Annotated in this window: 27 protein-coding genes and 1 riboswitch; of the genes, 11 read left to right on the top strand and 16 right to left on the bottom strand. The window is 74.6% G+C overall.

Annotation, left to right across the window (positions count from 1 at the left end):
* Both AB6N24_RS10215 and AB6N24_RS10210 read left to right on the top strand, forming a co-directional pair.
* A partial coding sequence (locus tag AB6N24_RS10215; RefSeq protein WP_412869298.1) for an XdhC family protein occupies positions 1-702 on the top strand: 702 nt, incomplete at its 5' end.
* Positions 703-750: 48 nt separating this feature from the next.
* Positions 751-1,683, top strand: coding sequence for a DUF72 domain-containing protein (locus tag AB6N24_RS10210; protein WP_412869297.1), 933 nt, complete (start codon positions 751-753; stop codon positions 1,681-1,683).
* A 39-nt stretch (positions 1,684-1,722) separates the two neighbouring features.
* Here AB6N24_RS10210 and AB6N24_RS10205 read toward each other — a convergent pair whose 3' ends face one another.
* Together AB6N24_RS10205 and AB6N24_RS10200 are read right to left on the bottom strand one after the other, a co-directional pair.
* Complete coding sequence (locus tag AB6N24_RS10205; protein ID WP_412869296.1) at positions 1,723-4,548, bottom strand: molybdopterin-dependent oxidoreductase; 2,826 nt, start codon at positions 4,546-4,548, stop codon at positions 1,723-1,725.
* Positions 4,545-5,384 carry an FAD binding domain-containing protein gene (locus AB6N24_RS10200; protein WP_412869295.1) on the bottom strand — a complete coding sequence of 280 codons (840 nt, stop codon included), beginning with the start codon at positions 5,382-5,384 and terminating at the stop codon, positions 4,545-4,547. Before AB6N24_RS10200 ends, AB6N24_RS10205 begins: the two co-directional genes overlap by 4 nt.
* 214 nt (positions 5,385-5,598) lie before the next feature.
* Between AB6N24_RS10200 and AB6N24_RS10195 the strand changes: the two genes are divergently transcribed.
* Entirely contained in the window at positions 5,599-7,926 is a 2,328-nt protein-coding gene (locus AB6N24_RS10195) for an ATP-binding SpoIIE family protein phosphatase (protein WP_412869294.1), read from the top strand.
* A gap of 73 nt (positions 7,927-7,999) precedes the next feature.
* Here the strand turns inward: AB6N24_RS10195 and glf are convergent, their stop codons facing one another.
* From glf to AB6N24_RS10175, 4 genes are all read right to left on the bottom strand, one after another.
* Positions 8,000-9,190 (bottom strand): UDP-galactopyranose mutase, encoded by a 1,191-nt coding sequence (gene glf, locus AB6N24_RS10190; RefSeq protein WP_412869293.1) that lies wholly within the window; start codon positions 9,188-9,190, stop codon positions 8,000-8,002.
* Entirely contained in the window at positions 9,187-9,504 is a 318-nt protein-coding gene (locus AB6N24_RS10185) for a hypothetical protein (protein ID WP_412869292.1), read from the bottom strand. The genes glf and AB6N24_RS10185 overlap by 4 nt, the downstream gene beginning before the upstream one ends.
* On the bottom strand, positions 9,501-12,047 hold the full coding sequence (locus tag AB6N24_RS10180; protein ID WP_412869291.1) for a family 1 glycosylhydrolase: 2,547 nt from the start codon (positions 12,045-12,047) through the stop codon (positions 9,501-9,503). Before AB6N24_RS10180 ends, AB6N24_RS10185 begins: the two co-directional genes overlap by 4 nt.
* A 199-nt stretch (positions 12,048-12,246) precedes the next feature.
* A complete protein-coding gene (locus AB6N24_RS10175; RefSeq protein ID WP_412869290.1) occupies positions 12,247-14,163 on the bottom strand; it encodes a sugar-binding domain-containing protein in 1,917 nt (638 codons plus the stop codon).
* 139 nt (positions 14,164-14,302) lie between these two features.
* On the opposite strand from AB6N24_RS10175, the gene AB6N24_RS10170 reads away from it, so the two are divergent.
* Positions 14,303-15,913 carry a methyl-accepting chemotaxis protein gene (locus AB6N24_RS10170; RefSeq protein WP_412869289.1) on the top strand — a complete coding sequence of 537 codons (1,611 nt, stop codon included), beginning with the start codon at positions 14,303-14,305 and terminating at the stop codon, positions 15,911-15,913.
* A gap of 169 nt (positions 15,914-16,082) precedes the next feature.
* Here the strand turns inward: AB6N24_RS10170 and AB6N24_RS10165 are convergent, their stop codons facing one another.
* The 3 genes from AB6N24_RS10165 to AB6N24_RS10155 all read right to left on the bottom strand — a co-directional run bounded on the left by AB6N24_RS10165 (position 16,083) and on the right by AB6N24_RS10155 (position 19,920).
* Positions 16,083-17,471, bottom strand: a complete 1,389-nt coding sequence (locus AB6N24_RS10165) for a glycoside hydrolase family 68 protein (protein WP_412869288.1) — start codon at positions 17,469-17,471, stop codon at positions 16,083-16,085.
* Positions 17,472-17,857: 386 nt separating this feature from the next.
* Entirely contained in the window at positions 17,858-18,808 is a 951-nt protein-coding gene (locus AB6N24_RS10160) for an aldose 1-epimerase (protein ID WP_412869287.1), read from the bottom strand.
* A 2-nt stretch (positions 18,809-18,810) separates the two neighbouring features.
* Complete coding sequence (locus tag AB6N24_RS10155; RefSeq protein ID WP_412869286.1) at positions 18,811-19,920, bottom strand: LacI family DNA-binding transcriptional regulator; 1,110 nt, start codon at positions 19,918-19,920, stop codon at positions 18,811-18,813.
* 298 nt (positions 19,921-20,218) lie between these two features.
* Here AB6N24_RS10155 and mmsA point away from each other — a divergent pair, with 298 nt between their 5' ends.
* From mmsA to AB6N24_RS10140, 3 genes are all read left to right on the top strand, one after another.
* Positions 20,219-21,769, top strand: a complete 1,551-nt coding sequence (mmsA, locus tag AB6N24_RS10150; RefSeq protein ID WP_412869285.1) for a multiple monosaccharide ABC transporter ATP-binding protein — start codon at positions 20,219-20,221, stop codon at positions 21,767-21,769.
* Positions 21,770-21,791: 22 nt separating this feature from the next.
* Positions 21,792-23,159: a sugar ABC transporter permease gene (locus AB6N24_RS10145; RefSeq protein WP_412869284.1), complete on the top strand. Its 1,368-nt coding sequence runs from the start codon at positions 21,792-21,794 to the stop codon at positions 23,157-23,159.
* Between the two features lie 202 nt (positions 23,160-23,361).
* Positions 23,362-24,450 carry a substrate-binding domain-containing protein gene (locus AB6N24_RS10140; protein WP_412869283.1) on the top strand — a complete coding sequence of 363 codons (1,089 nt, stop codon included), beginning with the start codon at positions 23,362-23,364 and terminating at the stop codon, positions 24,448-24,450.
* Positions 24,451-24,506: 56 nt separating this feature from the next.
* Here AB6N24_RS10140 and AB6N24_RS10135 read toward each other — a convergent pair whose 3' ends face one another.
* Positions 24,507-26,732 (bottom strand): TerD family protein, encoded by a 2,226-nt coding sequence (locus AB6N24_RS10135; protein ID WP_412869282.1) that lies wholly within the window; start codon positions 26,730-26,732, stop codon positions 24,507-24,509.
* 226 nt (positions 26,733-26,958) lie between these two features.
* Here AB6N24_RS10135 and AB6N24_RS10130 point away from each other — a divergent pair, with 226 nt between their 5' ends.
* Entirely contained in the window at positions 26,959-29,538 is a 2,580-nt protein-coding gene (locus AB6N24_RS10130; RefSeq protein ID WP_412869281.1) for a GH32 C-terminal domain-containing protein, read from the top strand.
* A 327-nt stretch (positions 29,539-29,865) separates the two neighbouring features.
* Here AB6N24_RS10130 and AB6N24_RS10125 read toward each other — a convergent pair whose 3' ends face one another.
* The 3 genes from AB6N24_RS10125 to AB6N24_RS10115 form a co-directional block, all read right to left on the bottom strand.
* Positions 29,866-30,933, bottom strand: coding sequence for a LacI family DNA-binding transcriptional regulator (locus AB6N24_RS10125; RefSeq protein WP_412869280.1), 1,068 nt, complete (start codon positions 30,931-30,933; stop codon positions 29,866-29,868).
* A gap of 255 nt (positions 30,934-31,188) precedes the next feature.
* Entirely contained in the window at positions 31,189-33,894 is a 2,706-nt protein-coding gene (locus tag AB6N24_RS10120; RefSeq protein WP_412869279.1) for a hypothetical protein, read from the bottom strand.
* A gap of 76 nt (positions 33,895-33,970) precedes the next feature.
* Positions 33,971-34,570, bottom strand: a complete 600-nt coding sequence (locus tag AB6N24_RS10115) for a hypothetical protein (protein ID WP_412869278.1) — start codon at positions 34,568-34,570, stop codon at positions 33,971-33,973.
* Between the two features lie 334 nt (positions 34,571-34,904).
* Here AB6N24_RS10115 and AB6N24_RS10110 point away from each other — a divergent pair, with 334 nt between their 5' ends.
* Complete coding sequence (locus AB6N24_RS10110) at positions 34,905-35,897, top strand: NAD-dependent epimerase/dehydratase family protein (protein ID WP_412869277.1); 993 nt, start codon at positions 34,905-34,907, stop codon at positions 35,895-35,897.
* Positions 35,898-35,973: 76 nt separating this feature from the next.
* Here the strand turns inward: AB6N24_RS10110 and AB6N24_RS10105 are convergent, their stop codons facing one another.
* Complete coding sequence (locus AB6N24_RS10105; protein WP_412869276.1) at positions 35,974-36,783, bottom strand: C40 family peptidase; 810 nt, start codon at positions 36,781-36,783, stop codon at positions 35,974-35,976.
* 2 nt (positions 36,784-36,785) lie between these two features.
* A riboswitch (cyclic di-AMP (ydaO/yuaA leader) is annotated at positions 36,786-36,967 on the bottom strand.
* Positions 36,968-37,231: 264 nt separating this feature from the next.
* Between AB6N24_RS10105 and AB6N24_RS10100 the strand changes: the two genes are divergently transcribed.
* Positions 37,232-38,383, top strand: coding sequence for a N(5)-(carboxyethyl)ornithine synthase (locus tag AB6N24_RS10100; protein ID WP_412869275.1), 1,152 nt, complete (start codon positions 37,232-37,234; stop codon positions 38,381-38,383).
* A 101-nt stretch (positions 38,384-38,484) separates the two neighbouring features.
* On the opposite strand, the gene AB6N24_RS10095 is transcribed toward AB6N24_RS10100, so the two are convergent.
* The gene (locus tag AB6N24_RS10095) at positions 38,485-38,727 is read right to left on the bottom strand and encodes a hypothetical protein (protein WP_412869274.1); all 243 of its coding nucleotides are present in this window, start codon (positions 38,725-38,727) and stop codon (positions 38,485-38,487) included.
* Between the two features lie 240 nt (positions 38,728-38,967).
* Between AB6N24_RS10095 and AB6N24_RS10090 the strand changes: the two genes are divergently transcribed.
* A complete protein-coding gene (locus AB6N24_RS10090) occupies positions 38,968-39,921 on the top strand; it encodes a glycoside hydrolase family 113 (RefSeq protein ID WP_412869273.1) in 954 nt (317 codons plus the stop codon).
* Positions 39,922-39,957: 36 nt separating this feature from the next.
* Here the strand turns inward: AB6N24_RS10090 and AB6N24_RS10085 are convergent, their stop codons facing one another.
* Positions 39,958-41,028 carry an aminotransferase class V-fold PLP-dependent enzyme gene (locus tag AB6N24_RS10085; protein ID WP_412869272.1) on the bottom strand — a complete coding sequence of 357 codons (1,071 nt, stop codon included), beginning with the start codon at positions 41,026-41,028 and terminating at the stop codon, positions 39,958-39,960.
* Between the last annotated feature and the right edge of the window lie 412 nt (positions 41,029-41,440).

Here is a 41,440-nt window from a genome sequence, read left to right as displayed (position 1 = left end):
GAGGTCGGCAGCGCACGGCCGGTGCCGGACCTGCCGCCGGGCCTCGCGCGGCAGCTCGACGTCGAGGTCGCGGCCCGGCTCGCGTCCGGCCGGACGGGCGTCGCGACGCTCACGTGCGCCGGGTCCGGCGGCGGGCCGGTCGACGAGCTCGACGTGTTCGTCGAGGTCGCCGCGGCGCCCCCGCGGCTCGTGCTGGTCGGGGCGATGGACTTCTCGGTCGCGCTCGCCGCCGCCGGCCGGGTGCTCGGGTACCGGGTCACGGTGTGCGACCCCCGGCCGCTGTTCGCGACGCCCGAGCGGTTCCCCGGGGTCGAGCTCGTGCTCGCGTGGCCGACGACCTACCTGCGGGCGACGACGCTCGACCAGCGGACCGCGGTGTGCGTGCTGAGCCACGACGCACGCTTCGACACCGAGGCCGTCGCGCTCGCGCTCGCCTCGCCCGCCGGGTACGTCGGGGCGATGGGCTCGCGCCGGACCCACGAGCGCCGGGTCGCGGAGCTCCGGATGCGGGGCGTCGGCGAGGACGCGATCGCCCGCCTGCGCTCGCCGATCGGCCTCGACGTCGGGGCGAGCACCCCGCAGGAGACCGCGGTGGCGATCCTCGCCGAGGTGCTCGCGGTGCGGTCCGGCGCGAGCGGGGAGCCGCTGCGGGCGACGGCGGGCCCGATCCACCGGACCACCGCTGCGCTCACGACGGCCTGACGCACGCTCGGCGGGTGCGTGGCGCGCGCGGCTCCTAGAGTCGCGAGCATGACGGGGTCGGGGCAGGTGCGGATCGGCATCTCCGGCTGGCGGTACGCGCCGTGGCGCGGGGAGTTCTACCCGCGGGGGCTGCCGCAGCGGCGCGAGCTCGAGTGGGCGTCCCGGCACCTCGGCTCGATCGAGATCAACGGCTCGTTCTACTCGCTGCAGCGGCCCGACAGCTACCGGGCGTGGTGCGCGGACACCCCGGACGGCTTCGTCTTCTCGGTCAAGGGCCCGCGCTTCGTGACGCACCTGAAGAAGCTCGCGGGCGTCGAGACGGCCGTCGCGAACTTCTTCGCGTCCGGGGTGCTCGCGCTGGGCGACCGGACCGGGCCGGTCCTGTGGCAGCTGCCGCCGAACCTCGGGTTCGACGCCGACCGGCTCGCGCGGTTCTTCGACCTGCTGCCGCGCTCGACGGCCGCCGCTGCGGTCCTGGCCGCGGGGCACGACGACAAGATCCCCGAGGGGCGCGCGCTGACGACGGTCGAGGAGGACCGGCCGCTGCGGCACGTGCTCGAGGTGCGGCACGCGACCTACCTCGACCCGGCGTTCCCCGAGCTGTTGCGCGCGCACGACGTCGGGCTCGTGGTCGCCGACACCGCGGGGACGTGGCCGCACCTCGAGGACGTCACGAGCGACGTCGTCTACGTGCGGCTGCACGGCGACAGCGAGCTCTACGTGTCGGGGTACGACGACGCGGCCCTCGACGCCTGGGCGGCCAAGGTCCGGGCCTGGTCGACGGGCACGCCGCCGCCGGACGGGCCGCGCCTGACGCCGCCGGCCCCGGACCGCCCGCGCGACGTGTTCGTGTACTTCGACAACGACGTCAAGGTCCGCGCGCCGTTCGACGCGATGGCGCTCGCGCGGCGGCTCGGGGTGGCGCCGCCGGAGCCGGACCCGGACATGTTCGCCGTGCGGTCCCGCGGTCCGGTGGACTGACGCCCGGCGCGGGCTCCGGGTGGCCCCCGTCCTGACGGGTCAGGGCGCCGCGTCGGAGGTCGGGGCCTGCTGCCCCGCCGCGAGCCGCCACACGCGGTCGCGCGACATGGGCAGGGCGTAGGGCCGCACCCCCAGCGCGTCGCGCACCGCGTTGGCGAGCGCCGGGGCGACCGGGTTGTACGGCGCCTCGCTCATCGACTTCGCCCCGAGCGGGCCCAGGTCGTCGTGGGTGCGGGCGAACAGGACCTCGGTGACCGGCACGTCGGCCAGCTGCGGCACGTGGTAGCTGCGGAACGCGGCCGTCGTCACCCGGCCCTCGGAGTCGAGCCGCACCTCCTCGTGCAGCGCGGTGCCGAGCGCCTGCGCCGTGCCGCCCTCGACCTGGCCACGCAGCTGCTCGGGGTTGAGCACCGTGCCGGCGTCGACGGCCTGGACCGACCGCAGGACGCGCACCTCGCCCGTCGCGGTGTCGACCGCGACCCGGAACGCGTGCACGTTGAACGCCACGGACCGCAGCGCGCCGTGCTCGCTCGCCTCGGCCTCGAGCGGGCCGGCGGCGAGCAGCTCGTCGGCGGTCACGAGCCGGTCGCCCACGACGACGCCGCCGTCGACCACCCGGACGCCGGGCACGTCCCCGGCGTGAGCCGCGTCCGCCGTCGCGCCTGCGCCGCCGTGCGCGACGAGCGGGGCCGCACCCACGCCGGTGCCGGCACCCGCGCCCGTCCCGACCAGCGCGACCGCCCTCCGCTCCATCGCGGCGGCGAGATCGAGCGCCGCGACGTGCAGCGCCCTGCCCGCGACGACGACGCCCGCCGACCCGTACGCGCCCGTGTCGTACCGCGCGGTGTCGGTGTCCGACTGCCGGACGCGCACGCGGTCGGTGCGCGTGCCGAGCGCGTTCGCGACGAGCTGCGCGTGGACGGTCGTGGTCCCGTTGCCGAACTCCGCGGTCCCGACGTCGACCTCGACGTCGCCCCCGGGCAGGAGCCGCACGGCGACCTCCGCGTGGTGCCCGCGCGGGGGCAGCGTCGCGATCATCGCGAGCGCCATGCCGGTGCCGGTCCGCCACGTCGGCCCGGCCGGTGCCGCGACGTCGTCGCCGCGCGCGAGGGCGTCCTGCGCGAGGTCGAGGCACTGGTCGAGCCCGTAGCTGCCGTAGAGCAGGTCCGGGTGCCCGGCGGGGTCGGTCACGACGAGCGGGTCGCCGGGCACCACGACGTTGCGCCGCCGCAGGTCGAACGGGTCGATGCCGAGCTCCCGGGCGAGCTCGTCGAGCGCGGACTCGACCGCGAAACCCACCTGCCCGAGCCCGTACCCGCGGAACGCCCCCGACGGCAGCGTGTGCGTGTAGACCGACTGCGCGTCGACCCGCTTGTTGGCGCAGCGGTACACGCTCGTCGACTCGTTGACGCTGTGGAACATGACCCCGATGCCGTGGTTGCCGTACGCCCCGGTGTCAGCGAGCTCGTCGACGGCCATCGCCGTCAGCACGCCGTCCCGGGTCGCGCCGAGCGTCACGCTGACCCGCATGGGGTGCCGGGTCGGGGCGACGCGGAACTCGTCCTCCCGCGTCAGCTCGTACTGCACGGGCCGCCCGGTGCGCAGCACGGCGAGCGCGACGAGGTCCTCGGTGAGCATCTCCTGCTTGCCGCCGAACCCGCCGCCGACCCTCCCCGTGAAGACCCGCACGCGCTCGCGGTCGAGCCCGAGGACGTGGGCGATCTCGTCGCGCACGAGGAACGGCACCTGGGTCGAGGTGCGGAGCACCAGGCGCCCGTCGGCGTCGAGCCACCCGCGCGTCGCGTGCGTCTCGAGCGCCGCGTGGTTGACGCGCGGCGTGCGCCAGGTGCCGGTCACGACCACGTCGGCGGCGGCGAGCGCGGCGTCGACGTCCCCGAGCTCGCCGTGCATCTCCGCGACGGTGTTGCGCTCCGGCGCGGCGATCCGGCTCTCGGGGCCCTTGTCGCCGTGCACGAGCGGTGCCCCGGGCAGGCGCGCGAGCTCGGGGTCGAGCACCGCGGGCAGGACCTCGTACTCGACCCGCAGGGCGTCGAGCGCGCGCTCCGCCTCGGCGAGGGAGTCGGCGACCACGGCGGCGACGCGCTGTCCGCGGAAGCGCAGCACCGGGTCGAGCACGCGCGTGTCGTCGGGGTCGTCCGTGCGGGACTCGTGGCGGCCGGTCGAGAACAGCGTCGCGGGGGAGTCGTGGTGCGTCAGGACGGCCCGCACGCCCGGCATCGCCTCGGCCGCGCTCGTGTCGATCGCCGTGACGCGGGCGTGCGCGTGCGGGCTGCCGAGCACCGCGACGTGCGCGAGGTCCGGCGTGCGCACGTCGAGCGTGTAGGGCTCGGTGCCGGTCACGACGCGCAGCGCGGCCGGCGGGGGGACCGAGCGCCCGGCCGCGTCGCCCGCCGGCGCGGGGCCGGTGTTGACGACGCCGCAGATCCCGTCGCGGATCGACCGGTACCCGGTGCACCGGCACAGGTTGCCCTTGAGCAGCCGCGCGAGGGCGTCGGGATCGGCGCGCTCGGCGTCCGTGAGCGTCGACGCGGTCACGACCATGCCCGCGGTGCAGAACCCGCACTGGAACGCCCCCGCGTCGACGAACGCGCGCTGCACCGGGTGCGGGTCCTCGGGGGTGCCCAGGCCCGCGGCGGTCGTGACGACCGCGCCGTCGAGCCGGTGCGCGGGGACGAGGCACGAGTGCACCGCGGCGCCGTCGAGCAGCACGGTGCACGCGCCGCAGTCGCCCGCGTCGCAGCCCTTCTTGACCGCGTGGTGGCCGTGCTCGCGCAGCAGGGTCCGCAGCACCTGACCGGGGGGCGGCTCGGCCTCGAGCGGCTCGCCGTCGACGTGCAGCCTCATGCGCGGCCGCCGGGTGGCGCGGGGATCCCGGGCGCTGCGGCGAGCTCGGCGCGGACCTGCTCGGCGAGCAGCACCGTCATCGCGTGCCGCCAGTCGGGGGCGCCGTGCGGGTCGTCGTACCAGTCGTCGATCGCGTGCACCGCGTCGGCGAGCTCACCGGGCTCCGGCGGGGCGTCGAACCGCAGCACGTACGGTCGCGGCGTCGAGGCCGTGACGACCACGACGGTCTGCCCCGCGGGGTCGACGCGCCCGGTCACGAACGCCCCGGACCGCCCGAGCGGCGACAGGGCGAGACGACGCGACGCCGTGCGGGACCCGAGGGCGGCGCGCGGGACCTCGATCGACCGCAGCACCTCGCCGGTGCGCAGCCCGGTGTGCCGCACGCCGAGCACGAGGTCGGCGACGGGCTCGGTGCGCTCGCCACCGCCGGGCGTCCATACGAGCGCGCGGGCGTCGAGCGTCGCGGCCAGCGCGATCATCGGCCCGGCGGGCAGCGCGAGGCACACGTTGCCGCCGACGGTCGCGGCGCGCTGGACCTTGGCCGAGCCGAGCAGCGCCTCGCAGCACGCGTCGACGAGGGCCGTCACCGGGCCGAGCGCGGCGCGCCCCATCGCGGCGAGCTCGGCGAACGTGCACGTCGCGGCGATGCTCACGCCCGCGTCCGTCCCCGTCAGCGGGGGCCAGCCGAGCCCGGTGAGGTCCACGAGCCCCGTGACGCCCGGCTGGGGCTCCGAGAACAGCCACGTCCCGCCGCCGAGCACGACCTCGCCCGGCGCGCACACGGTCTCGTCCCGGCGGCGCGGGACGCGGACGGTCCGGACGGAGGTGAGATCCATGGGACGGCCGAGTGAACCGCACGCGCGTGACGCCGGTGTAACGCGCGCCGCCCCGGCGGGTTGCCGAGCTCCACCCGTCCGTGCGGCACGTCTCGCGCGCGCGAGGGGGGTGCGGCAGGCGAGGATGAGCGTCACCGGACCGGAGGAGGTCCCGGCGGTGCCCACGGTGGGCGCGGCCCTGGTCGCGGCGCGACCGTCGTCGTCGAGGAGGCACATGCGGGTCGAGCCGGACGAGCGGGCGCGGGCGGTCCCGCGCGGTGTCGTCGACTTCCGTCGCGTCTTCGACACCTCGCCGACCGCGTACGTCGTCCTGGACCACGACCTGGTCATCGTCGAGGTCAACCCCGCGTACACGGACCTCGTCGGCCGCGGCCGCGAGCAGGTCGTGGGTCGACCGGTCTTCGAGGCGTTCCCCCCGGACCCCGGGACGGTCGACGCGCACGGCCGCCACCCGCTGCAGGTCTCGCTCGAGCGTGTCCGCGACACGGGCCGGCCCCAGGTCGTGCCGTTCGCGAAGTACGACGTCGACGTCCCCGCTGCCGGCGGGCGCGTCGAGCGGTTCTGGTCGCTCACGTTCGTCCCGCTGCCCGGCCACGACGGCGCACCCCCGCTCATCCTCGAGCGGGTCGAGGACGTGACGGACTACGTCACCGAGCGCCGCGCGGGCCGCCGCGACGCCGGCGACGGCGTGCCGGCGCCCGAGCTCGTGGAGGCCATGGAGGCCGACCTCTACGTGCGCCTGCAGCAGCTCGGCGCCGCCCAGGAGGCCCGCGACCTGGCCGCTCGCCGTGTCGCCGGGCTCGGCGAGGTCGCGCTGCAGCTGACGACCGCCGAGACGGTGCAGGACCTCGAGCGGATCGTCCTGGCGCAGGGCCCACGCGTGCTCGGCGCCGCGGGAGGCGCGCTGTTCACGCGCGACGACGCGGGCGGCTGGCGGGTCAGCGCCGCCGCGCTCGGCGAGCACGTGCAGGACCGGTACCAGCACCTCCCGTTCGACAGCCCGCTGGCCGGCCCGTGGGTCGCGCGCACCGGGCGCCGGCTGGTGCTCCCCACGCGGGCGTCGGGCATCGAGTTCCACCCGAGCATGGCCGCGGCCTACGCGGACACCCGGCGCGACGCGTGGGCGATCCTCCCGCTCACGGTGCGCGACGCGTGCGTCGGCGCGCTCGCGGTGTCGTGGGTCGACGAGCGTGAGCTCGACGGCGAGGAGCTCGAGCTGCTCGAGAGCCTCGCGGCGCAGTGCGCGCAGGCCCTCGACCGCCTGATGGCGCTGCAGGCGGAGCGGGCGGCGGCGGCGGTCGCGGCGCGCACGTCCGAGACGCTCCAGCGCTCGCTGCTGAGCGCGCCCCCGCAGCCCGACGGCCTCGAGATCGCGGTGCGCTACGTCCCGGCGGCCACGGCCACGCAGGTCGGCGGCGACTGGTACGACGCGTTCGTGCAGCGCAGCGGCGAGACCGTCGTGGTCATCGGCGACGTCGTGGGGCACGACATCGACGCGGCCGCCGCGATGGGCCAGCTGCGGGCCATGCTGCGGGGCATCGCCGTCACCGCACCAGCCTCCCCGGCCGAGCTCGTCCGCGCCGTCGACCGGGCGATCGACACGCTCGAGCTCCCGACGGTCGCGACGGGCCTCGTGGCGCGCGTCGAGCGCGTGCCGGACGACGCCGAGGGTGGTGACCGCGTCGTGCGGTGGTCCAACGCGGGGCACCTGCCGCCGCTCGTCGCGCACCCGGACGGCTCGGTCACGCAGCTCGCGGGCGAGCGCACCAACCTCCTGCTGGGCATCAACCCGGAGGCCGAGCGCGACGAGTGGACCGCGCGGGTGGGCGCCGGGTCGGTGCTGTTCCTCTACACCGACGGGCTCGTCGAGCGGCGCGGGGAGAGCGTCCCGCTCGGGATCGAGGCGCTGCGCGCGCGGCTCGCGGCGTCGGCGGGCGCGCCGCTCGAGACGCTGTGCGACGACGTGCTCGACGCGATGCTGCCGCCGCACCCCCAGGACGACGTCGCGGTCGTCGCCATCCGCGTGCGCCGGGCCGGCGAGCACGTCGCGGCGGGCGCCGCTGCCCCCGCGACCGAGGAGCGCGTCCCGGTGGCGACCGGCGCCGGCGACGCGGCCGTCGACCGCCGCACGCTCCGGGTCGCCGCCGTCCCGCAGTCGGCGCACACCAGCCGGCACTGGGTCGTCGACGTCGCGCGCGAGCACGGGGCGAGCGAGCCGGCCCTCGCCCTCGTCAAGCTGCTCACGAGCGAGGTCGTGACGAACGCGGTCAAGTACGGGCTCGTGCGCGACGTGGTCACGGTGACGGTCACGTGCGCCGCGGGCGCCGTCACGGTGTCCGTGCAGGACGACAACCCGGACCTCCCGCACGTCCACCACGCCCGGCGCGAGGACACCGGGGGTCGGGGGATGGAGCTCGTCGAGCGCTTCGCGGAGGAGTGGGGGACGGACGTGAGCGCGGACGGCGACGGCAAGGGCGTGTGGTTCCGTCTGCGGCTCGACCGGGCGACCGTCCACGACCCGGGACCGGCGCCCGCGCCCTGACGCCGGGCTCCGCGGCGCCGCGCGAGCGGACCCGGTGCGCCGCACGGGCACGGCGCACCGGGTCGCCCGCCGCTCAGCCCTCCGTGAGCCGGGCCGCGAGCCGGTTGTCGAACAGGGACATCGCCGAGGCGATCGCCATGTGCATGTCGAGGTACTGGTACGTGCCCAGCCGCCCGCCGAAGAACACGTCGCGCTCGGCGGCCGCGCGCTCGCGGTAGCGCGCGAGGACCTCGCGGTCGCGCGCCGTGCTGATCGGGTAGTACGGCTCGTCGCCCGGCTCGGCGGTCCGGGAGTACTCGTGGACGACGACCGTCCTGTCCTTCGGGTAGTCGCGCTCGGGGTGGAAGTGCCGGAACTCGTGGATGCGGGTCCACGGCACGTCGGAGTCCGCGTAGTTCATGACGGACGTCCCCTGGAAGTCGCCGATCGGCAGCACCTCCTGCTGGAAGTCGAGCGTGCGCCACCCGAGCCGGCCCTCGGCGTCCCCGAAGTACGCGTCGAGCGGCCCGGTGTACACGACGGGCACGCCGTCGGGGACGAGCTCGCGGACGTCGAGGTGGTCGACCTCGAGGACCACCTCGACGAGCGGGTGGTCGGCGAGGCGCGTCAGCCACGCCGCGTACCCGTCGACGGGCAGCCCCTCGTACGTGTCGTTGAAGTAGCGGTTGTCGAACGTGTACCGGACGGGCAGCCGGCTGATGATCTCGGCGGGCAGCTCGCGCGGGTCGGTCTGCCACTGCTTCTCGGTGTAGCCCCGCACGAACGCCTCGTACAGCGGGCGCCCGATCAGCGAGATCGCCTTGTCCTCGAGGTTCTCGACGTGCGCGGGGTCGACCTCCGCGGCGTGCTCGCGCACGAGCGCCCGGGCCTCGGTGGGCGAGAGGTGCTGCCCGACGAACTGGCAGATCGTCCCGAGGTTGATCGGCATCGGGAAGGTCTGGCCCTTGCTCACCGTGAACACGCGGTGCTGGTACCCGGTGAAGTCGGTGAACCGCCGGACGTAGTCCCAGACCCGCTGGTTCGACGTGTGGAACAGGTGCGCGCCGTAGCGGTGCACCTCGATGCCCGTCTCGGGCTCGGTCTCGGACCACGCGTTGCCGCCGAGGTGGGAGCGGCGCTCGAGCACGACGACGCGCTTGCCGAGCTCGTTCGCGGCCCGCTCGGCGACGGTGAGGCCGTAGAACCCGGAGCCGACGACGACGAGGTCGGCGGTCGCGAGCCGGTCGGCGAGGCCCGCGGTGCCGGTCGTGTGGGTGGTCGTCACTGGTCCAGCTCCTTCGTCGTCGGGCACGGTGCCGGGACCCGGCACGTCGGGCAGAGGTCGGGGTCGGTCGCCGCCAGCGGGCTGTGCAGCCGCCGGACCCGGGACAGCCGGGCGAGCAGCGGCGCGCGGACGAACGGCGTCGCGGACGTGACGGCGGCGTCCGCGAGCACCGGGACGGCGGTGCCGGTCAGGCGGACGGGGCCCAGGCCGGCGTCCTGCAGGCCGGCCGACGCGGCGCCGACGGCGTCCCGGTGGGCTGCCTCCAGGTCGTGCGCGAGTGCGGTGCGCCGCACCTGCTCGCGCCACGCGGTCACGCCGTCTCCTCGGCGGCGGAGTCCACGGAGGCCGTCCGGACGCCGTCGACGATCCGCGTCATCGACGTCGCGATGTGGTCCCACTCCTGCCGCGCGTGCAGCGGCCGGGCACGTCGGTCCCGCGCGCGCGGGTCGTCGAGCAGGACCCGCCGGCACGCGGCCGCGAACTGCACGCCGTCGTCGGCGAGGCACACCACGTCCGCGTAGTCGGCCACGACGTCCGCGACGCCCGTCGAGACGACGGGCAGCCCCGCGGCGAGGTACTCGAGCGTCTTCGTCGGGCTGATGGAGCGCGTGGCCTCGTTCAGCGCGAACGGCATGAGCGCCACGTCGAAGCCGGCCATGACGTCGGGGAGCTCCTCGTAGCGCGCCATGCCCGGGTACTCGATGTTCGGGCGCCGCGGCAGGTCCGCGGGGTCGATCTTGGCGACCGGGCCCACGACGCGCAGCGTCCAGTCGGGCAGGTTCGCGGCGAGCTCGTCGAGCAGGTCGAGGTCGAGGCGCTCGTCGACGACGCCCACGTAGCCTGCGACCGGGCGGTCGTGCTCGTCGCGCAGCAGGCGGCTCCGCGCGTAGTGCTCGGTCTCGACGCCGCTGCGGAACAGGTGCACGCCCGCGGTGCGCTGCCTGCGGATCGACCGGTCGAGCGACGGCCCGCCGGTGAACACCACGTCCGCCTCGGCCAGCAGCCGGCGCTGCCGCAGGACGAGCCCCTCGGGCGCGTCCTTGAACGAGGCGAGGTCGTCCATCACGTCGTACACGAGCCGCCCGGGCTCGAGGCGCTGCGCGAGCTCGATCGCCATCGGGGTGTAGACCCACACGTCGGGCGGCAGGGTGCGCTCGCCGAGCGCCTCCGCGAGCAGCTCGCCGTAGCAGGCCGCAGCCGGGTCCTCGAAGCCGCGGTCCTCGGGGTGGGCCTCGGAGCGGGGTGTCGGGCTCGCCGAGGCCGGGACCACGAGCCACACGCGCGTGATCCCGTCGACCTCCTCGGTCGCGATCCGCGGGGTGTCGACGTCCTGGGCGACGGGCTCCTCGACGACGTACGTGCGTGCGCCCGCCTCGGCGCGCCGGCGGGCGAGCCGGGAGACGATGTGCTGCGGGCGCTGCCAGACCCAGTGCCAGCGCAGGTGGGAGAGCACCACGAGGTCGGGCTGCGTGGGCTCCGTCGTGGTCGGTGCCGCGGAGGAGGGCAACGTCGTCATGGTCAGCTCCCTGCTGTCGAGGTCGTGGTCGGAGAGGTCGGTGGGGGCCGCCGGGCCAGGCGGGAGGTCCGCGCGCAGGGCCCGCACGGTCTGCGCGGGCTCGGGGTCGCGCCAGGGCCAGTGCGCGAGCGTCGCCGAGAGCCCGGCCAGCTGCGCGTCGCACGGCGGCTGGAAGCGAACGGCGGGCAGCCGGTCGGTGGGCAGGCCCGCTGCCGCGCGCTCCCAGGCGTCGGTGAACTCGGTGCGCCGCCGCGTGCCGTCCGGCTCGAGCGAGAGCACGCCGACGGGGTCCGCGCGCCCGGCGCACCGCGCGAGCAGCGAGTCCCAGTCGGCGGAGTCGACCTGCGGGAACCAGCAGTAGCCGTGCAGCGGGACGCCGCGGGACAGCGCGAGCTCGTACTGCTCGAGCGTGTAGCGCAGCCACGTCGTGCGGTCCGACGCCAGGCCGCGCACGTTGGTCTCGGTGAGCATGAGCGGCAGCCCGTAGCGGTCGGCGTACTGCTGCACGACGTCCGCGAGCCCGACCGGGTGCGGGGACGGCGCGTGACCGCCGTGCTCGTCGTAGAACCACTCCGAGTGGCCGTAGTAGTCGAGCCCGAGGACGTCCACGCGCAGCGGCGGCAGCGTGAGCAGCGCGTCCCCGCCCTCCGCGACGAGCTCGCGCAGGAACGGGCGCCCGACGTCGAGGTCGTGCCCGAGCGCGAGGTCGAGGACCACGTGGCGCCGGTCGTTCGCGAGCTCGGCGTAGGCGGCGCCCGGGCCTGTCCCGACGTGGTGCTCGGCGGTGTCGACCCAGACGTGGTGCGCCTCGGGGAGCGCGGTGCGCCAGACGGCTGCCGCCTCGGCGAGCGCCGGCAGCACCGACAGCAGCAGGCGCCGGAAGCCGGCCACGCCGTGGTCGTACGGCGGCCACAGAGCCTGGTGGCCGGACAGGAAGAGCGTCGCGAACGGCTCGTTGAACAGCGTGTACGCGGCGAGCCACGGGTACCGGTCCGCGACGGCGGCCGCGTACCGCACGAACGCGGGCCCGAACCGCTCGTCCCGGAACCCGTCGGTCAGCCAGTCCGGGTAGGACGTGTGGTGCACCAGGTCGACGATCGGGACGGCACCGCGCTCGCGCAGCGTCCCGAGCACGCGGTCGGTCTCGTCCCAGTCGTACACCCCGGGCTCGGCCTCGATGCGGTGCCACCGCAGCGGGTACCGCAGGTGCCGCACGCCGGCCGCGAGCAGCTGGTCGAGGTCCTCGTCGTACCGGGCGACGTGGCCGGTGACCTCGAGCGCGTCGACGCCCGAGGCGGGGTGGTAGGTGCTCTCGAAGCCGCCCACGAACGTGCGGCCCACGTCCGGGAGCGGGTGGAGCGGATGCGGGTGGTCCGGGCGCACAGTGCCTCCGAGGTCGGGGACGCGTCCTCGCGTCCCGTGCATCGGGCTGTGTACCCAACCGTTCTGCCAGACAACCTAAGCCGGAAGTGCCGGTTCGGCGCGCCGAGTGTCCTCGGGGAGGCGGGCAAGTGTCCAGGTCAGGGGCTTGCCGCGCAGGTCAGGGGAGGTCCGGGTCCGCCTCCGCGCCCTCGGTCCGGAAGTCCGGCGCGGGCTCGTGCGGGCCGCCCGGGGGGTAGTCGCCGTAGGAGAACTCGTCGATCGCATCGCCCGGGACCGCAGCCGAGACGCGCGTCGTGATGCGCCGGATCGCCTCGACGGGGGCCTTCGGGACGCGCTCCGCGGTCAGCAGCCCGTTGCGCTCCTGCTGGGTGTCGGTGAGCTGGGTCCAGCAGAAGCCGACGACCGCGGCGCTGTCGAGCAGCGCGTGCACGAGGTCCTGGTAGCCGGCGAGCAGCTGGTCGCTGCTGCGCACCGAGCCGTACCCGCTCCACCCCGCGCGCTGGTCGGGGTCGTAGGAGATCCCGCCGAACTCGCTGATCAGCACGGGCCGGTCCTCGCGCGAGGCGCCCGCGAGCAGCACGACGCGGTACGCGGGCTGCGTCCTGGCGAGCGTGTGCTCGAGCCGGTCCCAGTCGGCGTACCGGTCGCGCAGGACCTGCCCGCGCGAGGCGTAGTCGTGCACCGTGACGACGTCGGTCACGGGCTGCTCCCAGCCGTCGTTGCCGATCACGAGCCGGTCGCCGTCGAGCGACTTCGTCAGGTGGTAGAGCGCCCGCACGAGGTTCTGCTGCTCGGCCGAGCGCTCGAGCGCGGGCACGCCCCAGCTCTCGTTGACGGGGACCCAGGCGATGATGCAGGGGTGGCTCGCGTCGCGGTCGAGCACCTCGAGCCACTCGCGCGTGAGCCGCTGGATGGTCGTCACCGAGAACTCGTACGCCGCCGGCATCTCGGCCCACACGAGCAGGCCGAGGCGGTCGCACCAGGCCAGGAACCGCGGGTCCTCGACCTTCTGGTGCAGGCGGACGCCGTTGAAGCCGAGGTCCTTGACGAGCTGGACCTCGCGCCGCAGGGCGTCGTCGTCCGGGGCGGCGAGGTGCGACTCGGGCCAGAACCCCTGGGCGAGGACGAGCCGCAGGTAGTACGGCCGCCCGTTGAGCAGCAGGCGGTCGCGCGACGCGGAGATGCTGCGGACCGCGGTGTAGCTGCCGACGGTGTCGAGGACCTCGTCGCCGTCCAGCAGCTGGAGCGTGGCGTCGATGAGGTTCGGGTGCTCGGGCGACCACAGCAGGTCCGAGTGCCCGAGGCTCATGTCGTGCTCCGCGAGCGTGATGCGGCGCTGGACCTGCCCGCGGTCGACCGAGTACACGTCGTCCGACAGCAGCCGGTCGCCCTGGCGCAGCACGACGCGCAGGCGCGCACCCTCCCGTCCGTCGGTCCGCACGCGCACGTCCATGTCGACGCCGCGCCCGTCCGCGTCCGGCTTCCAGCGCAGCGCGCGGATCCGGGCCGCCGGCACCTCCTCGAGCCACACCGTCTGCCAGATGCCGGACGTGCGGTCGTACCAGATGGCGTGCGACTCGGGCTGCCAGTCCTGCTTGCCGCGCGGCTGGCGCAGGTCGCCCGGCAGGTCCTCGGCCCGGACCACCACCACCTGCTCGCCCTCGGGCACGAGGGCGGAGGTGATGTCCGCGGTGAAGGGCGTGTTCCCGCCCTCGTGGTACGCGACCGACTGGCCGTTGACCCACACGTGCGCGCGGTAGTCCACGGCGCCGAAGTGCAGCAGGAGCCGGTGGCCGGCGCGCTCGTGCGCGCTGAACGTGCGGCGGTACCAGACGACCGGGTGGAATCCTGTGTCGCCGATGCCGCTCGCGGGCGACTCGAACGGGAACGGGACCTGGATCTGCCGGTCGAAGTGCGCGGGGTCGCCGTCGTGCCAGTCGTCGTGCATGCCGACCATGCGGTCGTCGAACGCGAACCCCCACGGGCCGCTGAGGTCCACCCAGCCGGGCCGGACGAACTGCGGTCGAGGATGCTGCACGTCGGTGGGGACGGTCGGCGCGGGTCCGTGAGCCATGCGCTTCATCGTGTCGCAGCCGCGCGCGGTCGGCACGCGGGCGCGGGACCTCCGACCTCTCAACCGGGTGCCCGAGGCGACGAATGAGGGGGTGCGGTCCGGGGCAGGGCCGTGCTCACCACAGAACGGAACAGCTGTCATGTCTGCAGAACGCCGGACCTCCCTCCTCTCCTGGTTCCGCGACCGGGGGGTCCAGACCCGGGTCCTCACCGCGGTCGTCGTCGCCGCGCTCGTCGCGACGCTCCTCGGAACCGTGGGCGTCGCCGCCCTCGCCAGCACCAACGCCGCCGCGACGGCGATGTACGAGGACAACTTCACCGGCTTCCAGAACGTCGCGACCGTGCGTCGCTCGGTGCTCGAGATGCGCCTCGAGGCCGCCAACCAGGTCATCTCGGGTGCCGAGGAGGCCGACGCGCACGAGGCCGCGTCGCGCGACGCCGAGGCCGCCGCACGGGACGCGCTCGCCGCCTACCGCGAGCTCGACGTGACGCCCGAGCAGGAGGCGCTGCTCGACGAGGTCGAGGCGGCGCTCGACGGGTACGTGCTGATCCGCGACGACCGGATGTTCCCCGCGGGCCGGGTCGGCGACGTCGAGGCGTGGGGCGAGGCCCGCGAGGTGGCCGGCGCCCAGATCCAGCCGCTCATGGACGCGCTCGAGGCGCTCGTGGACGTCGAGAAGTCCGACGCGGCAGGCGCGGTCGAGCAGTCGACGACGGCCTACGAGGGGGTCCGGAGCCTCGTGATCCTGCTGCTCGTGGTCGGGCTCGTGCTCGCGCTCGGGCTGGGCGTCGTGATCGCGCGGTCGATCGTCGCGGGCCTGACCCGGGTGCGTCTCGTGTGCGAGGCCCTCGAGCGCGGTGACCTCACGGTGACCGCCGGCCTGACGTCGGCCGACGAGGTCGGGCGCATGGGGGCCGCGCTCGACGCCGCCGTCGGCTCGCTGCGCACGGTCGTCACGACCATCGATGCGTCCTCCGGCACGCTCGCGGGCGCGGCGGAGGAGATGTCGAGCACGAGCGCGCAGATCGCCGCGAACGCCGACGAGACCGCGTCGCAGGCCGGCGTCGTCTCGGCGGCCGCCGAGCAGGTGTCGCGCAGCGTCCAGACGGTCGCCGCAGGCGCCGAGCAGATGGGCTCCTCGATCGCGGAGATCGCGTCCAACGCGAGCCAGGCCGCCCAGGTCGCGAGCCAGGCCGTCGACGCGGCCGGCGCGACGACCGAGGTGATGAACCGGCTCGGGGAGTCGAGCAGGCAGATCGGGAACGTCGTCAAGGTCATCACGAGCATCGCGGAGCAGACGAACCTGCTCGCGCTGAACGCGACGATCGAGGCCGCGCGCGCCGGGGAGGCCGGCAAGGGCTTCGCGGTCGTCGCGGGCGAGGTCAAGGAGCTCGCGCAGGAGACCGCGCGCGCGACCGAGGACATCGCGCGGCGCGTCGAGGGCATCCAGGAGGACACCGCCGGCGCTGTCACGGCCATCGACCGCATCTCCGAGGTCATCGCGTCGATCAACGACTTCCAGATGACGATCGCCTCGGCGGTCGAGGAGCAGACGGCGACGACGTCGGAGATCAGCCGCAGCGTCGCCGAGGCGGCGACGGGCTCGGGCGAGATCGCCGCGAACATCGCCGCCGTGGCGGGGGCCGCTCAGCTCACCACGCAGGGTGCGGCCGAGTCGCAGCAGGCGGTCACGGAGCTCGCGACCATGTCGACGGAGCTCAAGGCGCTCGTCGGGCGGTTCTCGGCCTGAGCGCCGGGGCGCTGGGGCTGCTCCGGCGCGTCGGCCCGTCGCCCCGGCGCCCGTCCACGTGCGCGCGTCGCCGCACCGACGCGCGCCCCAGCACCGTCCCGCAGGACGGAACCCCCCGGTCGTCGACCGGGGGGTTCCGTGTGCGGGTGCTGCGGTCAGGAGCGAGGGGTCACCAGACCTCTCCCGCCTCCCGCAGGGCCGGGATGTAGCCGTAGGGGAGGACCCCCGTGAGCTCGGTCTGCGTGCCCTCGACCTCGAGCTGGAGCGTCGGGGCGAGCGTCCCGCCGTAGATGTCGGGGCCTCCGCCGTCGCGCGGGATCGTGTCGATGAAGCTCTCGACGAGGAAGTTCGGCATCACGAAGTGCGAGTAGTTCTGCAGCGGTGCGTCGGCCGGGTTGCCGAGCACGAGGCCGCTCTCGTTGAGCGGGCGGTAGTTGCTGCGCAGGCCGGGGCCGACGAAGCCGTAGAGACCGTCGGGGCCGGACAGCCCCGGGGCGAACGTGAACTGGTGGCTGATCGTCCACAGGTAGTAGTCGCCGTCGTTCACCACGAGGTGCGGACGCTCGGTCTGCTGGTTGGTGCACTCGGCCGACAGCAGCGGCGGCAGGAGCTCCCAGCTCGACGCCCAGCCGTCGCCGTCACCGGTCGACCGCATGAGCCCGATGTTGCCCGTGTACAGGTTCGACCGGGGTGGGACCACGTGCCCGGCGGGCACCCGTCCGATCTCCTTGCGGTCGCACGTGTGGCTGCCCGCCGGCCCGGGGTTGTTGCCCTCGAACAGGATGTAGAGCTGGTGGTCGGTCGGGTCGCGGAACACGAACGGGTCGCGGAACGCGTAGATGATCGCGTCGGGCACGGCCTGCGACTGCTCCATGGTCTGGTACAGGTAGCCGTCGGCCTCGGCGATGATCTGGTGGTCCTCGAAGCCCGTGAACCACACGCCCTCGTCGTCCGCGTGGATGCGGCCCTGCGCGTGCGCGAGGCGCTGCAGCGCGTCGGTCGGGTCGATCTCCGTGGGGTTGTCGATGCCGGACGCGGTGTAGAAGGCATCGACCGTGCCGTCGTCGTCGACGACCGTCGAGCCCGCCCACTCACGCGAGCCGAACGACGACCCGGCGGGGAACAGCTCGCCGCCGTACGTCCAGTTCTGGGCGTCGTCGGAGTAGAAGTAGCCGATCTTGGCCTGCCAGTGCCGGTCACCGAAGAAGATGTCGCGCGGCGCGACGAGCGAGAAGATGACGTTCCAGCCGCCGTAGGAGACGGGGTTCATGTCGAGGTCGCTCAGCGGCCAGGTGTCCCAGATCCAGACCTCGTCGGTCATGATCGGGAACTCCTGGGGTATGCGCGGGGTCGTGTTCGACGCGTCGGACGCGATCTTGAGCGCCTGCGCCCGGGTCCAGTTGGCGGTGTACGGCGCCGCAGGGTCGTAGACGGCGTTGATCGTGACGTCCCCGCCGGAGGGTCGTGGTCGTTCGAGCGCACCTGCGGGTAGCTGTGCGGTCAGGACGAGTGCGCCCGCGAGCGCCCCGTAGAGGGCGCGCCGGATCGTGCGGTTCATGTGGTCTCCCGTGGGAAAGGACCGTGGCGGCGCGTGCAGGGGCGCGGGCTGGCGCCCGTGCGGGTGTGCGTGCCGTGACGATCGCGCCCGCCGACGACGATGTCGACGGGCATGATGCGGATGGTCGGCGCCGGACGTCTCGGCGCGGTGGAGGCGTGGTGTCCTCGTCCCCCTGTCAGGCGGTCGCGAGCGACCGGATGTGATCCACCTAACACCCGACCCTCGGGCCCGACAAGGGTGCCGAGGGACTCTCATCGAGTTCTCATAAATGGCGGCTCGACGGTCCGCCGGGACCCCTCGGGGCGCCGCGCGCCTGACCTGCACGACCGTCCGGGACGGTCGCCCAGGTGCCCCCGCGGACGGGCACCGGGCCGGGCCGTGAGCTCCTACGCGGAGCCGGGCACCAGCTCGACGGTGAAGGAGAACGAGCGCCGCTCCCCGGCCTCGAGGCGGATCGCCGCGGCCTGGTCGGGCCGGTTGAACGCGTCGGTCATGACCTCGACGGGCTCGACTGCGAGCGACGCCCGCCGGTCACGGGCGAGCGTGTCGCCCGTGAAGACGTGCACGAGCCCGCGGTCCTGCCGGACGAGGAGGCGCGCACCCGTGGCGGGGTCGTGCACGGTGGCCGGGAGCGCCGGGTCGAGCCCGCCGAAGGCCGCGTCGAGCACGGCGTCGCCCAGCGGGCGCCACGACGGCGCGCCGACCTGCGCGAACGCGTCCGCACCGGGCAGCGGCAGCAGCGCGTCGTCGGTCCGTACCGCGACCGACGCGGGGAGGTCGAGGTCGAGGCCGTCGACGCGCTCCGTGCCGGGCAGCCGGAAGTACGGGTGCCAGCCGCTCGCGTACGGCGCCGCGACGTCCCCGACGTTGTGACCGGTGATCTCGACGCCGAGCGTGCGCGGGCCGAGCGTGTACGTCACCTCGACGACCACGGGGAACGCGTAGCCGACGGCGGGGGAGTCCGCGAGCGTGGTGCAGCGCAGCCGCAGCGAGGCGTGCCCGTCGGCACCGGCCTGCGTCGCGCCGGTGCGCTCGACGACCGTGAACGGCAGCGTCCGCACGAGCCCGTGGTAGACGACGCGGTCCGCGGCGCCGGGCGCGAGGTCGTGCTCGACGCCGTCGAACGTGTAGCGCGCGTCCGCCACCCGGTTGCAGAACGGCGCCATGATCCCGTTCCGGACCCCGTTCTGCGCCGCGAGCTCGGCGTCGTCGCGGTACCCGTCGAGCAGGTCCCACGGCGCGCCGTCGTGCGGGACGAGCCACCGCAGCGGCGTCGCGCCGGCCAGCGCGACGTGCAGCTCCGCGTCGCCCGCGTGCAGGACCTCGGTCGCGCTCATGCTCAGCTCCCCGTGTCGGCCGTCTCGAGCGTGCGGGTGGGGCGGGCGGCGCCCGTCCCCTCGGGTGGGGGGATCTCGCCGGAGCCCCGTTCGACGAGCCGGGTGGGCAGCACGATGCGTTCGGGGGGCAGGTCGGGGTCGGCGAGGCGGGCGAAGACGCGTTCGGCGGCGGCGCGGCCGATGTCGGCGGGGTTCTGGGCGACGACGGTGATGCCGGGGTCGACGAGGTCGGCGAGGGCGAAGTCGTCGAAGCCGACGAGGGCGACGGTGTGCTGGGCGCCGAGCTCGCGCAGGGCGCGGATGGCGCCGATCGTGACGAGGTTCTGGCTCGTGAACAGCGCCGTCGGGCGCTCGGAGGAGGTCAGCAGCGCCCGCGTCGCGGTGAGTGCGGCCTCCGCGTCGTGCAGGTCGCCGATCTCGAGCCGCGCGTCGGCCGGGACGCCCGCGGCGTGCAGCGCCCGGCGGTAGCCCTCGTGCCGCTGGCGCGCCGTGGCGATCTGGCCGAGGTCGCCGAGGTAGGCGATCCTGCGGTGCCCCTGCGCGAGGAGGTGGGCGGTCGCGAGCTCGGCCCCCGCGACGTTGTCGACCACGACGCTGTCGACATCGATGCCGACCGGGGGCCGGTCGACCATGACCACGGGCGTCCCGGTCTCGAGCTCGGCGCGCAGGTAGGTCTGGTCGCCGGCGGTCGCGGTGATGATGAGCCCGTCGACGCGGCGGGAGGTGAACGCGGCGACGAGCGCGCGCTCGCGGCGCGGGTCCTCGTCGGTGCTCGCGGAGAAGACGGCGACGCGGCGCTCCTCGGCGACGTCCTCGACGGCCCGGTGGATCGCGGCGCAGAACGGGTTGTCGACGCTCGCGAGCAGGAGCCCGAGGCTCATGGAGCGCCGGCCCGAGCGCCGCAGGTTGCCGGCGATCAGGTCGGGCTGGAAGCTCAGCGCCTCGGCGGCGCGCGCGACCCGCTCGGCCATCGCGGCGGAGACGCCCGGCTCGCCGTTGACGACGCGCGAGACGGTCTTGATGCCCACGCCGGCCAGCGCGGCGACGTCCTTCATCGTGGCGCGTGGGCGGTGCGCGACCGGACCGCTCGCGCTCCCGGACGTCCGTGTCATGGACGTGACCTTAGCGCTTCGGCCTCCGGGGGCCCGAGGCGCTACGGCCGGTCGGGCGATCCGGGCGTGACCTGGACGGACGCCCCGTCCGGCTCGCGCGGGCCGGGGCGATCGCGCGCTCGCGACGAGACAACGTTGTCAACTCGTGACCTCCCGAAGGGGCAGACCGCCTTGACCCGTACGAGAAGCGACGGGTACAAAGGCCTAGACAACGTTGTCAGCGCCGCGGCGCCGACCACACCAGAGGCGGGTGGGGACCACCCCGCCGCCCCGACCGCACGGCGCCCGGGAGGCCACGATGGACGACGACGCACGCGTCATCCTCGAGATGCGGCACATCACGAAGGAGTTCCCCGGCGTCCGGGCCCTCGACGACGTGACCATGCAGGTCCGCGCCGGGGACATCCACGCGATCTGCGGGGAGAACGGTGCCGGCAAGTCGACCCTCATGAAGATCCTGTCCGGGGTGTACCCGCACGGGACCTACGGCGGCGAGGTCGTCTTCCAGGGCGAGGAGGTCGCCTTCACGGGCATCAAGTCCTCCGAGCACGCCGGCATCGTGATCATCCACCAGGAGCTCGCGCTCATCCCCGAGCTGTCGATCGTCGAGAACATCTTCCTCGGCAACGAGATCGTCAGCCGCGGGCTCATCGACTGGGACGCCGCCCGCCGCCGCACGCTCGACCTGCTCGCACGCGTCGGGCTCCAGGTCGACCCGAAGACCCCGATCAAGACCCTCGGCGTCGGCCAGCAGCAGCTCGTCGAGATCGCCAAGGCGCTGTCCAAGGACGTCCGCCTGCTCATCCTCGACGAGCCCACCTCGGCGCTCAACGAGGACGACTCGGAGAACCTGCTCGAGCTCATGCGCGGCCTCAAGGCGCGCGGCATCACGTCGATCATGATCTCCCACAAGCTCAACGAGATCGCCGCGGTCGCGGACGCCGTCACCGTGATCCGCGACGGGCGCACCGTCGAGACCTACGAGGTCGAGGCGGGTCACGTCGACGAGGACCGCATCATCCGCGCGATGGTCGGTCGCTCGATCGAGAACCGCTACCCCGAGCACACCCCGACCATCGGGGAGACCGTGCTCGAGGTCCGCGGCTGGAACGTCGAGCACCCCGCCGTCCCCGGCCGCCTCATCTGCAAGGACTCGGCGTTCCACGTCCGGGCCGGGGAGATCGTCGGCTTCGCCGGGCTCATGGGCGCCGGCCGCACCGAGCTCGCGCGCTCGATCTTCGGCCGCAGCTACGGCACGTACCTGTCCGGGCAGCTCCTGCTGCGCGGCCGGGAGGTGCAGACACCGACCGTCGCCTCCGCGATCCGGCAGGGCCTGGCCTACGTGCCCGAGGACCGCAAGAACCTCGGGCTCAACCTGCTCGACACGATCAAGCGCACGACCATCTCCGCGAACCTCCGGGCCATCGTCCGGCGCGGGCTGCTCGACTTCGACAAGGAGCGCGCCGTCGCCGAGCGCTACCGCAAGTCGCTGCGGATCAAGACCGCGACCGTCGACGCCGGAGTCACGACCCTCTCCGGCGGCAACCAGCAGAAGGTCGTGCTGGCGAAGTGGATGTTCCCCGACCCCGACGTCCTCATCCTCGACGAGCCCACGCGCGGCATCGACGTCGGCGCCAAGTACGAGATCTACCGGCTGGTCCAGCAGCTCGCCGACGAGGGCAAGGCCGTCGTCCTGATCTCCTCCGAGCTGCCCGAGCTCCTCGGGCTCAGCGACCGGATCTACACCATCTGCGAGGGCCGGGTCACGGGCGTGGTCGACGCGCGCGAGGCCGACCAGGAGCAGCTCATGCGGATGATGACCACCACGTCCTCGGCGCCCGCGCGCTGACGGCCCAGAGAGAGAAACCTCGATGACGAAGCTCAAGCAGGTGCTCGGCGGCGACTACCGCCAGTTCACGATGGTGTTCGCGCTGATCGCGCTGCTCATCGGGTTCGACATCGCGTCGGGCGGGCGCATGCTCACCCCGTCCAACTTCCAGAACCTCCTCGCGGGGAACGCCTACGTGCTGATCCTCGCGATCGGGATGGTCATGGTCATCGTGATCGGCCAGATCGACCTGTCCGTCGGCTCGGTCGCGGGCCTCGTCGGGATGGTCGTGGCGCTGACGTCCCGGGACTGGGGGCTGTCGTGGTGGGTCGCGACCCTCCTCGGGCTCGCCGTCGGCGTGCTGATCGGCATGTGGCACGGCTTCTGGCTCGCGAAGATCGGCATCCCCGGGTTCATCACGACGCTCGCGGGCATGATGATCTTCCGCGGCCTGCTGATCTGGATGAGCCAGTCGATCAGCGTCCCGGTGCCCGACGAGCTGCGCGTGCTCGGCTCGGGCTACCTGCCGGAGTGGGGCCCGGCGTTCACGCAGATGAACAACTCGACCCTGCTGCTCGGCCTGGTCGGCATCGGCGCGTTCGCGTGGGGCGAGCTGCGCAAGCACCGCCGGCTCGTCGCCTCCGGCGAGGAGGGCCCGGTCCCGCTGTGGCCCGTGCTCATCCGGATCGTGCTCGTCTCCGCCGTCATCGCGTACGTCACGTGGCTGTTCGGCAGCGGGCGGCCCGGCACGTCGTTCCCGGTCCCCGGGCTCATCCTGGTGGCGCTCGTGATCATCTACCACACCATCACGCAGCGCACGACGTTCGGCCGCCACATCTACGCGGTCGGCGGCAACCGCGCGGCGGCGGCCCTCTCCGGGGTCAACACCAAGCGCACCTACTTCCTCGTGATGACCAACATGTCCTTCCTCGCTGCGCTCGCCGGGATCATGTTCGTCGGCCGTGCGACGTCGGCCGGCCCGTCCGACGGCACCGCGTGGGAGCTCGACGCGATCGCGGCCGTCTTCATCGGTGGCGCCGCGGTCTCGGGCGGCATCGGCACCGTGCTCGCGTCGATGGTCGGCGGCCTGGTCATGGCCGTCCTCAACAGCGGCCTCATGCTCATGGGCGTCGGGGCCGACCGCACGCAGGTCATCAAGGGCCTCGTGCTCCTCGCGGCCGTCGCGTTCGACGTCTACAACAAGGAGCAGGGGCGCCCGTCCATCACCGGTCTCCTGTTCGGACGCAAGAACGTGCCCGGGCCGTCGATCCCGGACGCGCCGAGCGGCCCGGCCGGGCCCGCCGACGTCGGGCCGGTCATGCCGGACCTCGGGACCGTCGAGCCGCCGCTGACCGAGCCCGACCCCGAGCCGGTCGCTCCCGTCCGGACCCGCCCACGCGGGTCCGCCTGACCGGAGAAGGTCGCGGACGCCGGCGCCCGACCGACCGCGGCCGGCCCGGCGCCGGCCCGGCGCTCGACCGGCACCGCACCCCGCACGACCCCGCACCGCACCGCACGACACCCAGGCCACACCCACCCCGGCCTGCGGGCCGTCATGCCCGCAGGCACCCCCGGCACCCCGACGAGGGGCGTCTCGTAGAAGGAGCTCTCCGATGAAGAAGACATCCCTGAACCTGGTGGCGCTCGCCACGGCCTCCGTGCTGGTCCTCAGCGCGTGCGGCGGCGGCCGCGAGGGCACGGCCGCCGGCGGCGAGGAGGCCGCGGGCTTCGCCGAGGACGCCGTCATCGGCGTCTCGCTGCCGTGGCTCGGCACCCAGAACTGGAAGGAGGCCGAGACGATGTTCACCGAGCAGCTCACCGAGGCCGGCTTCGAGCCGCTCGTCCAGGCCGCCGACAACAAGGTCACGCAGCAGCAGCAGCAGATCGAGGCGATGATCGAGCGCGGCGCCGAGGTCATCGTCGTCGGCCCGGTGGACGGCACCCAGCTCGGCAGCGTGCTCGAGCGCGCCGCCGACGCCGGCATCGCGGTGATCGGCTACGACCGCCTCATCGAGAACACCGAGGCCGTCGACGGCGTCGTCCAGTTCGGCAGCATCCGCACCGGTGAGCTGCAGGGGCAGTCGCTGCTCGACGGGCTCGCGGCCCGCGCCGGGGAGCCCCCGTACGCGATCGAGCTGTTCGGCGGCGGCCCGGCGGACCCGAACGCCCCGAACTTCTTCGAGGGCGCGATGTCGGTGCTGCAGCCGAAGATCGACGACGGCACGCTCGTCGTCACCTCGGGCCAGACGGACTTCACGCAGGCCGCGACGCCCGACTGGGACAACGCCAAGGCCCAGGCCCGGATGGACTCGCTGCTCTCGGGCTTCTACAGCGGCTCCGAGGTCGACGGGGTCCTCTCGCCCAACGACGGCATCGCCCGCGCGATCCTCACGTCGGCGCAGCAGGCCGGCCAGGCGCTGCCCGTGGTGACGGGGCTCGACGCCGAGAACGAGTCGATCGTGTCGATCTGGAACGACGAGCAGTGGTCGACGGTCGCGAAGCCGACGACCGACCTGGTCGGCAAGACGGTCGAGCTCATCCAGGCCCTCCAGGCCGGTGAGGACCTGCCGGAGGCCGACGAGGCGGTGGACAACGGCAAGACCGACGTCGCCGTCTACCAGCTCGACCCGGTCGTCGTGACGAAGGAGAACGCGGAGGAGGTCTTCGCGGACGACGAGGCGCGCATGGCTCTGCTGCAGTAGCACGCACCCCGGTCGACGAGCCCCGTCCCCTCCCGTTGGGGGGCGGGGCTCGTCTGTCACCCAGCGTCTTGCGCGAGCTCTGCGAGGTCTTCCGCCTGGTCGGCGAGCGCCTCCGACCGGACGTCCTCGGGCAGCCGAGGCGCCGCGGGGACCCACGGCTTCAGGGGTTGGACGACGGTGCTGTAGAACGCCTCCACCGCGCTCGTCACGCTCGGCACGAACGCGCCTCGAACGCCTGACCGCTTGGTGCCCATCGGGCTGCTGAGCGAGAGCCGGAAGGCCGAGATCTCAGCGCTGCGGTCGGGCAGCAGCACCGAGGCGTCGGCCCGAACGTCCACCAGCCGTTCGCACGAGCTGTCCGCGCGGCCCGTGAAGACCGCCTCGACCAGGAGTGCGTCGGGCGCGTCGCGCAGCTGGCGCAGCAGCCAGGCGATACGCCGAGGCCCCGTTCCCTCCTGAGGTGCCGCCAGCGCCACGGCGACCTTGACCTGGCTGGTCCTGAGGTCGGCGGTCACCGTGAGCGGTCCTGCTGCGAGCGGAACCTTCAGGACCGCCTCGAGCACACCCTCGGCCGAGAGCTGCGCGACGATCGCCTGGATGCGTGCCGCAGAGTCCGTCGCGAGCCGCCGAGGGAGAGCGTGCGTGACCGTGACGCCCAGGTCCGAGCTGAGCCGCAGGCACAGCTGACGGACGAGCCGCGTCCAGGAGTCGGCGACCGCGGGGACCTTCCGGTCGGTCGGTCGCAGCGTTCCCGCGTGGACCGACTCCCGCACGGGCACCCACGACGGACCCATGTCGTCGAAGGACGCTGCTCCCGAGCGTGGGTGCTCCAGGTAGCGGATCAGCTCCTGCAGGATCCATGCCTGCAGCGGATCTGCGACACCGCGGTGGTGCAGGGTGACCTTCGCCTCGTGGAGCACCTCGGCCCAGGACAGGTGGAGCAGTGCCGTTTTCCTGAGCTTGCGCCGGTCCACGGTGACCGGGTGCTCTCCGGCCTGAGGTGCGATCTCGTTCGAGAGCGTGATCAGGGCGTCGTAGCCCTCCTGGCGTGCCACGTCCAGATAGTGCTCGACCTGCTCACGCGAGAGCTGGCCGCTGCCGGTCTTGACCTCGAGAAGCCCTGTCCAGAGTCGTGACCCGCGGGAGACCCGGATCACGCCGTCGGGGATCACGGTGGCCTCGCCGAGACGGAACTGGACCTCGAGATACGTCTCGACCGAGCCCGCGGGAGCCCCGAACCGGGCGGTGAGGGATCGCGCGAAAGCGGGCACGCCCATCGCCGTGGAGAGCAGGGCGGACGTGGTGCGCTTCTCCTGCTCGTCCGCCGTGCCCACGCCGGAGATCGAGAACAGCCGGGCCGGAGTCCACGTGTCCTCGCCGGCGAGCCGGAGCCGGGGCGGGGTGACGACTGCGACGGCACGCTTCGCGGTGCGCACGCCTGCCGGTCGCCGACGCGGCGGGCTGCTCGCCACCGACGCGGGGACGGCGGTGAGGGCGGCGACCGGAGGGGCAAGCTCGACGACCGTGCCGATCTCGGGCGGCTCGGACGCCGACTCGACGACCTCGACGAGCTCGTCGTCGGCTGGTGCGGTGGTCGTCTCGTCGATCGGCTCGTCGGAGACCGGGAAGGGGTGCAGCGGCGCGTGCTCGGCTGCGAGCGTGGCCACGGCGGTCGCATCGTGGGCCGCGGTCGTTGCCCCCTCGGCCTCGGCGGGCGGCGGCGGGACGTCCGGGTCCTCGTCGGTGTCGTCGACCGTCACGCCGAAGTCTGTCGCCAGGCCCGCTAGCCCGGAGTCCCAGCCCTGGCCGACCGCACGCACCTTCCACTCGCCGGAACGGCGGTAGACCTCACCGAACAGGAAGGCCGTCTCGGTGGTCGCTCCAGTGATGTCGTACCGGACGAGGTGGGAGCCGACGGAGTCGAGCACGATCATGCTGAGGCCCTCGAGCTGACCGAACGTCCCGTCGGTGAGGCTCGCGGCGACGGCCAGGGTGTGCACGTCGTCGGGAACGGACGCGAGGTCGACCGCGATGAGCTCGTGTGCACCCGCATCGGTGCTCGAGCGACCGAGGTGCCGCACGGATCCGTCGGTAGAGGCCGACTGGTTGTAGAACACGAAGTCCTCGTCCGACCGGACCCGGCGTGCGGAATCGAGCAGCAGCGCAGCGGCGTCGACGTCGACCGACCCCGCTGGATCGTTCCACGTGACGACGATCTGCAGTCCCGTCGTGCCGTCCGGAAGCCCGGCGTTGGCGCCCTTGCTGAGAACCACGTCGTCCATGCTGGGCATCCTAGGGACGCCGCGGGCCGGGCCCTGGGTGAAGTTCTGTCGTCGACGGTGCCCTGATCAGCGCACACGCAACCGTGCTGTCGGCGGTTCGCTTTGACAACGTTGTCTGGCGGATCGAGAATCGACGGCGTCCTGACAACGTTGTCAGGTCGCGCTGCGTCCCCGCGGTCACCACGTCGCGCGGAGCCGCGCCCAGCCGTCTCGACGAGGAGATCTCATGGGAAGACGCACGCACGCCCTGCTCTGCGGGGTGCTCGCCCTGACGTCGTCCGTACCGCTCACCGCCGCTGCCGCGTCGCCCGCGCCGGCCTCATCAGCTCCCGTGCGCGGCGCTGCGGCGCCGTACTCGTCGGCGGTCGACCCCTACCGCCCGCGACTGCACTTCGCGCCGCAGGAGAACTGGGTCAACGACCCCAACGGACCTGTCTGGTACGACGGGCAGTACCACCTGTTCTTCCAGTACAACCCCGAGGGCGCCCAGTGGGGTCACATGTCCTGGGGGCACGCGGTGAGCACCGACCTCGTGCACTGGGAGGAGCGGCCGGTCGCGATCCCGTGGTCCGAGCGCGAGCACATCTTCTCCGGTTCGGTCGTCGTCGACGAACGGGGCACCAGCGGCTACGGCACGCCCGAGGAGCCCGCGATGGTCGCGCTCTACACGAGCTGGGACCCGGTGACCGGCATCCAGGCCCAGTCCGTCGCGTACAGCACCGACCGCGGGGAGACGTGGACCCGGCACCCCGGCAACCCCGTGCTCGACCTCGGGTCGCGCGAGTTCCGCGACCCTCGGGTCTTCTGGTTCGAGGAGGGCGGCTACTGGGTCATGGCCGTCGCGATGGCGGTCGAGCGGAGGATCGCGTTCTACCGGTCCGACGACCTGCTCGCGTGGAGCCACCTGAGCGACTTCGGGCCGGCCAACGCCGTCGGCGGCGTCTGGGAGATGCCCGACCTGTTCGAGCTGCCCGTCGAGGGCCGGCCGGGGGAGTCGCGCTGGGTGCTCGTCGTGAACCTCAACCCGGGGGCGATCGCGGGCGGCTCGGGCGCGCAGTACTTCCTCGGCGACTTCGACGGCACGCGGTTCACCTCCGAGACCGTCGTGACCGGCGACGAGGACCCGCCCGGCGAGGTGCTCGCGGGCTTCGAGGGTGGCGCGTACGCGGCCGGCTGGTCCACGACGGGGACGGCGTTCGGCGCCGCGCCGGCCACCGGGACGCTGCCCGGCCAGCAGGCCGTGACCGGTTTCCGCGGCGGCGGGCTCGTCAACAGCTTCGTCGACCAGGACCGCGCCCAGGGCACGCTCACCTCGCCGCCCTTCGCCCTGACCGAGGACTACGTGAACGTCCTCGTCGGTGGGGGCGACCACCCGCGCCGGCCCGGCACCGGCGACGGCTCGGCGCCCGAGGGGACGGTGCTCGCGGACTTCGAGGGCGGCGGCTTCGGGGACTGGACGGTGACCGGTGACGCGTTCGGCACCGGGCCGACGCCCGGTGACGCGCCGTGCCAGACGGGTGTGACGGGCTTCCTCGGCGGCGCGCTCGCGAGCTCGTACCGCAGCGCGACGCCCGACGACTGCACGGTGCCGCCCGACACCGGCACAGGCACCCTGACGTCGCCCGAGCTCACGATCACCGAGCGCTATCTCAGCTTCCTGGTCGGCGGGGGAGCCCAGCCCGAGACGGCGGTGCGCCTGCTCGTCGACGGCGCCGTGGTGCGCACCGCGTCCGGCTCCGAGAGCGGGACCCTCGACTGGGTCAGCTGGGACCTCGCCGGCCTCGCGGGGCGGACCGCCCGCATCGAGGTGCGCGACGCGGCCACCGGCGGCTGGGGCCACATCATGGCCGACGCGTTCGTCGCGTCCGCCGAGCCGGCCCGCCCGCGCGCCGCCGAGGCGACCGTGAACCTCGTCGTCGACGGCGAGGTCGTGCGCACCGCGACCGGCCAGGACAGCGAGGCGCTCGACTGGGTCGCGTGGGACGTGCGCGAGCTCGCCGGGCGGCAGGCGCGGCTCCGGGTCGTCGACAGCGTGAGCGGCGGCTGGGGCCACGTGCTCGCGGACCAGGTCACGCTCTCGGACGTGCCGGCTCGCAGCATGCTCGAGCGGTACCGCTGGCTCGACCACGGCACGGACTTCTACGCCGCGCTGACCTTCGAGAACGTGCCGGACGGGCGCCGCCTCGCGGTCGCGTGGATGAACAACTGGGAGTACGCCGCCGCGACGCCGACCGGGACCTGGCGTGGGTCCATGACGTTCCCGCGCGAGCTCACGCTGCGCGACGTCGGGGACGAGCTCCGGCTCAGCCAGGACCCCGTCCGGGAGCTCGCGGACGCAGCCGCGTCCTCGGGCGTCGCGCCGTACCGGCTGCGCGACCGGCTGGTCCGCGAGGGCGTCACGGCGCTCCCGGGGCAGGCGCGCGGGACGGTCCTCGCGATCGACGCCGAGCTCGAGGTGGGCAGCGCCGACCGCGTCGGCCTGCACGTCCGCACCGGGGCGGGCGAGCGGACCGTGGTCGGGTACGACGTGCACCGCGAGCGCCTGTTCGTCGACCGCACCGCGTCGGGCGACGTCGACTTCCACGGGTCCTTCGCCGGCGTGCACGCCGCGCCGCTGCCCGCCCCCGAGGGTCGCGTGCGGATCCGGGTGCTCGTCGACCGGTCGTCCGTCGAGGTGCTCGGCGGTGGCGGCGAGGTCGCGCTCACCGACCTCGTCTACCCGGCGCTCACGAGCGACGGGGTCGCGCTGTTCGCCGAGGGTGGCGAGGCGCGGGTCCGCAGTCTCACGGTGCAGCCGCTGGGCTGACGTGCCGCGCCGCGCCGTCGCCGGTCCGCTGGGGAGGTCCGGCGGCGGCGCGTGCGGGTGCCGCCGGTCCGCTGCGCGACGGGCGGGGTGGCGCGGGCGAGGTCGTCGTCGGTGGCGGGCCGGGCCCTCGCCTGCCTCTGGGCGCGCATCCGGCTCGGCAGCCCGCCGTGCAGTCGCCGGGACCTGGCTCCGGCACGCCGGGGTCCTCGGTGGAGACCGGCCGGGCGCGAGCCCACGAGCCGCGTCGGGCGCCGGGTGGCCGCGACCCCAGTTCAGGCGCCGGGTGGCCGCGACCCCACTTCAGGCGCCGGGGGTCGCGACGCCAGGTCAGGCGCCCGTCCAGTCGGGTGGGGGGATCTCGCCGGAGCCGCGTTCGACGAGCCGGGTGGGCAGGGCGATGCGTTCGGGGGGCAGGTCGGGGTCGGCGAGGCGGGCGAAGACGCGTTCGGCGGCGGCGCGGCCGATGTCGGCGGGGTTCTGGGCGACGACGGTGATGCCGGGGTCGACGAGGTCGGCGAGGGCGAAGTCGTCGAAGCCGACGAGGGCGACGGTGTGCTGGGCGCCGAGCTCGCGCAGGGCGCGGATGGCGCCGATCGTGACGAGGTTCTGGCTCGTGAACAGCGCCGTCGGCGGCTCGGGAGAGGTCAGCAGCGCCCGCGTCGCGGCGTGCGCCGCCTCGACACCCCGCAGCCCGGGGACGACGAGCCGGTCGTCGAGCGGGACCCCCGCCGCGTGCAGGGCCCGCAGGTGCCCCGCGTGCCGCTCCCGTGCGGTGACGATGACCGAGAGGTCGCCGAGGTGCGCGACGCGTCGGTGCCCGTGCCGGACGAGGTGCCCGGTCGCGGCGGCGGCGCCCTCGACGTTGTCCACCACGACGACGTCGGCCCCGAGCCCGCCGGGCGCCCGGTCGACGAGCACGACCGGCGTCCCCGTCTCGATGGCCGCGTGCAGGTGGCGGTGGTCGCTCGCCGTCGCGGTGAGGATCAGGCCGTCGACGCGGCGCGAGGTGAAGGCGGCGACGAGCGCGCGCTCGCGGCGCGGGTCCTCGTCGGTGCTCGCCGAGAAGACCGCGACGCCGCGGCTGCCGGCCACGTCCTCGACCGCGCGGTGGATCGCCGCGCAGAACGGGTTGTCGACGCTCGCGAGGATCAGGCCCAGGCTCATCGACCGCCCGCCGGTCCGCCGCAGGTTGCCCGCGACGAGGTCCGGCTGGAACCGCAGCGCGCTGGCGGCCCGGGCGACGCGCGTCGCGGTCGCGGGCGAGACGCCGGTCTCGCCGTTGGCCCACCGCGAGACGGTCTTGATGCCGACCCCGGCGAGCGCGGCGACGTCGCGCATCGTCGCGCGGGTCCGCCGGTGCAGCGTCTCGTCGGGCGGGTCTGACATCGATGTCATGGCACGAGCGTAGTGGCGGGCCACCCGATCAGACAACGTTGTCATGCCGTCGCGGCACGATCGCGCGCGGCGCACCGCTCACCAGCGGCGGCCGGAGTGCCGCTGCGCCGGCCGTCCGGTGCTCTGGTACCCCGACGCCCCGGTGCTCCGGTGCCCTGGTGCACCGGGCCCGGTGGCGAGCACGGGAGGCGCCCGGCACCAGGAGGGGGGATCCCGGTGCCGGGCGCGTCTCGGGCCCGGGCGCGCCCGGGCGGCTCAGGCGGTGCGCCGTCCGAGCAGGCCGGCGACGACCGCCCCGATCGCGAACAGCGCGACCGCGGCGACGCCCCGGCCGAGGCTCCGCGCCCCCGCGCCGTCGACGCCCGCGATCTCGAGCGAGTACGCCGTCGCGCCCGCGGCACCCTCGGGTGCACCGAAGGCCATGCCCTCGGCGGCGGCCCGCTCGGCGCCCGCCTCGATCACGGCGTACTTCACGCCGTAGTCGCTCGCGGTGTCCTTGCCCCGCTCGACGAGCAGCGACGTGCCCTCGGTCGAGAGGCGCTGCGCACCGTCGACCAGCGCGGGCGCGCCGTCCGCCGCGGAGACGAGGCCGGCGGCGACGAGGCTCGAGCCCTCCGCTGCCCGGCCGATGCCCGCCGCGAGCTCGTCCGCACCGGACGCGAGGCGTCCCGTCCCGGCGGCCAGGGTGGCAGCGCCCGAGGAGAGCTCAGACGTGCCCGCCCCGAGCCTCGTGCCCCCTGCGGCCACCTGCGACGCCCCCGCGGCGAGCGTGGACGACCCCGCCGCGACCTGGCCCGTGCCGTCGGCGACCCGCGCCGCCCCGGCCGACACCTGGTTCGTGCCCGTCGCGAGTTCCGACGCCCCGGTCGCGACCCGGTCCGCGCCCGCAGCCACGGTGGCCGCGCCGCCGCGGAGCGACGAGGCGCCCGTCGAGAGCTCGTGGAGGCCACCCACGAGCGTCGCGCCGCGCGTGCCGAGCTGGGCGATCCCGCCCTGCACGGCGTGCACGCCGCCGCGGAGCGTCTCGGCCTCCCCGGTGTCCGTCGCCGAGCCGATCGCGCCCTGCACCTCGCCGACGACCGTCGTGGTCAGCGTGCCGAGACCGGCGTCGACCGCGCCGAGTCCCTGGAGCAGCCCGGGTCGCTCCGCCTCGCACACGCCGGGCAGGGCGGTGGAGCTCAACCCGCACTCGATCCGGGCGACGCCGGGCAGGACGCCGGCCTGGAGCTGCGTCGCGAGGTCCCGGAGGCCGCCGCCGACCAGCGCGCTCGCGTCGGCCGCCGTGTCGAGGGTCGCCGCACGCGCCTCGAGGCTCGCCGCGGAGGCGACGAGGGTCTCCTTCACCCGGTCCTGCTCCTCGGGCAGCGTCGCGGCCGCGTCCCGCAGCGTCGCGGCGGTCGCCCGGAGGTCCGCGCCGGACCCGATCTGGCCGCGCGCCACGTCCGTGCCGGTCTGGAGCTCACCGAGGCCCGTGACCGCCAGCCCGAGCGCTTGGCGGACCGCCTCCGTCCCGTGCACCAGCGTGCCGCTCGTCGACGTGTCGCCGATCGCCCGGCGGAGCTGCGCGACCCCGTCCGTCAGAGCCTTGGTCCTCGTGGGCAGCATCCCGACGGCACCCGAGAGCTCGGCGAGCCCGCGGTCGACCCGGGTCAGGCCCGCGTCGAGCTCCGTGAGCCCCCCGAGCAGCCGCGGAACCTGCGCTGCTGCGGTCGAGAGCCCGGCGTCGAGGCGGGCGCTGCCCTCGGCGACCGAGAGCGAGCCGTCGTCGACGGCGCGCGCACCCGTGGCGAGGGCCTGCGCGCCGGTGTCCGTCCGACGGGCGCCGGCGGCGACGTCCCCCGCTCCGGTCGCGGTGCGCGCAGCACCGTCGGCCAGCTCCTGCGCGCCGGCGTCGACGCGCGACGCGCCCGCCGCCAGCTCCTTCGTCCCGGCGTCGACGCGCCGGGAGCCGGCGGAGAGGTCGCCGGCTCCCGCGTCCGCGGTGTCCAGCCCCGCTGCGAGTGTGTCGGCACCCGGCGCCGCCTCCGCGAGCCCGGTCGACAGCTCCGCCGCGCCGTCGCGCAGCTGCACCAGCCCGCCGAGCAGCTCCTGGGCGCCGTCGTGCAGGCGCAGCAGGTTCGCGTCGATCTCGAGCGCCCCTGCGGCGAGGTCCGCGCCGCTCTGCGCGCCGCTCGCGTAGCTCGCCGAGCCGCCCTTGAACGACGCGCTCGTGAGCGGCGAGACGGGGAGCGCGGTGATCGTCGCCGGTGGGACGACCCCCCGCGAGATGCGTGCGGTGTAGCCGAGCTCCAGGGTGGTGGCCCCGATCGGGGGGAACAGGGTCATCTGGTAGGTCAGCCGGGTACCGCCGCGCCCGTCGCCCGAGATGTTCGCCTGGTCGGACGTGACCGCGGTGAACCCCGCCGGCAGGGTCGTGACCAGCTGGCCGACCAGGGGCACGACCGTCTCGGCGGTCTCCGAGCCCGTGCCGCCGGTGCCGTCGGCGAACTCCACCGAGGCGTCGCGCGCCGTCAGGTTCGTCACGGTGTACCGGACCTCGAGCAGGCCCGAGCGGCCGAGCACGTCGCGCGGCGCGACCGTCTCGCCGTCCAGCCGGTAGGTCACCTCGACGCCCAGGGGCAGGTCGCCGGCGAAGTCGCTCACGGTCCGCCGGCGCTCGGCTCCGTCGACGTCCACGGACGTGCGCAGCGCTCCGTCGTGCACGGCCAGCCCGCCGAACCCGTCGAGGTTGCGCAGGCCGCGCTCGGACACCGGGTTCTCGACGCTGGCCGACCCGCTGCCCGTGAAGGTCAGCTGCTCGTACACGCGTGCCTCGCGGACCATCCCCGAGGCGTCGAGCCGCGCCTGCACCGTCTCGGTGTTCGTGACGACGACGTCGTCGTCCGTCGTGCTCGCGAACGGTGCGGCGGCGAGCGACGGGCTCGCGGCCAGAAGCGCGGTCAGGGCGGCGAGCGCGCTCACGGCGCCGCGGCGGGCGGCGGTGCGGCTGGTTGCCGGGCGGGGTGCAGGGCGGCGGCGCGAGGGGAGAGGACGCACGTCAGGACTCCTCGGTGAGCTGGAGGGGGCGCCGGCCGGGACGCGGGTCGGCGGTGTGCCCGTGGGCGGCCTCGTCGGCGGGTGCCGACGGGGCGGGAGGGGCGGCGCCGTCCCGGGCGAGGGTCGCGCCGAGCAGCGAGGTCGCGACGAAGCCCGCGCCGGCGGCGAGCAGGACCGCGGTCGCCGCGGCCGGGGACGTCCCCACGACGCCCGACGGGTCGGCGGTGTACGCCGCCTCGTACGCGCCGGCCAGCGCGGCGGCGCCGAGCAGCGCGGCCCAGAGCGGCAGCGCCCCGCGCGTCCCGGCGGCGAGCAGCGTGCACGCGAGCACCACGAGCAGCGCGGCCACGGCGCGGCCGCTCGGGGCGTCGGGGAGCAGCGCGGCGCGCAGCAGGTACCCCACCCAGGCGGCCGCGAGGCCCGCGGCGAACGCGCCGGCGCGCTGTGCGGGGGAGCGGTCGGGCACGAGCCCGAGGGCGCCACCGAGCGCGGTGCCGAGCAGGGCGACGGCCTGCGTCTCGGGGCCGAGCACCCCGGTGAGCAGCACGAGGACGGCGGCGAGAGCCGCGAGGACGGACCCGGCGAGCAGAGGACGTGTCATGACCACCTCGGTGTGGTGCGTGCGCCCGGGGGCGCACGAGGGCGTGCGGGACCGTGCGACCGGCCCCTCGTGGAGCGGGGTGGCCGCGCGTGGGTGTCGCGGTGCTGTGCGTCGGTTCGCGGTGGTGGGCCGCGAGCGGGTGGGGGAGCGCGGCCGTCCGGCGGGGCAGCCGGCGTCGTTGCCGGTCCGCCCCACCGGAGCGGAGCGACCACTGTCTAGCAGCGCCACGGATACGGCGAACAGTCGGTACTAGGTACTTGGCCCCGGATCGGCTCACATCGTTATGCCGCCGTGATCTCCGTCACTCCCCGGCCGTCCGGGTTAGCGTGCCGTCATGAGTGCTCTCTCGGTCCTGTTCCTCGGCGGCAGCGGCATCATCAGCTCCGCCTCCACCCGCCTCGCCGTCGAGCGCGGCCTCGACCTCACGGTCCTCAACCGCGGCGAGAGCACGACGCGCCCGCTGCCCGACGGCGTCCGGACGGTGCGCGCCGACGTCCGGGACCCGGCCTCGGTCCGCGAGGCGCTCGGCGACCGGGAGTTCGACGCCGTCGTCGACTGGGTCGCCTTCACCCCGGAGCACGTGCGGACCGCCGTCGAGCTGTTCACCGGGCGCACCGGCCAGTACGTGTTCATCAGCTCCGCCTCGGCGTACCAGACGCCGCCGGCCCGGCTGCCGGTGACAGAGTCGACCCCGCTGCGCAACCCGCACTGGCAGTACTCGCGCGACAAGATCGCGTGCGAGGACCTGCTCGTGCGGGCGTACCGCGAGGACGGCTTCCCCGCGACGATCGTGCGGCCCTCGCACACGTACGACCGCACGCTCGTGCCGCTCGACGGCGGCTGGACGGCCCTCGAGCGGATGCGCCAGGGCAAGGAGGTCGTGGTGCACGGGGACGGGACGTCGCTGTGGACCCTCACGCACCACACCGACTTCGCCCAGGGGTTCGTGCCGCTGCTCGGCCACCCGCGCACGCTCGGGGAGGCGTTCCACCTGACGTCGGACGACGTGCTCACGTGGGACCAGATCACGCACGCGCTCGCCGCCGCCGCCGGGGTCGAGGCCCGCATCGTGCACGTGCCGTCCGACGTCATCGCGTCCCACGACCCCGAGTGGGGCGCCGGGCTGCTCGGCGACAAGGCGCACTCGATGGTCTTCGACAACACCAAGGTGCGCAGCGTCGTCCCCGGCTACCGCGCGACCGTGCCCTTCGAGCGGGGCGCACGCGAGATCGTCGACTGGTTCGACGCCGACCCGACCCGCAAGGTCGTCGACGCGCGGCTCGACGCGCTCATGGACCGGCTCGTCGAGACCTACCGCGTGCGCTGAGGCGGCGCGCCCGGGAACGACGAGAGCGCCCGTCCCCCGGAGGGGCGGGCGCTCTCGTGCCGTGCGGACGCTGAGGTCAGCCGACCCGGATGAAGACCGGGCTGGACTGCCAGATCGAGCGCAGCTGGATCGTCTTGCCCGGGCGGGGCGCGTCGAGCTGCATGCCGTCGCCGGCGTAGATCGAGATGTGGCCGGGCGACCAGATGAGGTCACCGGGCTGGGCGTCGGCCCGCGAGACGACGGTGCCGGCGTAGCGCTGCTCGCCCGACGTGCGGGGGAGCGTGATGCCGACCTGCGCGAACACGTAGGACGTGTAGCCCGAGCAGTCGAAGCCGTCGGGGGTCGTGCCGCCCGAGACGTACGGGACGCCGACGTACCGGGCCGCGATCTCGACGATCGCGTTGCCGACGGCCGAGGCCGGGACGGAGACCGCGGTGGCCTCCTCCTCGGCGGGGGCCTCCTCGACGACGGCGGCACGCGCGGCGCTGCGCGACGTGCTCGCGGCGCGCGTCTCCACGACGGGCTCCGGCTCGGGCTCGGGCTCCGGCGGGGGCGGCGGCGTGACGGCGGTCAGCGTCGGGGCGTCGAAGCCCCACACCGCGTCGGGCGCTGCCGCGACGACCGGGGAGGTCTCGAGGATCGCGCGGGCCGAGGCCGTGAGGACGGTGCTGTCGACCGCGGCGAGGGAGGCGCCACCGGCGCTGCTGCCCTCGGCGGAGGCGGGGACCGCGACCATGCCGATCATGAGGCCGGAGCCGGCCGCGACGACCGCCGAGCGGCGACCCGCCGTGGCGATGCCGGCGCTGGTGGCCGTGGCGAGGTCGGTGAGGGGGGTCGTCGGACGACCGGGTGACCGGCGACGGCCGTGAGACGTGCTCGAGGGCATGCAGAACCTCTCCAGACGCCTACGAGGTGAGCTGTCGGGTTCGGGCTGGAGAACGCCCGGCCGGTCAGGTTCGACCGGCTTCACCCCAAGGACACCGCACGGATGCCCACAAGTGGGTCCCCCGCTCCTGCCAGCGAGACTCGAACTGACCGCGGGTGGTGGCAGGACTCGGCGATCCACCTCAGGCCGCCCCAGGAGGGTGGGGCGCGACGATGTTAGGCACGGCCCTCGCGATATGTCACGGCAAGGTCACGGGTGAACACGTGTCCAGGTCGCACGATCACCCGAAGGGATGACGTGGGTCACGCCGAGAACGGGAGATCCCCGCGTAAATCCGGCACGAGCACCCGATCGGCAGCGCCCGGGATGTGACGAGCGCCTCACTCTCCCGGCCCGGGCGTACGCTCGCGGCACGGGGTCGTCGCGACCCCTCCGAGGGGGGCACGTGATGGGTCCGCTGAGCCTGGGTGTCATCTCGACGTCACGCAAGGAGGACGAGCGGCGGTTCGCGATCCACCCCGCGCACCTCGAGCGCATCGACCCCGGCCTGCGCGCGAGGACCACGCTCGAGGAGGGCTACGGCGAGCGGCTCGGGGTGCCCGACGCGGAGCTCGCCCTGCTCGTCGGCGGGCTCGCGCCCCGCGCGCAGGTGATCGCGGAGTCCGACGTGGTGCTGCTGCCGAAGCCCCAGGTCGAGGACCTCGAGGCGATGCACGCGGGCCAGGTGCTGTGGGGCTGGCCGCACTGCGTCCAGGACGTCGCCCTCACGCAGGTCGCGATCGACCACGGGCTGACCCTGCTCGCGTTCGAGGCGATGAACCACTGGGCCGACGACGGCGGGTTCGGCCTGCACGTCTTCCACAAGAACAACGAGATCGCCGGGTACTGCTCCGTCCTGCACGCGCTCCAGCTCGTCGGGCTGACCGGCGACTACGGCCGGCGGCTGTCCGCGGTGGTCCTCGGCTTCGGCGCCACGGCCCGCGGCGCGGTGACCGCGCTCCTCGCGCACGGGGTGCACGACGTCGAGGTCGTGACGCACCGGGGCGTCGCCGCGGTCGGGGCGCCGATCCACCAGACCCGGATCGTGCACCTCGAGCCGGACGGCCACGTGGACACCGGGGAGGGGCGCGTGGCGGTCGCGGAGCTCCTCGCCGGGCACGACGTCGTCGTCAACTGCACGCTGCAGGACCCCCAGCACCCGGTGGTCTACCTGCGCACCGAGGACCTCGCGGCGTTCCGGCGGGGCAGCCTCGTGGTCGACGTCTCGTGCGACGCCGGGATGGGCTTCGAGTGGGCCCGGCCGACCTCGTTCCGTGACCCGGCGTTCGAGGTCGGCGACCACGTCACCTACTACGCCGTCGACCACAGCCCGTCCTACCTGTGGAGCTCGGCGTCGTGGGAGATCAGCGAGGCGGTGCTGCCGTTCCTCGCGGGAGTCATGGGAGGGCCGGACGCGTGGGCGCGCGACGAGACGCTGCGCCGCGCGATCGAGGTGCGCGACGGCCACGTCCTGAACCCGGCGGTCCTCGCGTTCCAGGGCCGCGCCGCCGAGCACCCGCACGAGCGGACGGCGACGAGCCGGGTGCCCGCCGTGCGCTGAGCACGGGCGGACGATGACCGGCCGGGTGCCCGCCGCGCGTGAGCACGGGCGAGCGGGCCGACCGGGCGACGGGGGAGCGCCCGTGCGGGACGTGCGCGGACTCAGAGCCTCGCGTGCAGGCAGTGCGTGCTCACGTTCTCCGTCGCCTCGTCGAGCAGCGCACGCAGCGCGGCGTAGCGGGCGCGACGGGCGTCGGCCCCCGGCTCGCGGGCGCCGTGGCGCTCGGCCGCCTGGTGCGCCTCGGACGTCGCACGGGCCAGCTCGAACCACGTGGCCGCCGCGTACGCGGCGCGCACCTCGTCCGTGACCTCGTCGACCCTGAGGTCGTCGTCCGCTCCGGCCATGACCCACCCCTCCTCGTGAGCTCCCAGCGTCTCTCCGACCTCCGACACGGCCTCGGCGCCACGCCGGGCGAGGCCGGGCGCGACGGGGGTCTCCGGAGAGGAGGAGTCGACGGGGGCACGCGTGATGCACCGCGGCGCGGGCCCGGCGGACGGTGGCGACGTACCGTGTCCCTCGCGCGCGACGGAGCGGAGGTCCGCGACGTCGGGCGTGGCGGCGACGACTCGACGAGGAGTGCACGGATGACGCAGCTCGACGGCTGGATCGCGGGGATGACGTGGGGCTGGGGCTCCCGGCGCGGGGGCTGGACCGGGCCCGGGGCGGAGCGCTCGATGTCCCTGATGGTCGAGCGGCTCGGCGTGACGTGGACGGCGATCACGTTCTTCACGCTGCAGGACACCCCGCAGTCGACCGAGATCCGGTTCCGTGACGAGCCCACCGTGACCGACGACGAGGTGCGCGCGGCGATCCGCGGGGCGCACGAGCGGGGGCTCGCGGTCGTGCTCAAGCCGGTCGTGAACTGCGCCGACGGCACGTGGCGCGCGCACATCAACTTCTTCGACCACGACGTGCCGTGCGAGCCGAAGTGGAGCGAGTGGTTCGCGAGCTACACCGAGTTCGTCGTGCACCACGCCCGCATCGCCGAGGAGGAGGGCGCGGAGATGCTCTGCATCGGCTGCGAGATGGTGCAGACGGACCGGCGCGAGGCCGAGTGGCGCGAGCTGGTCCGGCAGGTGCGCGCCGTGTACTCCGGGCTCGTCACGTACAACTGCGACAAGTACCAGGAGGACCGCGTCACGTGGTGGGACGCCGTCGACGTGATCTCGTCGAGCGGCTACTACCCGGTGGACGACTGGGAGAACCAGCTCGACCGCATCGAGCCCGTGGTGCGCGCGCACGGCAAGCCGTTCTTCTTCATGGAGGCCGGCTGCCCGAGCCGCACCGGCTCACCGGCGCTGCCGAACGACTGGGCGCTGCCCGGCGAGCCGAGCGAGGCTGCGCAGCGCGCCTGGTACGAGGCGGCGTTCGCCGCGACCGGGCGGCGTGACTGGGTCGAGGGCTTCATGCTGTGGGACTGGCCCGCGAGCCTGTACGACGAGGCGGAGGCGGCGCGGAACGACGACTACTGCATGTTCGGCAAGGAGGCCGAGCTCACGGTGCGCGAGCACTTCGCGTCGAAGGTGCGGCCCGGCTGACGGCTCGGGGGCGCGCCCCCGCCGCCCGCCTCGTGCTCAGCGCGTGCGGGCGCTGACGACCGCCTCGGCCGCCCGCTCGACGTCGGCCTCGGTGCACCAGACGTGGAACGCGAGCCGCACGCCGCCCCCGCGCCCGGCGGCCCGCACCCCGTGCTCCGCGAGGCGGGTCCGCAGCGCCCCGGTCGCGTCGGGGAGCGCGACGATCGCGCTCCCGGTGGGCTCCAGCCCGAGCCGTGCGCGCAGGGCGTCCGCGAGGCCGGCGTCGTGCGCGAGGACCTCCTGCGGGTCGACCCCGGCGAGCAGCTCGAGCGCGGGCGCCAGCCCGACCCAGCACAGCCACGCGGGCGAGACGTCGAACCGCCGGGCGTCGGGGGCCAGCGTCATGTCCGGGCCGTACACGGAGGCCCACACGTCGGCTCCCGCGTACCAGCCGGCGTGCAGCGGGCGCAGCGACGCGGCGACCTCGGGCCGGGCGGTCAGGAAGGCGGTGCCGCGCGGGCCGCACAGCCACTTGTAGGCGGAGCACACGGTCAGGTCGAACCGCGCGGCGTCGACGGGGAACCAGCCGGCGGCCTGCGTCGTGTCGCACAGCGTGCGCGCCCCGACCGCGGCCGCCGCGGCGCACACCGCGTCGGCGTCGGCCACCCGGCCGTCGCGCGACTGCACGAGCGAGAACGCGACGAGGTCCGTGCCGGGGCGCACCTCGTCGGCGAGCCGGTCGAGCGCCACGTGACGCACCCGGACGCCGCGGTCGGCGTGCGCGAGGAACGGGAAGACGACCGAGGTGAAGTCCCCGTCGACGACCACCACCTCGGCGCGGTCGGGGAGCCCCGCGGCGACGAGCCCGACGAGCGGGGACGCCTGCGCACCGATGGCGACGTGCTCCACCGGGACGCCGACGAGCCGTGCGTAGGCCGCGCGGGACCTGCGCACCGCTGCGTCGTAGGCGGCGGCGTCGGCGCGTCCGGACTGCCAGGCGTCGAGCGCGTCGCGGAGCGCGTCCGCCCCGGCGCGGGGCGGCAGGCCGAGCGTCGCGGCGTCGAGGTAGCCGGCGACCGGGGTGAACGCGGCGCGCAGGTCGGCCAGAGGCGTCGTGGTGAGCGGCATGCTCCGATCGTGTCCCGACGGCCGCGCATCACACAACGACAGGATCGCGGGTCGACGCATCACGCGACGTGATGGATCGGTAGCCTGGCGGGATGAGCGCGCACCGTCACGCCGGCAGGTCCGGGCGGTCGACCGCACCGGCGCAGCGTGCTCCCCGGGTCGCCGGGCTGCCGTTCGAGGGCGTCGTCGACGGTCCGGGCGTCGACGGTCCGGACCCCGGACCTGCGGAGCCGCCGCACGCCGGTGCACGTCGGCCCGCGGGCGGGGAGACGGGGGGTCGTCCGCGACGTGCCGACGGCCGCGGCGCCGGCGCGCGACGCCCGCGGCGCGTCGCGGGGCGCGCCCGGCGCGCGGTGCTTCATCATCTGGCGCATGAGTAGCACGGAGCAGGCCCCTATGCGTGTGCATGAAA

It is taken from the genome of Cellulomonas jepli, from assembly GCF_047229345.1.
Classification (GTDB): Bacteria; Actinomycetota; Actinomycetes; order Actinomycetales; family Cellulomonadaceae; genus Cellulomonas_A.
This window is presented reverse-complemented; position numbering and strand designations above follow the sequence as displayed.

Bases quoted from the DNA above. Each gene is read 5' to 3' on its own strand.
- AB6N24_RS10140 (WP_412869283.1), top strand. From the start codon at position 23,362: ATGAAGAAGACATCCCTGAACCTGGTGGCGCTCGCCACGGCCTCCGTG.
- AB6N24_RS10155 (WP_412869286.1), bottom strand. From the start codon at position 19,920: ATGACACGGACGTCCGGGAGCGCGAGCGGTCCGGTCGCGCACCGCCCA.
- AB6N24_RS10210 (WP_412869297.1), top strand. From the start codon at position 751: ATGACGGGGTCGGGGCAGGTGCGGATCGGCATCTCCGGCTGGCGGTAC.
- AB6N24_RS10130 (WP_412869281.1), top strand. From the start codon at position 26,959: ATGGGAAGACGCACGCACGCCCTGCTCTGCGGGGTGCTCGCCCTGACG.
- AB6N24_RS10105 (WP_412869276.1), bottom strand. From the start codon at position 36,783: ATGCCCTCGAGCACGTCTCACGGCCGTCGCCGGTCACCCGGTCGTCCG.
- AB6N24_RS10125 (WP_412869280.1), bottom strand. From the start codon at position 30,933: ATGACATCGATGTCAGACCCGCCCGACGAGACGCTGCACCGGCGGACC.
- AB6N24_RS10145 (WP_412869284.1), top strand. From the start codon at position 21,792: ATGACGAAGCTCAAGCAGGTGCTCGGCGGCGACTACCGCCAGTTCACG.
- AB6N24_RS10090 (WP_412869273.1), top strand. From the start codon at position 38,968: ATGACGCAGCTCGACGGCTGGATCGCGGGGATGACGTGGGGCTGGGGC.
- mmsA (WP_412869285.1), top strand. From the start codon at position 20,219: ATGGACGACGACGCACGCGTCATCCTCGAGATGCGGCACATCACGAAG.
- AB6N24_RS10095 (WP_412869274.1), bottom strand. From the start codon at position 38,727: ATGGCCGGAGCGGACGACGACCTCAGGGTCGACGAGGTCACGGACGAG.
- AB6N24_RS10135 (WP_412869282.1), bottom strand. From the start codon at position 26,732: ATGGACGACGTGGTTCTCAGCAAGGGCGCCAACGCCGGGCTTCCGGAC.
- AB6N24_RS10205 (WP_412869296.1), bottom strand. From the start codon at position 4,548: ATGAGGCTGCACGTCGACGGCGAGCCGCTCGAGGCCGAGCCGCCCCCC.
- AB6N24_RS10085 (WP_412869272.1), bottom strand. From the start codon at position 41,028: ATGCCGCTCACCACGACGCCTCTGGCCGACCTGCGCGCCGCGTTCACC.
- AB6N24_RS10195 (WP_412869294.1), top strand. From the start codon at position 5,599: ATGCGGGTCGAGCCGGACGAGCGGGCGCGGGCGGTCCCGCGCGGTGTC.
- AB6N24_RS10100 (WP_412869275.1), top strand. From the start codon at position 37,232: ATGGGTCCGCTGAGCCTGGGTGTCATCTCGACGTCACGCAAGGAGGAC.
- AB6N24_RS10175 (WP_412869290.1), bottom strand. From the start codon at position 14,163: ATGGCTCACGGACCCGCGCCGACCGTCCCCACCGACGTGCAGCATCCT.
- AB6N24_RS10160 (WP_412869287.1), bottom strand. From the start codon at position 18,808: ATGAGCGCGACCGAGGTCCTGCACGCGGGCGACGCGGAGCTGCACGTC.
- AB6N24_RS10115 (WP_412869278.1), bottom strand. From the start codon at position 34,570: ATGACACGTCCTCTGCTCGCCGGGTCCGTCCTCGCGGCTCTCGCCGCC.
- AB6N24_RS10165 (WP_412869288.1), bottom strand. From the start codon at position 17,471: ATGAACCGCACGATCCGGCGCGCCCTCTACGGGGCGCTCGCGGGCGCA.
- AB6N24_RS10110 (WP_412869277.1), top strand. From the start codon at position 34,905: ATGAGTGCTCTCTCGGTCCTGTTCCTCGGCGGCAGCGGCATCATCAGC.
- AB6N24_RS10170 (WP_412869289.1), top strand. From the start codon at position 14,303: ATGTCTGCAGAACGCCGGACCTCCCTCCTCTCCTGGTTCCGCGACCGG.
- AB6N24_RS10200 (WP_412869295.1), bottom strand. From the start codon at position 5,384: ATGGATCTCACCTCCGTCCGGACCGTCCGCGTCCCGCGCCGCCGGGAC.